General features: G+C 65.2%; 49 protein-coding genes and 1 pseudogene (1 of these 50 only partly in view). 19 read left to right on the forward strand and 31 right to left on the reverse strand.

Translation table 11 applies throughout. The annotated features are described in order from the left end of the window. Positions 1–6 precede the first annotated feature (6 nt). The 3 genes from XH80_RS21575 to trpB all read left to right on the forward strand — a co-directional run bounded on the left by XH80_RS21575 (position 7) and on the right by trpB (position 2,338). On the forward strand, positions 7–399 hold the full coding sequence (locus tag XH80_RS21575; RefSeq protein WP_271600302.1) for a lipopolysaccharide assembly protein LapA domain-containing protein: 393 nt from the start codon (positions 7–9) through the stop codon (positions 397–399). A 65-nt stretch (positions 400–464) separates the two neighbouring features. Beyond that, positions 465–1,124, forward strand: a complete 660-nt coding sequence (locus tag XH80_RS21580; RefSeq protein WP_271600303.1) for a phosphoribosylanthranilate isomerase — start codon at positions 465–467, stop codon at positions 1,122–1,124. Beyond that, positions 1,121–2,338 carry a tryptophan synthase subunit beta gene (trpB, locus tag XH80_RS21585; protein WP_271600304.1) on the forward strand — a complete coding sequence of 406 codons (1,218 nt, stop codon included), beginning with the start codon at positions 1,121–1,123 and terminating at the stop codon, positions 2,336–2,338. The genes XH80_RS21580 and trpB overlap by 4 nt, the downstream gene beginning before the upstream one ends. 79 nt (positions 2,339–2,417) lie before the next feature. Here trpB and XH80_RS21590 read toward each other — a convergent pair whose 3' ends face one another. Next, positions 2,418–2,762 carry an endonuclease domain-containing protein gene (locus tag XH80_RS21590; RefSeq protein ID WP_271600305.1) on the reverse strand — a complete coding sequence of 115 codons (345 nt, stop codon included), beginning with the start codon at positions 2,760–2,762 and terminating at the stop codon, positions 2,418–2,420. Positions 2,763–2,834: 72 nt separating this feature from the next. Here XH80_RS21590 and trpA point away from each other — a divergent pair, with 72 nt between their 5' ends. The 4 genes from trpA to XH80_RS21610 all read left to right on the forward strand — a co-directional run bounded on the left by trpA (position 2,835) and on the right by XH80_RS21610 (position 6,906). Continuing rightward, positions 2,835–3,677 carry a tryptophan synthase subunit alpha gene (trpA, locus tag XH80_RS21595; RefSeq protein WP_271600306.1) on the forward strand — a complete coding sequence of 281 codons (843 nt, stop codon included), beginning with the start codon at positions 2,835–2,837 and terminating at the stop codon, positions 3,675–3,677. A gap of 103 nt (positions 3,678–3,780) precedes the next feature. Further along, entirely contained in the window at positions 3,781–4,722 is a 942-nt protein-coding gene (accD, locus tag XH80_RS21600; RefSeq protein ID WP_271600307.1) for an acetyl-CoA carboxylase, carboxyltransferase subunit beta, read from the forward strand. After that, positions 4,719–6,062: a bifunctional folylpolyglutamate synthase/dihydrofolate synthase gene (locus XH80_RS21605; protein WP_271600308.1), complete on the forward strand. Its 1,344-nt coding sequence runs from the start codon at positions 4,719–4,721 to the stop codon at positions 6,060–6,062. The genes accD and XH80_RS21605 overlap by 4 nt, the downstream gene beginning before the upstream one ends. 103 nt (positions 6,063–6,165) lie before the next feature. After that, the gene (locus XH80_RS21610) at positions 6,166–6,906 is read left to right on the forward strand and encodes a metallophosphoesterase family protein (protein WP_271600309.1); all 741 of its coding nucleotides are present in this window, start codon (positions 6,166–6,168) and stop codon (positions 6,904–6,906) included. A 15-nt stretch (positions 6,907–6,921) separates the two neighbouring features. Here the strand turns inward: XH80_RS21610 and XH80_RS21615 are convergent. Further along, positions 6,922–7,928 (reverse strand): annotated as a pseudogene (locus XH80_RS21615) (ATP-dependent DNA ligase). 177 nt (positions 7,929–8,105) lie between these two features. Here XH80_RS21615 and XH80_RS21620 point away from each other — a divergent pair. Both XH80_RS21620 and XH80_RS21625 read left to right on the forward strand, forming a co-directional pair. Next, a complete protein-coding gene (locus XH80_RS21620; protein ID WP_271600310.1) occupies positions 8,106–8,531 on the forward strand; it encodes an SRPBCC family protein in 426 nt (141 codons plus the stop codon). Further along, positions 8,528–8,995, forward strand: coding sequence for a MarR family winged helix-turn-helix transcriptional regulator (locus XH80_RS21625; RefSeq protein WP_271600311.1), 468 nt, complete (start codon positions 8,528–8,530; stop codon positions 8,993–8,995). The genes XH80_RS21620 and XH80_RS21625 overlap by 4 nt, the downstream gene beginning before the upstream one ends. A gap of 177 nt (positions 8,996–9,172) precedes the next feature. Here XH80_RS21625 and trxA read toward each other — a convergent pair whose 3' ends face one another. The 11 genes from trxA to ubiE all read right to left on the reverse strand — a co-directional run bounded on the left by trxA (position 9,173) and on the right by ubiE (position 26,244). Further along, a complete protein-coding gene (trxA, locus tag XH80_RS21630; RefSeq protein WP_007598398.1) occupies positions 9,173–9,493 on the reverse strand; it encodes a thioredoxin in 321 nt (106 codons plus the stop codon). A 69-nt stretch (positions 9,494–9,562) separates the two neighbouring features. Further along, a complete protein-coding gene (gene addA, locus XH80_RS21635; RefSeq protein ID WP_271600312.1) occupies positions 9,563–13,072 on the reverse strand; it encodes a double-strand break repair helicase AddA in 3,510 nt (1,169 codons plus the stop codon). After that, entirely contained in the window at positions 13,066–16,209 is a 3,144-nt protein-coding gene (addB, locus tag XH80_RS21640) for a double-strand break repair protein AddB (RefSeq protein WP_271600313.1), read from the reverse strand. Before addB ends, addA begins: the two co-directional genes overlap by 7 nt. Before the next feature lie 215 nt (positions 16,210–16,424). Next, complete coding sequence (locus XH80_RS21645; protein ID WP_271600314.1) at positions 16,425–17,147, reverse strand: nucleotidyltransferase family protein; 723 nt, start codon at positions 17,145–17,147, stop codon at positions 16,425–16,427. A gap of 122 nt (positions 17,148–17,269) precedes the next feature. Continuing rightward, on the reverse strand, positions 17,270–17,587 hold the full coding sequence (locus XH80_RS21650; protein ID WP_271600315.1) for a PilZ domain-containing protein: 318 nt from the start codon (positions 17,585–17,587) through the stop codon (positions 17,270–17,272). Positions 17,588–17,676: 89 nt separating this feature from the next. After that, a complete protein-coding gene (gene tsaE / locus XH80_RS21655) occupies positions 17,677–19,209 on the reverse strand; it encodes a tRNA (adenosine(37)-N6)-threonylcarbamoyltransferase complex ATPase subunit type 1 TsaE (RefSeq protein WP_271600316.1) in 1,533 nt (510 codons plus the stop codon). Then, complete coding sequence (locus tag XH80_RS21660; protein WP_271600317.1) at positions 19,206–21,710, reverse strand: PAS domain-containing sensor histidine kinase; 2,505 nt, start codon at positions 21,708–21,710, stop codon at positions 19,206–19,208. Before XH80_RS21660 ends, tsaE begins: the two co-directional genes overlap by 4 nt. A gap of 221 nt (positions 21,711–21,931) precedes the next feature. Further along, a complete protein-coding gene (gene dut, locus XH80_RS21665; protein WP_271600318.1) occupies positions 21,932–22,390 on the reverse strand; it encodes a dUTP diphosphatase in 459 nt (152 codons plus the stop codon). Further along, positions 22,387–23,841: a bifunctional phosphopantothenoylcysteine decarboxylase/phosphopantothenate--cysteine ligase CoaBC gene (coaBC, locus tag XH80_RS21670; RefSeq protein ID WP_271600319.1), complete on the reverse strand. Its 1,455-nt coding sequence runs from the start codon at positions 23,839–23,841 to the stop codon at positions 22,387–22,389. The genes dut and coaBC overlap by 4 nt, the downstream gene beginning before the upstream one ends. Before the next feature lie 70 nt (positions 23,842–23,911). Then, positions 23,912–25,486 (reverse strand): 2-polyprenylphenol 6-hydroxylase, encoded by a 1,575-nt coding sequence (gene ubiB / locus XH80_RS21675; RefSeq protein ID WP_271600320.1) that lies wholly within the window; start codon positions 25,484–25,486, stop codon positions 23,912–23,914. Further along, positions 25,483–26,244 (reverse strand): bifunctional demethylmenaquinone methyltransferase/2-methoxy-6-polyprenyl-1,4-benzoquinol methylase UbiE, encoded by a 762-nt coding sequence (ubiE, locus tag XH80_RS21680; RefSeq protein ID WP_271600321.1) that lies wholly within the window; start codon positions 26,242–26,244, stop codon positions 25,483–25,485. The genes ubiB and ubiE overlap by 4 nt, the downstream gene beginning before the upstream one ends. An 81-nt stretch (positions 26,245–26,325) precedes the next feature. Between ubiE and mutM the strand changes: the two genes are divergently transcribed. Continuing rightward, on the forward strand, positions 26,326–27,207 hold the full coding sequence (mutM, locus tag XH80_RS21685; protein WP_271600322.1) for a bifunctional DNA-formamidopyrimidine glycosylase/DNA-(apurinic or apyrimidinic site) lyase: 882 nt from the start codon (positions 26,326–26,328) through the stop codon (positions 27,205–27,207). Positions 27,208–27,591: 384 nt separating this feature from the next. Here mutM and XH80_RS21690 read toward each other — a convergent pair whose 3' ends face one another. After that, the gene (locus tag XH80_RS21690) at positions 27,592–28,332 is read right to left on the reverse strand and encodes a ParA family protein (RefSeq protein ID WP_271600323.1); all 741 of its coding nucleotides are present in this window, start codon (positions 28,330–28,332) and stop codon (positions 27,592–27,594) included. Positions 28,333–28,574: 242 nt separating this feature from the next. Between XH80_RS21690 and ggt the strand changes: the two genes are divergently transcribed. Beyond that, positions 28,575–30,254 carry a gamma-glutamyltransferase gene (gene ggt, locus XH80_RS21695; protein WP_271600324.1) on the forward strand — a complete coding sequence of 560 codons (1,680 nt, stop codon included), beginning with the start codon at positions 28,575–28,577 and terminating at the stop codon, positions 30,252–30,254. A 3-nt stretch (positions 30,255–30,257) separates the two neighbouring features. Here ggt and XH80_RS21700 read toward each other — a convergent pair whose 3' ends face one another. Next, positions 30,258–31,619, reverse strand: a complete 1,362-nt coding sequence (locus tag XH80_RS21700; RefSeq protein ID WP_271600325.1) for a peptidoglycan-binding protein — start codon at positions 31,617–31,619, stop codon at positions 30,258–30,260. Between the two features lie 91 nt (positions 31,620–31,710). Between XH80_RS21700 and XH80_RS21705 the strand changes: the two genes are divergently transcribed. Beyond that, positions 31,711–32,514 (forward strand): HesA/MoeB/ThiF family protein, encoded by an 804-nt coding sequence (locus tag XH80_RS21705; protein ID WP_057752341.1) that lies wholly within the window; start codon positions 31,711–31,713, stop codon positions 32,512–32,514. A gap of 19 nt (positions 32,515–32,533) precedes the next feature. On the opposite strand, the gene XH80_RS21710 is transcribed toward XH80_RS21705, so the two are convergent. Further along, positions 32,534–33,535: a 2-hydroxyacid dehydrogenase gene (locus tag XH80_RS21710; protein WP_057752344.1), complete on the reverse strand. Its 1,002-nt coding sequence runs from the start codon at positions 33,533–33,535 to the stop codon at positions 32,534–32,536. A 313-nt stretch (positions 33,536–33,848) separates the two neighbouring features. Here XH80_RS21710 and XH80_RS21715 point away from each other — a divergent pair, with 313 nt between their 5' ends. After that, positions 33,849–34,379 (forward strand): SH3 domain-containing protein, encoded by a 531-nt coding sequence (locus XH80_RS21715; RefSeq protein ID WP_057752347.1) that lies wholly within the window; start codon positions 33,849–33,851, stop codon positions 34,377–34,379. Positions 34,380–34,554: 175 nt separating this feature from the next. On the opposite strand, the gene irrA is transcribed toward XH80_RS21715, so the two are convergent. Next, the gene (gene irrA, locus XH80_RS21720) at positions 34,555–35,043 is read right to left on the reverse strand and encodes an iron response transcriptional regulator IrrA (RefSeq protein ID WP_057752350.1); all 489 of its coding nucleotides are present in this window, start codon (positions 35,041–35,043) and stop codon (positions 34,555–34,557) included. 349 nt (positions 35,044–35,392) lie between these two features. Between irrA and fabA the strand changes: the two genes are divergently transcribed. The 3 genes from fabA to fabI all read left to right on the forward strand — a co-directional run bounded on the left by fabA (position 35,393) and on the right by fabI (position 38,151). Further along, entirely contained in the window at positions 35,393–35,914 is a 522-nt protein-coding gene (gene fabA / locus XH80_RS21725; RefSeq protein WP_057752353.1) for a bifunctional 3-hydroxydecanoyl-ACP dehydratase/trans-2-decenoyl-ACP isomerase, read from the forward strand. A gap of 39 nt (positions 35,915–35,953) precedes the next feature. Next, positions 35,954–37,177, forward strand: coding sequence for a beta-ketoacyl-ACP synthase I (fabB, locus tag XH80_RS21730; RefSeq protein WP_271600326.1), 1,224 nt, complete (start codon positions 35,954–35,956; stop codon positions 37,175–37,177). Positions 37,178–37,350: 173 nt separating this feature from the next. Then, positions 37,351–38,151, forward strand: coding sequence for an enoyl-ACP reductase FabI (gene fabI, locus XH80_RS21735; protein WP_271600327.1), 801 nt, complete (start codon positions 37,351–37,353; stop codon positions 38,149–38,151). 114 nt (positions 38,152–38,265) lie between these two features. On the opposite strand, the gene XH80_RS21740 is transcribed toward fabI, so the two are convergent. The 3 genes from XH80_RS21740 to XH80_RS21750 are packed head-to-tail and all read right to left on the reverse strand — an operon-like array spanning position 38,266 to position 40,257. Continuing rightward, positions 38,266–38,862, reverse strand: a complete 597-nt coding sequence (locus XH80_RS21740) for a glutathione S-transferase family protein (RefSeq protein WP_271600328.1) — start codon at positions 38,860–38,862, stop codon at positions 38,266–38,268. Next, positions 38,859–39,323 (reverse strand): GNAT family N-acetyltransferase, encoded by a 465-nt coding sequence (locus tag XH80_RS21745; RefSeq protein ID WP_271600329.1) that lies wholly within the window; start codon positions 39,321–39,323, stop codon positions 38,859–38,861. Before XH80_RS21745 ends, XH80_RS21740 begins: the two co-directional genes overlap by 4 nt. A gap of 7 nt (positions 39,324–39,330) precedes the next feature. Further along, entirely contained in the window at positions 39,331–40,257 is a 927-nt protein-coding gene (locus XH80_RS21750) for a hydrogen peroxide-inducible genes activator (RefSeq protein ID WP_271600330.1), read from the reverse strand. A gap of 113 nt (positions 40,258–40,370) precedes the next feature. Between XH80_RS21750 and katG the strand changes: the two genes are divergently transcribed. Then, positions 40,371–42,536 (forward strand): catalase/peroxidase HPI, encoded by a 2,166-nt coding sequence (gene katG, locus XH80_RS21755; protein ID WP_271600331.1) that lies wholly within the window; start codon positions 40,371–40,373, stop codon positions 42,534–42,536. A gap of 187 nt (positions 42,537–42,723) precedes the next feature. Here katG and pnp read toward each other — a convergent pair whose 3' ends face one another. The 4 genes from pnp to rbfA form a co-directional block, all read right to left on the reverse strand. Continuing rightward, a complete protein-coding gene (gene pnp / locus XH80_RS21760; RefSeq protein WP_271600332.1) occupies positions 42,724–44,880 on the reverse strand; it encodes a polyribonucleotide nucleotidyltransferase in 2,157 nt (718 codons plus the stop codon). A gap of 375 nt (positions 44,881–45,255) precedes the next feature. Further along, positions 45,256–45,525 (reverse strand): 30S ribosomal protein S15, encoded by a 270-nt coding sequence (gene rpsO, locus XH80_RS21765; protein ID WP_008540131.1) that lies wholly within the window; start codon positions 45,523–45,525, stop codon positions 45,256–45,258. 2 nt (positions 45,526–45,527) lie between these two features. After that, the gene (gene truB, locus XH80_RS21770; RefSeq protein ID WP_271600333.1) at positions 45,528–46,646 is read right to left on the reverse strand and encodes a tRNA pseudouridine(55) synthase TruB; all 1,119 of its coding nucleotides are present in this window, start codon (positions 46,644–46,646) and stop codon (positions 45,528–45,530) included. Next, positions 46,643–47,032 carry a 30S ribosome-binding factor RbfA gene (gene rbfA, locus XH80_RS21775; RefSeq protein ID WP_271600380.1) on the reverse strand — a complete coding sequence of 130 codons (390 nt, stop codon included), beginning with the start codon at positions 47,030–47,032 and terminating at the stop codon, positions 46,643–46,645. Before rbfA ends, truB begins: the two co-directional genes overlap by 4 nt. Here rbfA and XH80_RS21780 point away from each other — a divergent pair. Then, entirely contained in the window at positions 46,949–47,233 is a 285-nt protein-coding gene (locus XH80_RS21780) for a hypothetical protein (RefSeq protein WP_271600382.1), read from the forward strand. The genes rbfA and XH80_RS21780 overlap by 84 nt on opposite strands. Positions 47,234–47,242: 9 nt before the next feature. Here the strand turns inward: XH80_RS21780 and infB are convergent, their stop codons facing one another. The 4 genes from infB to rimP form a co-directional block, all read right to left on the reverse strand. Further along, positions 47,243–49,930 carry a translation initiation factor IF-2 gene (gene infB / locus XH80_RS21785; RefSeq protein WP_220004209.1) on the reverse strand — a complete coding sequence of 896 codons (2,688 nt, stop codon included), beginning with the start codon at positions 49,928–49,930 and terminating at the stop codon, positions 47,243–47,245. Between the two features lie 71 nt (positions 49,931–50,001). Next, positions 50,002–50,685 (reverse strand): RNA-binding protein, encoded by a 684-nt coding sequence (locus XH80_RS21790; RefSeq protein ID WP_271600334.1) that lies wholly within the window; start codon positions 50,683–50,685, stop codon positions 50,002–50,004. A gap of 23 nt (positions 50,686–50,708) precedes the next feature. Further along, positions 50,709–52,319, reverse strand: a complete 1,611-nt coding sequence (nusA, locus tag XH80_RS21795; RefSeq protein ID WP_271600335.1) for a transcription termination factor NusA — start codon at positions 52,317–52,319, stop codon at positions 50,709–50,711. 2 nt (positions 52,320–52,321) lie between these two features. Further along, a complete protein-coding gene (gene rimP / locus XH80_RS21800) occupies positions 52,322–53,077 on the reverse strand; it encodes a ribosome maturation factor RimP (RefSeq protein WP_271600336.1) in 756 nt (251 codons plus the stop codon). A 392-nt stretch (positions 53,078–53,469) separates the two neighbouring features. On the opposite strand from rimP, the gene XH80_RS21805 reads away from it, so the two are divergent. Then, positions 53,470–54,552, forward strand: a complete 1,083-nt coding sequence (locus tag XH80_RS21805; RefSeq protein WP_271600337.1) for a DUF2336 domain-containing protein — start codon at positions 53,470–53,472, stop codon at positions 54,550–54,552. Between the two features lie 94 nt (positions 54,553–54,646). Here XH80_RS21805 and trmB read toward each other — a convergent pair whose 3' ends face one another. The 3 genes from trmB to XH80_RS21820 form a co-directional block, all read right to left on the reverse strand. Continuing rightward, positions 54,647–55,357 carry a tRNA (guanosine(46)-N7)-methyltransferase TrmB gene (gene trmB / locus XH80_RS21810; RefSeq protein ID WP_271600338.1) on the reverse strand — a complete coding sequence of 237 codons (711 nt, stop codon included), beginning with the start codon at positions 55,355–55,357 and terminating at the stop codon, positions 54,647–54,649. Continuing rightward, positions 55,354–56,511, reverse strand: coding sequence for a M20 family metallopeptidase (locus XH80_RS21815; protein WP_271600339.1), 1,158 nt, complete (start codon positions 56,509–56,511; stop codon positions 55,354–55,356). Before XH80_RS21815 ends, trmB begins: the two co-directional genes overlap by 4 nt. An 86-nt stretch (positions 56,512–56,597) precedes the next feature. Next, a protein-coding gene (locus XH80_RS21820) for a helix-turn-helix domain-containing protein (RefSeq protein ID WP_057746952.1) crosses the window boundary here: on the reverse strand, positions 56,598–56,631 show its final stretch. 380 nt of this gene lie beyond the right edge of the window; 34 of the gene's 414 nt are visible here — the last part of the coding sequence; its start codon lies beyond the right edge, outside the window — the gene reads right to left on this strand; its stop codon occupies positions 56,598–56,600.

Here is a 56,631-nt window from a genome sequence, read left to right on the forward strand (position 1 = left end):
CACGCGATGCGAAAGTTTCTGACCTGGCTGTTCGTGACTCCGCTGGTCCTGATCCTGGTGACCTTTGCGGCCGCCAACCGGCACGAGGTCACCGTCTCCTTCGATCCCTTCATGGCGAAGGATCCGGCGCTGTCGCGCGACATTCCGTTGTTCCTGCTGCTGGTCCTGACGGCTGCCTTGGGCGTCGTGGTCGGCGGCTGCGCCGTCTGGTTCGGCCAGCGGCACTGGCGCCGCGCCGCACGCCGGCATGAGGCGGATGCCCGGGCCGCGCGGGGCGAATTGGCCGGGCTGCGGGCTCAGGCGGCCGCAGCCAAGCCCGAGGCCCAGCGCCTCCCGGTGCCCTCAGGAGTGGGCCTTTACGGGCCTATCGGGCGAGACAAGCAGCGCGCGACGTTGTAGAAGCGGCCCGAACTGAAAAGCCCGTTTCCCGGCCGCCGCTTGCGGCCTCCATCTGCTTTGAGACCATGTCCCTGCTCGTCAAGATCTGCGGCCTGTCCACGCGTGAGACGCTTCAAACGGCGCTCGACGCGGGCGCCGACATGGTGGGGTTTGTGTTCTTTCCGCCCTCGCCGCGGCACGTCTCGCTGGAGACGGGACGCGATCTCGGCCGGCAGGTGAAAAAGCGGGCGCTGAAAGTGGCGCTCACGGTCGATGCCGACGATGCCACGCTCGACAACATCATGGACGCGCTGTCGCCTGACATCTTCCAGCTCCACGGCCAGGAGAGCGTGGCGCGCTTGCGTGACATCAAGCAGAGGTTCGACCGCCCGGTGATGAAGGCGGTGCCGGTCGCGGCCGCGGCCGATCTCGCGGTGCTGCCAGGTTACGCCGCAATCGCCGACCGCATCCTGTTCGACGCGCGTGCGCCGAAGGACGCCACAAGGCCTGGCGGCCTGGGGGAGCCGTTCGACTGGCACCTGCTCGAAAATCTCGATCTCAAGCTGCCCTATATGGTCTCGGGCGGGCTTCACGCCGGCAATGTTGTCGAAGCCCTGCGCGTCACCGGCGCCGGCGGGGTCGACGTGTCCTCCGGCGTCGAGAGCGCTCCAGGCGTGAAAGATCCTGAAATGATCAAGGCCTTCATTCGCGCCGCGCGCGCCACTCAAGAGTTGAGCGTTCGATGACCATCGCCAAACCAAATTCCTATCGCAGCGGGCCCGACGAGCGCGGCCATTTCGGCATTTTCGGCGGACGCTTCGTCGCCGAAACCCTGATGCCGCTGATCCTCGATCTGGAGAAGGCCTACGCCGCAGCCAAGGCCGATCCGGCCTTCCAGGCCGAGATGAACGGCTATCTCAAGAACTATGTCGGCCGGCCCTCGCCGTTGTATTTCGCCGAGCGTCTCACCGAACATCTCGGCGGCGCCAAGATCTACCTCAAGCGCGAAGAGCTCAACCACACCGGCTCGCACAAGGTGAACAACGTGCTAGGCCAGATCATGCTGGCGCGGCGCATGGGCAAGAAACGCATCATCGCCGAGACCGGTGCCGGACAGCACGGTGTCGCCACCGCGACGCTGTGCGCGCGCTTTGGCCTCGAATGCGTGGTCTATATGGGCGCCGTCGACGTCGAACGGCAGCAGCCCAACGTGATCCGCATGGAGATGCTGGGCGCAAAGGTGTTCCCGGTGCAGTCGGGCACGCGCACGCTGAAGGACGCCATGAACGAGGCGCTGCGCGATTGGGTCACCAACGTGCACAACACGTTCTATTGCATCGGCACGGTGGCGGGCCCGCATCCCTATCCGATGCTGGTGCGCGACTTCCAGTCGATCATCGGTGTCGAGACCAGGACGCAGATGCAGGAGGTCGAGGGACGCCTGCCGGATTCGCTGGTCGCCTGCATCGGCGGCGGCTCCAATGCGATGGGCCTGTTCCATCCGTTCCTCGACGATCCCAGCGTCGAGATCTTCGGCGTCGAAGCCGCAGGCCACGGCCTCACGCAGCTGCATGCGGCCTCGATCGCGGGCGGCCGCCCTGGCGTGCTCCATGGCAACCGCACTTATCTCTTGATGGATGCCGACGGCCAGATCCAGGACGCGCATTCGATCTCGGCCGGCCTCGACTATCCTGGCATCGGCCCCGAGCATTCCTGGCTGCACGAGGTCGGCCGCGTCAATTATCTCTCCGCGACCGATGACGAAGCGCTTGCCGCGTTCCAGCTGCTCTCCAAGCTCGAAGGCATCATTCCCGCGCTCGAGCCCGCCCACGCCATCGCCAAGGTGATGGAGCTCGCGCCGAAGCGGCCGAAAGACCACCTGATGGTCGTCAATCTCTCCGGCCGTGGCGACAAGGACGTCCCGCAGGTCGGCGACATCCTGAAGGGCAAGAGCAAGTGAAGCGAGTGTCGCACTCTCCTCACCTCTCCCCGTCGGGGAGAGGTCGGCTGCGTAGCAGCCGGGTGAGGGGTCTCTCCGCTCACTCGAACCTTAGTGATGTCCGGATCAGCTCGAGCACGCCTTCGAGATTTTCGTACACATCGGTGTTCGAGACGCGCAGGACGAAGAAGCCGCAGGCTTCGAGCACCTTGGTTCTGGCATCATCACGCTCGATCTCGGCCGGGCTGGAATGCGTGACGCCATCAACTTCAACGATGAGCTTTCCGTCCAGCGTGACGAAGTCGACGACGTATCGATCAACAGGATGCTGGCGGCGAAACTTCCAGCGGGCGAGCTGCCGGTTGCGCAGCGCCTGCCAAAGCCTTGCTTCGGCGCTCGTCTGCGACTCGCGGAGCCTTCGTGCTCTCGACTTGAACCTCTCCATCCCCCTCACCCGGCTGCTTCGCAGCCGACCTCTCCCCGGAGGGGAGAGGTATAGCACAGCGGCCGCCGAATCATGACCACGCGTATCGACACCCGTTTTGCCGAGCTGAAAAGCCAAGGCCGCTCGGCCTTTGTCACCTATGTGATGGCCGGCGATCCCGACCCCACGACGTCGCTCGAGATCGTCAAGGCGCTGCCCAAGGCCGGCGCCGAAATCATCGAGCTCGGCATTCCCTTCACCGATCCGATGGCGGATGGTCCCTCGATCCAGGCGGCAGGTCTGCGCGCGCTCAAGGTCGGCATGACCTTGAAGAAGACGCTGGAGCTGGTCCGCGACTTCCGCAAGGGCGACAATGTCACGCCGCTGGTGCTGATGGGCTATTACAATCCGATCTACATTTACGGCGTCGACAGGTTCTTGGCCGATGCCAAGGCGTCAGGCGTCGACGGCCTCATCATCGTCGATCTGCCGCCGGAGGAAGACGACGAGCTCTGCATTCCCGCGCTGAAGGCGGGCCTGAACTTCATTCGCCTGGCGACCCCGACCACCGACGACAAGCGCCTGCCCGCGGTGCTCGCGAACACGTCAGGCTTTGTCTATTACGTCTCGATCGCCGGCATCACCGGTGCAGCGGCGGCGGATGCGAATGTCGTCGGAGACGCCGTCGCGCGCATCAAGCGGCATACCGGCTTGCCGATCTGCGTCGGCTTTGGCATCCGGACGCCGGAGGCCGCGCGCGCCATCGCCGAGAAGGCCGATGGTTCGGTGGTCGGCACCGCCTTGGTCGATGCGCTCAGGAACAGCCTCGATGCGGAAGGCCGGGCGACCGCCAAAACCGTTAACGCCGTGGCCGAGCTGACGGCGGCCCTGGCCCAGGGCGTCAAGGGCGCCAACAAGCGGCCGAATAGGCCATAATTCCGCTTTTGCGGTGGATGACACGGCGGCTTGCCGGGCAACGGCCCGGCCGCCATATATCCTTTCAGGCGATTCCCAGCGGAATCGCACATCGGAGCAAACCATGAACTGGCTTACCAATGTGGTCCGGCCGAAGATCCGCAACATGCTGCGGCGGGAGACGCCGGAGAATTTGTGGATCAAGTGCCCGGATTCCGGACAGCTCGTGTTCTACAAGGACGTCGAGGCCAACCAGTTCGTCATCCCCGGCTCGAACTACCACATGCGCATGGGCGCGGCGGCGCGGCTGAAGTCGATCTTCGACAACGAGACCTGGTTCGACGTCGCCCTGCCCGAGGTGACGGCCGATCCGCTCAAGTTCCGCGACGAGAAGAAGTATGTCGACCGCATCAAGGATGCGCGTGCGCGCACCAATCTGAACGATGCGATCAAGGTCGGCTACGGCAAGCTCGAAGGCGCCGGCGTCGTCGTCGCCGTGCAGGATTTCGATTTCATGGGCGGCTCGCTCGGCATGGCCGCGGGCGAAGCCATCGTCCGCGGGCTCGAGCTTGCGGTCGAGAAGAAGTCGCCCTTCATCGTCTTCGCCGCATCCGGCGGCGCGCGCATGCAGGAAGGCATCTTGTCGTTGATGCAGATGCCGCGCACCACCGTCGCGGTGCAGATGCTGCGCGAAGCCAAGCTGCCCTACATCGTGGTGCTGACCAATCCGACCACCGGCGGGGTCACTGCGTCCTACGCGATGCTCGGCGACGTCCAGATCGCCGAGCCCGGTGCGCTGATCGGCTTTGCCGGCGCGCGCGTGATCGAGCAGACCATTCGCGAAAAGCTGCCGGAAGGTTTCCAGCGCGCCGAATATCTGAAAGAGCACGGCATGGTCGACATGGTCGTGCATCGCCATGAGCTGCGTCCAACCCTGGCGCGGCTGTGCCGCCTGCTGACCAAGGCGCCCGCGCAGGAGAACGTGTCCAAGCCGACGCAGCCCGTCGCTAGCCCGGCGCAGATCGTATCGGCTGCTGAGACGGCGCCGGCTGCGCCCCACGCGTGAACGCGTCCCCTGACAGCGCAAAGGCGTCGCTCGATGCATTAATCGGGCGGCTGTCGGCCCTGCATCAGAAGCGCATCGATCTCGGGCTCGAGCGGATGCACCGTCTGCTCGAGCGGCTCGATCATCCCGAACGCAAGCTGCCGCCGGTGATCCATGTCGCCGGCACCAACGGCAAAGGCTCGACGGTGGCCTACCTGCGCGCGACGCTGGAGGCAGCCAGCCTGCGCGTCCACGCCTACACCTCGCCCTATCTCGTCCGCATCAACGAATGTTTCCGCCTTGGCCGCCTCGGCGGTGGCGTGCTCGTCACCGACGACGAATTGCTTGCTGCGCTGGAACAGGTCGAGCGCGTCAATGCCGGCGAGCCCGCGACACTCTTCGAGCTGAAGACCGCGGCGGCATTCCTGCTGTTCGCGCAAAATCCTGCCGATGCGGTGCTGCTCGAAGTCGGCCTGGGCGGCCGGCTCGATTCGACCAACGTGGTCGATACGCCCGCTGCCTGCGTGATCACGCCTGTCAGCATGGACCACATGGATTTCCTAGGGTCGACCCTGGCGTCGATCGCCGCCGAGAAGGCCGCCATCATCAAGCGCGGCGTGCCGGTGGTTTGCGCCGAGCAGACGGGCGAAGCGATGGCTGTGATCGAGGCGCAGGCCAGGCAGATGCGCGCGCCGCTGTTTGCCGCGAACGAAAGCTGGCACGTCAATGTCGAGCATGGGCGCCTGGTCTATTCCGACGACCGCGGCCTGATGGATCTCGCCGCGCCGCGCTTGTTCGGCCGTCATCAGTTTGACAATGCCGGCCTTGCCATTGCGACGCTGCGCGCGATTCCGACCTTCAAGGTCAACCAGGCGGCATTCGAGGCCGGCATCGTCGCTGCCGAGTGGCCGGCGCGAATGCAGCGGCTCACCTCGGGCGAGCTGCTCGCTCTCGGGCCGCAAGGCAGCGAGATCTGGCTCGACGGCGGCCACAATGCCGACGGCGGCCGCGTCGCCGCCGCCGCGCTCGGCGATCTCGAAGAACGCGTGTCACGGCCGCTCGTCGTCATCGCGGGCATGATGGCCAACAAGGATGCGAAGGCGTTTCTGGCCAATTTCGCCGGGCTCACCCGTCACATCATCGCGGTGCCGATCCCTGATACCGAGAATGCGATGCCGGTCGACCATCTCGCGGACGCCGTCCGCAGCCTCGGCATGCGCGTCGAGATCGCCCCCGGCGTCGAGGCCGCGCTGCGTTCCCTGGCGAAGCTCGCCTACGAGGTGCCGCCGCGCATCCTGATCACGGGCTCGCTCTATCTCGCCGGCCACGTGCTCGGCCTCAACGGCACGCCTCCTGCATGAGAGCCGCGTAGCCCGGATGGAGCGAAGCGCAATCCGGGACATTTCGCCAAGCAGTTAGAGTCCCGGATTGCGCTGCGCTTCATCCGGGCTATGGTGACCCACAATGCGTTTTGCCGCGATTGCCGACATCCACGGAAACTATCTCGCGCTGGAGGCGGTGCTCTCCGACATTCGCGCACTTGGAATTACCGACATCGTCAATCTCGGGGACATGCTGAGCGGCCCGCTCGATGCTGTCAGGACCATCGAGATCCTGATGGCGATCGATGCCGTGCATGTGGTCGGCAATCATGACCGCTATCTGCTCGACCGGCCGCCGGAGAAGATGGGCTCGTGGGATCGCCCTGTGCATGCGCAGCTCAATGCCGCCCAGCTCGACTGGCTGCGCGCGCAACCGATGACGCGCGTGTTTCGGGATCAGGTTTTCCTCTGCCACGCAACGCCCGAGAATGATGAAATCTATTGGCTCGACACCGTGCACCCCAATGGCACCGTCGCGCTGTCGCCGCTCGATCGCATCGAGCAGTTCGCGCAAGGCATCACGCAATCGCTCATCCTCTGCGCCCACACCCATCTCGCCCGCGCCGTGCGGCTTCGCGATACCAGGCTGATCGTCAATCCCGGCAGCGTCGGCAGCCCCGGCTATCGCGACGTACATCCGTTCCCGCATGTCGTCGAAGCCGGCACCCCGCACGCGCGCTATGCAATTCTCGAACTCATTGATGGTGCCTGGCAGGTGACGTTCCGCCAGATCGCTTACGACCATGAAGCGATGGCCGCGCTCGCCCGCCGCAACAATCAGCCCGAGCTGGCGAACGCGCTGGCGACGGGGTGGATCAAATAGACGCTACGATCAAACTCACTTCAGCAGCTTCATCGGATCGGCCGCCTTCTGCTTCAACTGCTCGAAGGTACACTGCCGGGGCGCCTTGTCGGGGCGCCAGCGCAGGATCGAGGTGCCGTGGCGAAAGCGCTCGCCGCTGAAATGGTCGTAGCAGATCTCGATCACCAGCTTCGGCTTGAGCGGGCACCATTTGGCCGAGCGCTCGCTCGACCATCGGCTTGGCCCGCCAGGTGCGTTGCCGGTGAAGCCGGGCTCGCCGATCAGCGCTTCCAGCCGGTCGGTCAGGGCAGGCTTCTCATCAGCCTTGATCGCTGAGGTGAAGCCGACATGGTGCAGCAGGCCCTTGTCGTCGTAGAGCCCGAGCAGCAGCGAGCCCACGACCTTGCGGCCCGCGATCTTGTTGGTCGCATAGCGGAAGCCTCCGACCACGCAATCGGCGCTACGAAACTTCTTGATCTTCTGCATGCCCTCGCGATTTCCGGCCTGGTAGGGCAGGTCGATGCGCTTGGCGATCACGCCATCCGAACCGCCGCCGGATTGCGCCAGCCATTTTTGGGCCGTCGCGTAGCTCATCGTGAAAGGAGAGAGGCGGAAGAACCGCCTTTCAGGTTGGTCTTCGCAAACGCCTCCAGCGCCGGCCGGCGCTCGGTGAGCGGCGCATCGGCAAGCTCCCTCCTGTTCGCCGTCGCCAACAGGTCGAACACGAGATACAGCGCCGGTGTTTCCTCCGACAGTTTCTTCACCCGGCTTGCGGCAGGATGAATCCGCTGCAGCAGCGCGTCGAAGGAAAAGCCTTTGCCTTGCGGCACGACGATCTCGCCGTCGAGCGTAAACTGATCCGCTTTCAGCTTCAGCGCGGCGGCGACGATCTCGGGAAAATAGCGCGCGAGGTCCTCGCCGGATTTCGAGCGCAGATCAACGTTGCTGCCGTCGCGCGACAGCAGACAGCGGAAGCCATCCCATTTCGGCTCGTACTGCCACTCCCCGCCGCGCGGGATGGCATCGACCGAACGCGCCTCCATGGCGGTCAGCCGGGCGGGCTTTCGGCGGCTTGCGCGGCGAGGAGAGGGCACGGCGAACGCTCTTTGACTGAGGACATGCGCTTCAACGCCGGGCCTGTAGATTTGCTCCTCCCGGGCGCCTTGACAGGATAATATGTGCGCTTATTATAAGCGCGCATATCAAAGGGAGGTCACGTCGTGAGCAACGAAAATACCTGGCAGACGGAATACGCCATCGAGACCACGGCATCTCCGGAGGTGATCTGGGGCATCTTTCGCGATGTCCCCGCCTGGAAGAACTGGAACGCGGGCATCGAGCAGATCGCCATCGACGGGCCGTTTGCATCAGGCACTTGGTTCACCATGAAGCCGCCCGGCGAGGAGGCGCTGCGCTCGCAACTGGTCGAAGTGCGCGAAAATGTCTGCTTCGTCGATGAAACGCGGGTCGGCGACCTCGCCATCCTTGTCGCCCATCGCATCGAATCGCTTGGACCCGGACGGACGCGCATCGTTTACGCGGTCGACGCCCGCGGGCCGCAGGCTGCCGAAATCGGCCCGGCTGTTTCCGCCGATTTCCCGGAGGTGCTGGCGAGCCTTGCCAAGCTGGCCGAAGGGACACGATGACCAAGCCGCCGCTTCCGACCCGCCTGTCCGGCCCCGCCGAAAGCCCGGGCTTCCTGCTCTGGAAGATCTCGAACGCCTGGCAACGCCGGTTGCGGGCGGCGCTTCAGCCCTACGGGCTCACGCATTCCCAATTCGTGCTGCTGGCGACGGCAACCTGGTTCGGCGCCGAGGAAACGCTGACCCAGGCGCGGCTTTCTCAGCTCTGTGGCGTCGATCCGATGACCACGTCTCAAGTGTTGCGCGCGCTGGAAGCAGCCGGGTTGATCGAGCGGATCGATCATCCTCAGGACCCGCGCGCCAAGGCGATCACCGTCACCAGAGCGGGGCGTGATCTCGCCCGGAAAGCCGTCGTGGCCGTCGAGGACGCCGACGCCGCGTTCTTCAAGCCGCTCGCGTCCGACACCAAGCGGCTGGTTGCGATGTTTCAGGCGCTCGTCGAAGGCAATGAGCGCGTTGATGAGTAGCCCGGATGGAGCGCAGCGCAATCCGGGGCCGTCGTCGCCCCTGGCACGATTCCCGGATTACGCGGAGCCTGTCATCGGACGGCGCGTCGCGCCGATCCGGTGGCTCCATCCGGGCTACGAGCAAAATAAAACGGCCGGCTGTTCGCCGGCCGTTGCAGAACTCTTAGACGACGTGGATCAGACCGCGGAGGTGATCCACTGCTGCAGCTTCGCCTTCGGCGCGGCGCCAACCTGGCGCGACGCCATCTCGCCGCCCTTGAAGATCATCAGGGTCGGGATCGACATCACGCCATATTTCGACGCGGTCTTCGGGCTCTCGTCGACATTGAGCTTCACGATCTTGACCTTGTCGCCCATCGCGCCGGCGATCTCGTCGAGGGCGGGGGCGATCATGCGGCAAGGGCCGCACCACTCGGCCCAGAAATCGACGACGACGGGGCCGTTCGCCTTGAGCACTTCGGCTTCGAAATCGGTGTCAGAAACCTTGCCAACGGCCATTGGAGTACCTCACTCGGTTGAAAGAGAATCGGCGCGACCTGGAATCGCGCCGGAGATCATGGTCCCAACCTATGAACGGCCCCTTGCCGGGTCAAGGACGCTCACGCCGAGATGAAGGGATGCCAGCGCCGCGTCCAGCGCGGGGGCTGAAATCTCCATATATTCAAGGGCCTCGGTCCAGAGCAGCACGGCGCGGACGGGCTTCTGGGGATAAAGCCTGGAAAGCACCGCCCGGTAGAGCGCGAGCTGCCTGACATAGGCGGCGGGCGCCTCGGCCGCGCTGCTGGGCGCCGTCTGGTTGGTCTTGAAATCGACGATCAAAACCTCTGATGGCGTCACCACCAGGCGGTCGATCTGCCCCGATACCAGCGCCGGCGGCCGGCCCGGCCGATCGAGCTTGCCGACGATGGCGGCCTCCGCCCGGCTGCCGGCGGCAAAGACCGGCGCAAAGCGCGGCTCGGCGATCAAGGCGAGCACCTTGCCGGCCAGCGCGACGCGATCGGCCTCGGTCCAATCAGCGGCGTTGCGCGCCATGAAAGCGAGCGCGGCCTCGCGCCGGCGCTCGGTGGCGATATCGGGCAGGGATTGCAGCAGCCGGTGCACCAGCGTGCCGCGCTGCAATGCCAGAGCGCGCGATTGCACGGATTCGCCTGATCGCACGCGGCGGCCTTCCTCGGCCTGCTGGCCGGAGGGGCGCAATGGATCGTCCTCGATCATCTCGCGCGGCGCCGGCGTCCGCAGCCAGTCCGGCAGCGTGATCGTCTGATCGACTGAGTTCGCCGGCGTGCCCAGCGGCGCCACATCCTCTGGGCGGGCGAAGCGGGTCACCTTGCCGAGCGGCGTCTCGATCGTCTGCTTGTCCAGGCCCGAGCCTGACAGACCGGTGTCGATCAGATCGTACCAGCTCAGCTTGCGGACGGTCCTCATGTTGCCGGGCATGCAGCCGCCAACAATCAGGCGGTCGGCCGCGCGCGTCATCGCGACATAGAGCAGGCGGCGATATTCGTCCTCGGTCTCCTCCAGCATCGCCTTGCGCGCCTCGGCGACAGGTCTTGGATCGTCCGCCTTGCGCCCAGCCCAGACCACGACCTCGCCGCCATTGCCGCGCGGCACGTTGATGAGCCGCACCCGCTGCGAGTCCGCAGGTGACGACGTGGTGTCGACCATGAACACGACCGAGGCCTCGAGGCCCTTGGCGCCGTGCACCGTCATCACCCGGACTTCGTCGCGGGTGATTTCCATGTCGCGCTTCACTTCGGTGTCGGCCGAGCGCAGCCAGGCCATAAAACCCTGCAGCGAGGCAGGTGCCTTGCGCTCGTAATTCAGCGCCAGCTCCAGAAACTCGTCGAGCGCGTCGTTGGCTTCGTGACCGAGCCGGCGCAGGATCCGCGCGCGGCCGCCGTCGCCGCCGAGCAGCCAGGCATAGAAGGCAAACGGCGTTTCCTCGCGGGCCCGGATCTCGCAGGCTTCCAGGCGCCGCAACACGGTCGCAAATTTCCCGTTTCCAGCCGCATGCTCGCCGAGGGCGCGGCGCAGCGATCCCTTGCGGTCATGGGCGAGCTGAAACAGATCGTCGTCATCGAGACCGAACAGCGGGCTCTTGAGCGCCACCGCCAGCGCAAGGTCGTCCTGCGGCAGCAGCAGCGCGTCCGCAAGGTTCATCAGATCGATGATGGCGATGTGCTCGGTCAGCTTGAGCCGGTCGGCGCCGGCGACGGGGACGCCGGCGTGCTTCAGCGCCTGGATCACCGCGTCGAACGCATTGCCGCGCCGGCGCACCAGGATCAGCATGTCGCCATAGCGCAGCGGACGCCGCTCGCTTTCATGGCCCGTCAGCGTGCCGCTCTCGACCAGCCGCTTGATCTCGGCCTGGATGCGCCGGGCGAGCTTGACCTCGGGACTGGTCACCGCGACGCCATCGAACGGCGCGCGCCATCCCTCGATCTCCTGCCGGTCATCGGCTTCGGCCAGATCCCAGAGCTCGATCACGCTCGGGCCGGCATCGGCGAGCGCATTGTGCAGGGGATGGCCGATCTCGACCGAATGGATGCTCTTGTAGATCTGGGGATCGCGGAAGACGTGGTCGACCGAATGCAGGATAGCGGCGCCCGAGCGGAACGAATAGGTGAAAGCCACGGGATCGAATTTCAGCCCGGCCGCGGTGAATTTGCGGTGCAGCTCGCGCCGGCGCGCGTCGAACTCGTGCGGGGCTGCGCCCTGGAACGAGAAGATCGACTGCTTCTCGTCGCCGACGGCGAAGACCGTGCGGTTCAACCCCTCGCGCGCGCCTTCGCCGGCCGTGAATTCCGAGATGATGTGCGCGACGATGTCCCATTGCCGCGGGCTGGTATCCTGCGCCTCGTCGATCAGCACATGGTCGACGCCGCGGTCGAGCTTGTAATGCACCCAGCCCGAGGAGATGCGGTCGAGCATCGCCAGCGTCTTGTCGATGAGGTCGTCATAGTCGAGCAGGCCACGTTCCTGCTTCTCGCGGCGGTAGTTCGCGGCGGCTGCGGTTGCGATATGCAGCAGAGCCGCGGTGCGGTCGCGCATGGTGATCGCGCGGCGCTTCTCGATCAATCCGTTCAGGCGGACTGCTTCATTCTCGAACAGCCGCGCGACGGATGGATTGTGCTCGCCAAACTTCTTGGTCAGGACCGCCTTGCGCGGGAGTTTTTCGTCGGTGAGGAAGGCACAGAGATAGGCGTCGACCTGCGCCGCGCCTGAAAACGCCTTGGCCTCGCGGAGCCGGCTTGCCTGGTCGTTGTCCGATTTGCTGCCGTCCTCCAGCGCAAACGCAATGTCGTCCCAACGGGAGCGCGGCAGGTATGGTCCGTCGAGAATCTCATTCTCGACATCCTCGATGCGATCGCTCGCATCCACGCCCAATACGGCCGTCATCTGCGCAGCGGCGGCTTCCGCGTTGCCGGCCCCATCGGTCCAGGCCATGAAATGGTCGCGGCTCAGGCACGCCTCGCGGACGACCTCTTTGAAGGTGACGTCGGCGGCGCTCGCCATCGCGGTCAGCAGCGCGCGGCCGGTGACGCTGTCAGGATCGCGCGCGGCCTCCAGGAGCACCTTCAGATTGGCGCGCTCCATCATGTCGTTCTGGTCGCGGTCATCCATCACGGCGAATCGCGCCGGCACGTTGGCCTCGAACGGAAATTGCTGGAGCAGGCGAGTGCAGAGCGCGTGGATGGTCTGCACCTTCAATCCGCCCGGCGTCTCCAGCGCGCAGGCAAACAGCTTTCGTGCCTCGCGCCGCAGCTTTGCGCCGGGATGCGGGATGCCGATGGCGCGGATCGCAGCGTCGAGCCCGGCATCGTCGAGCGTCACCCAATGTCCCAGCGTGGTGAACACGCGCTCGGCCATATTGGCGGCGGCGGCCTTGGTGAAGGTGATGCAGAGGATCTTTTCCGGCGGCACGCCCGACAGCAAAAGGCGGATCACGCGCTGCACCAGCACATGGGTCTTGCCCGAGCCGGCATTGGCCGACACGAAAGCCGACGCGGTCGGGTCGGACGCGCGTTGCTGCCGCGCGCGTACCTCGTCGGGAATGGGACGGGGGGCCTTCACCATTCCTCGATCCCCAGACCGCCGGCCGCGGACCATTCCTTGATCCGGGCGAGATTGTCATAGGCGCCGTAGCGGTTGGTCCACATCGGCAGGTTCAGCGAGGTGTAAGGCTGGCTCTCGTCGTCGAAGGCGCGGATCAGCGCTTCCAGCTTGGCGCGCGCTTCCGCGGCCGCGGTGTCCGGCGGCTGCGCCTCGTCGCCCGGCTTGTATTTGAGCTCGAGGATGCGCTCCTCGCCCGGCGGGTTGTTGCCGCTGAGGCGGACATAGACGAGCTGGCTCACCGATGCGCCGGCGTCGATGTCGGGGAAACCGCCCTCGCGCAGGATGGCGGCTTCCAGGGTCAGCTGTGGCGACAGGCCCATGCGGACCTGCTTGCCGGTCGGTGGCTGACCGGTCTTGTAATCGAGGATGGCGTAGCTACCGCCCCGGCGCCGCTCGATGCGGTCGGCGCGGGCGGAGAGAATGAAGCTGCGCTGATGATCGAGCCGGATCGAGATCTCGCCGCGGGTTTCCGCGGTGAGCGTCTCGATCGCATCGCGCCGCGCCGTCTCCCATTCGCCGAACCATTGCGCGATGCGCTGGAAGCGCGGCCACCACAGCGCGCGCGCCTCGGGCCGCTCCATCAGCAGGGCGAAATGCTTCTCACCGATCGCGCGCAACACGCGGGCGGGATCGTCGGGCAGATGCCTGGCGTAAGTCTCGGTGAACTCGCCGATTGCATCGTGAATGGCCGAGCCGCGATCAGCTGCCGACAGCGGCATGTCGACGGGATCGAGCGTGTCGAGCTTCAGGATGTATTTGGCGTAGATCGTGTAGGGATCGCGCAGCCAGTCCTCGATCGCGGTGACCGACATCTTCAGCGGCCGCGTCGCGCGCGGCGGCCGCGGCTCGGGCTGCTTGACCGGCCTGACCTCGGCGGGCTGGTCAAGCGCGCCCGCGAACTGCACGTATTTTTCGCCGGCGCGAACCGCCGCCTTCCAGAGCTCGTCGCCCGCGACCGCCTCCAGCCGGTGCAGGAAGCGCGAGGCGACCGCCGGCGCGCCGCCGGCTTTGGCGGAATGGGTGAGGATTACCTCGTCGCCGCCGAGCAGCTGCGCGAAGTCATGCGCGGAGAGGCCGATACGCCGCTCCGGCAGATCGAGACCGAGCTCGTGCCGCATCGGCCGGCTCAGCCAGGGATCGATCCGCGGCGCCGGCGGCCAGACGCCTTCGATCAAGCCGCCGATGATGATGCGGTCGGCCTGCATCAGGCGCGATTCCAGCGGGCCGTAGATCTGCAGGCGCGCGCCGGGCTTGTCGCGCCGTCGCACCGCGCGATCGCTGAACGCGGTCTGGAACACATCGGCATAATCAGGCAGCGTCACCATCAATCCGCTGGTGGTGCCGCCGCGCAGGAGATCGTCGAATGCACTGGCGAGCGCAAGGCCCTCGCGCTCCTCGAACGCGAGCGGAACGCCTTGTTCGTCGCGCGACAGCTCGATCAGGATCTCGCGATGGCGATGCGCCAGCTCGGCGAAGTCGAACGGCTTTGATGATGCGAGGCTCTCGATCGGCGCCAACGCTTGTCGGAGCGTGTCGATCAGCGCCTGGATGCGATCGAGATCTTCCGCCTTGAGACGCGCGCGCGGCTCGGAGGCGTGCAGCGCGGAGACGTCATGGCGCCAGAGCTTTGCCAGCTCCTCGCGAAAGCGGTTGAACTCGCGCAGCAGGCCACCCGTGCCCGCCGGCGGGCGCGTGCCGCGCAAAACTGCAAGCTCCAGCCCCTCGATCGCCGCCTTCCAAGCGCCGGTTGCGCGGCCGAGCCGGCACAGCGGGTGTTTCAGCATCGCCAGCAGCGTCGACGGCTCCAATCCCCTCGTCGCGGCCTCCGCCACAAGGCGCGCGAAGACGCCGGCTGCGGTCTCCATCAGCACGTCGCCGCCGGAATCATCGAAGGCGAGATCCCAACGCGTCAGCGCCGCCATCACCCGCCGCGCCAGCGCGCGATCCGGCGTCACCAGTGCCGCCGATTTGCCAAGATGGCGCGCCTCGCGCATCGCAATCGCAATGGCAAGCGCTTCCATCTCCGGATTGGGCGCCGCGACGACGGCGAGGTTCTTCATGCCGCCAGCGATCTTCGCGGCGACGTCAGGCTGCTTCAGCCGATCATGCCAGACCTCCGTCTTGGCAGATGGCCGCATCGATTCCGATGCGAGCAAGTCACGGCCGCTTTTCGCCGGCGGCTGCAGGATCTCGACATCGCTGCGCTTGATGCCGAAGCGCTGGAGCAGCGCATGCATCGCATATTGCGGATGGTTCGAGGTGGGAGTCTCGGTGATGCCCAGCAGGTCCCTGCTGCCGCCGATGCTGCGCCAGGCTTCCTCATCGAGATCGGTGTCGAGCCCCGGCAGCACGACGGCGCCATGGGGCAGCGAAGCGACCGCATGGAGGAATTTCGCGGTGGCCGGCATCGAGCCGGTCGAGCCTGCTGCGATCACGGGACCACGGGGATGCGCGGTCAGCCGCTTGGCTTCGGCCGCGATCAAGAGATCGCGCCGCGCGGCGGGCTCGATGCGGTTGATCTCGGCGAGATGTTGCGGCCAGGCGATGCGTGCGATGCGCAGGAAATCGAGCGAATGCTGCCAGTAGCGATCGAGCATGTCAGGCACGAGCCCGTCGAGCGTACTCCAGTCGACGCCGCGCGTCACCATGTCGTCGATCAGCCGCGCGAGGTCGCCGGCCAGCGCCAGCGTCGAGGCTGGGCCGCCGACCACCAGCGGTGCCAGCACCGGGCCCCTGGCCCAGGCGGCGACCAGCTGCGCCAGGGTCAGCCGCCGCTCGAGCTCGCCGAGCCGCGGCGGAATCCCGAGCGGCGTCGTGCCGGAAAACTGTTCGGCTTCGTCAGCGAAAGCGAGCTCGTCCTCGTCGATGTCGCCGAGCGCGACGATCCGCGGCAGCACCACGGCGTCGGCCTTCATCTCGTCGAGAAAGATCTCGCGGACCACGCGCATGGCGCGCCGCGTCGGCAGGTAGAGCGTGGCGTCCGCCAGCCGCGCCGGTTCCTGGCGCGCCTCGAATCCCTCGACCAGCCGGCCGTCGAGCAGGGCAGAGACGATGGTGCGCAGGAACGGAACTGAGAGGGGAACGCTGAAAACGCGCATGAGCTGCCTGATTCGAACGATCAGGCAATATAGAGAGGCGGACTCGAATGGTCATGGGTGGGGACGAAATCGTCCCCGCTGTTCGTGCACCAGGAACAGGTCTCGTAGGGTGGGCAAAGCGGAGCGTGCCCACGTATTCTCGCAATCGAGAGAGATGGTGGGCATGGCGCAAGGGCGCCTTTGCCCACCCTACCGCACCGTGCCTGGAGTGGCCCCTACGCCACGCTCTCCAGAAACGCCTCTTCCGCGGCGTGCACCGCATCGGGCGTGCCGACATGCATCCAGACGCCGTCGAGGCGCAGGCCGAACAGGCGCTCCTGCTCATTGGCGCGGTCGAACATCTTTGTCAGCGAGAACTCGCCCTGCGGCGCGCCTTCGAAGATCTTCGGCGACAGGATCGCCGCGCCCGCATAGACGAACGGGACGATCTCTTTTTCCTTGCGCTTGCGTAAGGCGCCGTCGGGCAGCATGCCGTAATCGCCGCGGCCGCTATAGCCGATGCTGGTTGCGGTCGGCGCCATCAGCAGCAGGATGTCCATGCTTGCCGGGTCGAAGTTTTCCGCGAGCCGCGTCAAATTGGAGCGCACGCCGTCGATCCACAGCGTGTCGGAATTGACGTGGAAGAACGGCGCATCGCCGAGCAACGGCAGCGCCTTGACCACGCCGCCGCCGGTGCCGAGCACCTGGTCGCGCTCGTCCGAGATGGTCACGCGCGGATGCTGGCGCGCTCTGGTATGCTCGATGATCTGGTCGGGCAGATAGTGCACGTTGACGACGGCGTCGGTGACGCCGGCCTGGGCAAGCTTGTCGAGCACGTGGTCGAGCAGCGGCTGGCCGGCCACCGGCACCATCGGCTTTGGCATCGTGTCCGTCAGTGGACGCATGCGCAGGCCGAACCCCGCGGCGAGCACCATGGCTTTGGTCGGTTTGACGGACATGCCTGACTTTCTCGAACCTCAAATTCGCGTTTGCAGCAAACCTAGCACGGACCTGACACGGCCGCACCGCATCTCAACGGCCTTAGCCGGCCGCCGTGACGGTTGTGCGACGTGTGTTGCCGTCACGTCCCGACGGCTGTGGAACGCGCCTTTTTCCTCTTGTCGCCGACTTTCAGGAAATTGACGCCGATCTGGTCGCCATTCACCCAGGCCAGTTCGCAGCGCCGGTACGCAAGTCCGGTCGACGACAGCAGCAGAAAGAATTCCTTCAGATGCAGGCCTTCGACCGAGCCGTCGATGGTCAGCTTGGCGCCGCTGTCGGAGACGTCCTCCACGGTGCATTCACGCCGCCAGGTGCCGTCAATGCCCATCATCTGGGCCGAAATCCCGCGTTCGAAAACAACCCTGTTGTTCCCGCGATGATCCGCCTTGACCGCCATCTGCCTCAAGCTCCAGCCCGGTAATTGTCCGGCTGCCCGGGGGCGATGATACCGGTGTGATGGCTAACAGCCGGTAAACCGGTTCCGGCTCAGGCTTCAGGCGGTCGTTGCGGCGGCGGAACGTTGGCGAGATACCAGTCGCGCAGATGCTCCAGCGCGGGATGTGCGAGCGAGCGCTGGAGATAGGTCCAGATCCGCGGCTGGTGGCGCAGATAATGCGGCTTGCCGTCGCGGCGGTTGAGGCGGGCGAAGGTGCCGAGCAGGCGCGTGTTGCGTTGCGCCGACATGATCGCGTAGAGCTCGGCAAAGCTGGCCGCATCGAAGCTCGCATCATCCTTGCGGCGCGCCTTGATGTAGCGCGACAGCAGCGTCAGCTCGAGGCTCTCGGGCACGTCGATGCGGGCGTCCTGCAGCAGCGACACCACGTCATAGGCGTGCGGCCCGAGCACGGTGTCCTGGAAGTCGATCACGCCGACGCGCGCCATGCCGGCACGGTCCGCCAGCCAGATCAGATTGGGCGAGTGGTAGTCGCGGATGATCCAGGTCTTTGGCGCGGCCAGCGGCTTCTTCAGGAGCTCGCGCCACATCGCAAAGAATTCCGCGCGCTTCTCACGGCTCAGCGGCGCGTTGCGATCGGGCAGATACCATTCCGGCATCAAGCCGATCTCGATCAGCAGCGCGTCGGTGTCCCAGGCGGGAATGGTATAAGTCTGCCCATCCAGCGGCAGCGTCTCCGGCATCCTCTTGCTGTGGAGCACGGCCAGCACATCGGTCGCGGCTTCATAGCGTTCGGCAATCGGCCGCGGCGGATTGCCTTCGATCACGCCTTCGCTGCCGAAATCCTCCGAGATCAGAAAGCCGTGCTCGAGATCGCAATGGTGGATTTTCGGCGCCGAGATACCTGCCGCGCGCAGGCCTTCGTCGATGGCGACGAACGGCTTGATGTTCTCGGCCAGATGCACCGCGGCGCTGTAGGATTTTCCATTGTAGATCGCGGCACCATCGGGGCGCTGGGGGGAGTTCATCAGGATGACGGCGCGATCGTCGCGGATCAGGCGCGCATAGGAGCGGGTCGAGGCGTCGCCCGGCATGCGCTTGCGCGTCGCGGCAAGATAGCCTGAGGCGTCGAGGAATTCGCGCAGCGTCTTCAGTCGCGCAACAATGGCTGCGCTCTTGCCATAGCCGGTGATGTCGGCGGCGCGCGCATTCGAGCCCAGCGCCGGGCGATGCGTCAGCGCGATGTCGATGCGGTCTTCAGGCATCGCCGCTGGCGCACGCTCGGGCCATTCGATCAGCACCAGCGTCGCATCGGGGAGCGGCGACAGCCCGATCTCCTCGAGCTCGCTCTCGTCCTCGACGCGGTAGAGGTCGGCATGCATCACGGCAAAGGCCGGCAGCTCGTAGCCCTGCACCAGCGTGAAGGTCGGGCTCGGCACTTCCAGCTCGTCGTCGGCGGCGAGGTAACGGATCAGGCCGCGGGCCGCGGCCGTCTTGCCGGCGCCGAGATCGCCTGTCAGCGTGATGGTGTCGCCGGGTCCGACCAGCAGCGCGAGGTCGGCCATCAATTGCGCGGTCGCCGTCTCGTTGTGGAGCGCGACGGAGAGTTTGGCGGGTTCGCTCATTCGGCGGCGTCGCGATGCGCCGCCTGGTCGGTCGGGAAGTCGCAAGTGACGACCGTGCCTTTGCCGACGGCCGAATCCACCTGCACCTTGCCGCCATGCAGCTCGACGAAGGAGCGCACCAGCGACAGGCCGAGCCCGGCGCCGCGATGACGCGAGCCCTGCGAGCGGCTTTCGAACCAGTTGAACACCCTGTCCTTCATGTCGGCGGGTATTCCAGGTCCGGAATCTGTCACAATGAAGACGACGCTGCGCTCGGTGCGTCGCGCGCTGATCCCGACGGTGGAATCCTGCGGCGAGAAGCCGACGGCGTTGGCGAGGAGGTTATAGAGCACCTGCACCACGCGCTTCTCGTCGCCGATGAAGCTGCCGACATCGGGCGCGATCTCGACCTTGAGGCGGATGCGGTCGGTGGCGAGCCGGTCCTGGATACCCTCGGCGGCCAGCTCGATGGTCTTGCTGACGTCGACCGGGCCAAGCTCCAGCTTCATGGCGCCGGCGTCGATGGTGGCGAGATCGAGAATGTTGTTGGTTAGCGCCAGCAGCGCATTGGTCGATTTGGTGACGTAGTCGAGATATTCGGCCTGCTTCGGCGTCAGCGGCCCGGTCGAGGGATCGCTGAGGAAATGCGCGAAGCCGATGATGGTGGTGAGCGGTGAGCGCAGCTCGTAGGAGACGTGGTGGACGAAATCCACCTTCATCTGGTCGGCGGCCTCCAGCGCCTCGTTGCGCTCGCGCAGTGCGCGCTCGACATTCTCGGTGTCGGTGATGTCGAGGAAGGTCAGCATGGTGGCGCCGTCATGCAGCGGACGGATCATGCCGTCGAGCACGCTGCCGTCCTTGCGCTCCAGCTTGATCGGCACATCGCCACGGTTCTCGATCGAGGTGATGGCCTCGCGGATCTGCCGCCACACCACGGGATCGTCGAACAGCTGATGGCACCAGCCCTCGACGGTCTGGATATGCGGCTCCTCGCGCATGGCATCGTTGGAGAGCTTCCACATCCGCAGGAAAGCCGGATTGAACAGCTGCGCCTTGCCGTTGCTGCCGAACACGGCGACGCCCTCGGCAAGGCTGTCCAGCGTCTCGCGCTGCACCCGGATCATGCCGTCGAAGCGGCGGGCGAGCTCGAGGCTTTCGGTGACGTCGTCGAAGAGGTAAGTGACGCCGCCTTCGGGGTTCGGCGTGGTGACGACCGAGAGCGCGCGGCCGTCGGGCAGGTACCAGGTGTCCTTCGCGGTCTCGACCGCGCGATAGGCCTCGTGCAGCTTGGCCTTCCAGGCGCGGAAATCAGGCTGCTCCTGCAATTTGCGCGCGGCGCGGAGCTGGTCGAGCACGCTGGAATCGTCTGGGTGGGCGTCGAGGAAATTGCGGTCGAGGTCCCACAGCCGCCGGTAGGAATCGTTGTAGAAGGCAAGGCGCCGCTGGCCGTCGAACACGGCGACGCCTGACGAGAGCTGGTCGAGCGTGCGGCGATGCGCCTCCGCCATCCGCACCAGCGCGGCGCTCAAGGCATCGGCTTCGCTCGCATCGATCGCGACACCGACACTGCCCTGGCCGACATTGACGGAGCGCACGTCGTACATGCGCCGCTCGCCGCCGATCACGATCGGCAGCCGCGAGGTGAACTGGGCGCTGTCCTTCAGGCTGCGCTCCATGGCGGTGCGGTCGGCGCTGTCGAGCAGCTCGAGCTTGCGGTCCTGGGCGTCCGCGATGCTGGTCGCTTCCGTCGCGCGCACATAGGCCGGGTTGGCGAAGGTCAACGCGCCGTTCTCGCCCTTGGCCCAGATCGGCCATGGCGCGGCGGCGGCGAAGCCGCGCAGCATCTCGGTCTCGTCCGAGAGCGCCTGGTAGCGCAGATGGGTCTCGGCGAGATCGCGCCGCAGGCCGGAGAGCTCGCGAATCCGGACGATGGCCTGGCCGCCGATGGCGCGGCCGATCGCTTCCAGCGTACGGCCGTTGGCGGTGGTCAGCGTCAGCTGGAAGCCGTCGCCGCGTTCGCGCAAGCCGTCGACGGCGTGATCCATTTGCAGCGCCGGGTCCGGCGGCAGCCAGGTTCCAAAGGCGAGCACGCGCTGCGGCGACGAATCGCGCGGCAGCACCATGGAGATGTCGCCCGAGATCTGCGCGCGATCATCGCCGGCCGGCCACGAGATCAGGATCTGCGGCTCGGCGAACAGCAGCGCGCCGAAGCGGTCGGTCTGCAACTGAAGTTCCCGGATCCGTTCAAGCAGCGCCGCCTCGTTCTTGGCGGTGCGCACGCGGGTCCGCATCAAGAGGATCGCGGCCACGACCGAGAAGCCGAGCAGAGCCAGCGCGGTGGCCAGCACCGCAAGCTCCTGCCGGTTGAAATCCAGCAATATCGAGAGTGTGTCGACAAGGTCGGCGGCATCAGCCGGCTCAGCCGGCAGCAGCGCTGCGAGAGCGCCTCCGAATAGGCTGTTGCGCACCAAGGAGGAGCACGACAGCAGCGTCCGACGCATCGACACGATCACGCCTGACATAGTTGCCCCAAGACCGCACGAATTGACCTCGCGGCGACCCCCGTCGCGCGCGAATCAAACGACAATACCCCCACCGCGACTCCACCGGTAAGAGTCCAGACCGTGAACGCAAACGCGGCCCCAAAAAAATGCCGGCTGCGGAGTTCCAGCCTCACGTAATTCTGCGGGTGATTCGGCTGGAGTTGTCGTGTGTTAGCGACCAGATGAGATTGTTGCCCCGACTACCGCCCCGTCGAGCCAAACCCGCCGGCGCCGCGATCGGTCGGCGACAGCGTCGCAACCGGAACCAGCGCGGCCTGCACCACCGGCGCGATCACCATCTGTGCGATGCGCTCGCCGCGCTTGATCACGAATGGTGCCTGGCCGTGGTTGATCAGGATCACCTTGATCTCGCCGCGATAGTCGGCATCGACGGTGCCGGGCGAGTTCAGCACGGTGACGCCGTGCTTGGCCGCAAGGCCGGAGCGCGGCCGCACCTGCGCCTCGTGCCCAGGCGGCAGGGCAATCGCAAGCCCTGTCGGCACCAGCGCATATTGGCCCGGCGCGAGCGTCATCGGCTCGCCCTCCGGCACCGCCGCCATCAGATCGAGGCCCGCGGCCTCCGCGCTCTGGTAGGCCGGCAGCGGCAGACCGTCCGCGTGGGGCAGGCGCTGCAGTTCGACCGTGACTTTGCTGCTCAAGATGCCGGCTCCAGTGATTTGTCGGCGGATTTTTCGGTCAGGCTTTTGACGATATGCGCGACCAGTTTGATGGCGACCTGTTCCTTGGTCATGACAGGCCAGGAATCAACTGTGATCTCGCCGTTATCAGCAGCATTCTTGCTGATCAGGTGCACGGTGTTGCGGGCGCCGCCCATCACGCCGGTGGCCGGGGAAACATCGTTGGCGACGATCCAGTCGCAGCCCTTGCGCGCGAGCTTTGACGTCGCGTTGTCGATGAGATGCTCGGTCTCGGCGGCGAAGCCGATCACCAGCGGCGGGCGCTTGTCGGTCAGTTTCGAGATGGTGGCGAGGATGTCGGGGTTCTCGACCAGCTGCAGCGGCGGCATGCCGGCCGAACTCTTCTTCAGCTTCTGCTCGCCTTCGACGGCAACGCGCCAGTCGGCGACGGCGGCGGCGAAGATCGCGATGTCGGCGGGAAGCGCCGCCTGCACCTGCTCCAGCATCTGCCGTGCCGATTCCACGTGCTTGACGGTGACGCCGGCGGGATCGTCGAGATCGACCGGACCGCTCACCAGGATCACCTCGGCGCCGGCGGCCTGCGCTGCGGCGGCGATGGCAAAGCCCTGCTTGCCCGAAGAACGATTGGCAATATAGCGCACCGGATCGATCGGCTCATGCGTGGGGCCCGCCGTGATCAGCACGCGCTTGCCGGCGAGCGGCCGCGGCACCGGCGGCCGCAGCAGCTTCTCGGCGGCATTGGCGATCTCGATCGCCTCGGACATGCGCCCCATTCCGGCTTCACCAGCTTCCGCCATCTCGCCGGAATTGGGGCCGATCAGCAGCACGCCGTCACGCTGCAGCTGCGCGACGTTGCGGCGGGTCGCGGCGTTGCTCCACATCAGTGGATTCATCGCCGGCGCCAGCAGGATCTTTCTGGAGGTCGCGAGCAGGATGGCGCTGGCAAGATCGTCGGCATGGCCGTTCGCCATCTTTGCCATCAGGTCGGCGGTAGCAGGCGCCACCACGATCAGATCGCAGTCGCGGGCGAGGCGGATATGGCCGGCGTCGAACTCGCTCTGGGGATCGAACAGATCGGTATAGACGCGCTCATGGGAGAGGGCGCTCACTGAGAGCGGGGTGACGAATTGCTCGGCGGCCTTGGTCAGCACGCAGCGGACCTCGATGCGCCGCTCCTTCAGCCGGCGGATCAGGTCGAGCGACTTGTAGGCCGCGATGCCGCCGCCGATGATCAGGGTAACGCTGGCCTCAGGGACGGCACTGGAGCGCTGGGGCGCCGGGGATGCCTCGGGCGGCGCCGAGAACGGCGTCAGCGCCTCCTCGCGGCCCTCGATCAGCTCCCGCAGGATGACCCGGACCTCCTCCTCGACCGAGCGGTGGTTCCTGGCCGAGCGCAGCCGCAAATAGGCTTTGACGGTGTCGTCGAGCTTACGGATGGTCAGGCTTGCCATGACGCCCTCCAGCACGGAATGATAGCGATGCTATCACTTACGTGATTGCAGTGCAATCAAGCTTTCGGCGTCACAGATTCCGGACGGCGATCAGGATGCCGATGAAGGTCACGGCGATGATCCAGACCGCCACGGTGCGCCAGCGGTTCTTGCGGCCCTCGCTGCGGCCCATGGCCGCGATGCTCTCCGGTGACAGATGCAGGCCTTCCCGGGTCATGGTCTCGAGCTGCTCCAGCACCGCGACCGAGCGCTGGGCGATATCGGGCAGGCGCATCAGCACCTTGGCGAGGTCGCCGCCGCCGGCGAGCGCGCCCTGCACCCGTCCGATCGGTCCGAGATTGCGCTCGATCCATTCGCGCACCACGGGATCGGCGACCTTCCAGATGTCGAGCCTGGGATCGAAGCCGCGCGCCACGCCCTCGACCACGACCATGGTCTTCTGCAGCAGGATCAATTCGGGCCGCGTCGTCATGTCGAACAGGCCGGTAACCTCCAGCAGCAGCGTGAGCAGCCTCGCCATCGAGATTTCCTCGGCGGTGCGGTTGTGGATCGGCTCGCCGATGGCGCGGATGGCCTGCGCAAAATTCTCGACCGAATGGTGCGAGGGCACGTACCCGGCCTCGAAATGCACTTCGGCGACGCGGCGATAATCGCGGGTGATGAAGCCGAGCAGGATCTCGGCGAGGAAGCGCCGCTCCTTCATGCCGAGCCGGCCCATGATGCCGAAATCGACCGCGACGAGACGGCCGGCATCATCGAGGAACAGATTGCCCGGATGCATGTCGGCGTGGAAGAAGCCGTCGCGCAACGCGTGGCGCAGAAAACTCTGGATCACCTTGCGGCCGAGATCGGGCAGGTCGACCTGCGCCTCTGCGAGGCGCTTGCGATCGTTCAACGCGATGCCGTCGATCCACTCCATCGTCAGCACGTTGTGCGTGGTGCGATCCCAGTCGACGGCGGGCACGCGGAAATCAGGATCTCCTTCCGTATTCTCCGCCATCTCCGACAGCGCAGCCGCTTCCAGCCGCAGGTCCATCTCCATCGCGACCGAGCGCGACATGGTGTTGATGACTTCGACCAGGCGCAGGCGCCGTGCCTCCGCCGAATAGGCTTCGGCCTTGTGCGCGACGTAGAAGAAATCGGAGAGGTCGCGGCGGAAGCGCGCCGCCACGTTCGGCCTGAGCACCTTGACTGCGACAGGCTTGCGGATGCCGTCGCGCATCACCTCGCCGCGATGCACCTGCGCGATCGAGGCGGCCGCCACCGGCGGGCCGAAGGTGACAAAAATATCCTTCAGCGGCCGTTCCAGCGAGGTCGCGATCGCGGCTTCCGCTTCGGCTTGCGAAAACGGCGGCAGGCGGTCCTGCAGGCTTTCGAGGTCGCGCGCCATGTTGAAGCCGACGACGTCGGGGCGCGTCGCCAGGAATTGGCCGAGCTTGAGATAGGCCGGGCCCATTCGTGTCAGCGCGCGCGAGATCCGCGGCCCCTGCTTGGCGCCGCCGCGTTCGACAAGGCGCGCCAGCTTCAGCGCCAGCTGTCCGGGCGGAGGCACCAGGCTCGGGTCGACGGCGCCGAACACGCCCTCGCGCGCAAACACGAACGCGGCGCGGATCAGGCGCGTGATGTGGGTGATGGCAGAGATCACAAACGCCAGCCCGAATGCAGTGCGACGATGCCGCCGGTCAGGGTCTGCCAGCTCACGCGGGAAAAGCCGGCCTCGCGGATCATGTCGGCGAAGGCGGCAGGCTTCGGAAACTTGCGGATCGATTCGACCAGATACTGGTAGGACTCGGCATCGCCAGTGACCATGCGTCCGAGCGGCGGGATCACCTTGAACGAGAACAGGTCATAGAGTTTGTCGAGCCCGGGCACCTCGACGGTGGAGAATTCCAGGCAGAGGAAGCGGCTGCCGGGCCTCAGCACGCGATAGGCCTCGCGCAGCGCCTTGTCGATTTGCGGCACGTTGCGGATCCCGAACGCGATCGTATATGCGTCAAAGCTGCGGTCGGCGAAGGAGAGCGCTTCGGCATTGCCCTCGACGAAATCGACCTGGCCCTCGAGATGGCGCTTGGCCGCACGCTCGCGGCCCACGGCGAGCATGTCGGAATTGATGTCGCAGACCGTGGCGTGGAAGCCGGGGCCCGCCGCCTTGGCTGCCCGGAACGAGATGTCGCCGGTGCCGCCGGCAACGTCGAGCAACGCGAACGGCCGGTCGCCGCGGGGCGGGTCGAGCGTGTTGATCATGATGTCCTTCCAGACCCGGTGCAGGCCACCGGACATCAAGTCGTTCATCAAGTCATAGCGCGACGCCACGCTGTGAAACACATCGTTCACCAGCGTCTGCTTGTCCCCCAGGGGAACGTCTTTGAAGCCAAAATGCGTGGTTTCGCCCGGCCGATCCATTACTCTACTCCGTGGAGCGGACCATAGCCCGCCCGCCGCAATGGCGCTATCACACCGCCTCCATAAGGTGAATGCCTGACCATGCCTGAATTGCCCGAAGTCGAGACCGTCCGCCGCGGCCTTCAGCCCGTCATGGAGGGTGCGAAAATCGTCGTCGCGGAGGCCCGCCGGCCGGATTTGCGCTTTCCGTTCCAGCCTGATTTCGTGGCCCGGCTGCAGGGACAGACCGTCACGGGGCTCGGGCGCCGTGCAAAATATCTCATGGCCGATCTCGGCTCCGGCGACGTGCTGTTGATGCATCTGGGCATGTCGGGCTCATTCCGCGTCATCAAGCCCGACAACGAGGCTGTATCAGGCGAGTTTCACTATCCCAAGGGCAAGGACTCCGCGCATGATCACGTGCTGTTTCGGATGTCCTCGGGCGCCGACATCATCTTCAACGATCCCAGGCGCTTCGGTTACATGAAAGTGATCGCGCGCCATGCGCTCGAGGACGAGCCGCTGCTGCGCGGCCTCGGCCCCGAGCCGCTCGGCAACGAGTTCGACGCCGCGATGCTGGCGCGCGCCTGCCAGGACAAGACCACCAGCCTGAAGGCCGCGTTGCTCGACCAGCGCGTGGTGGCAGGGCTCGGCAACATCTATGTCTGCGAAGCGCTGCACCGCGCGCATCTGTCGCCGCGCCGGATCGCCGCGACGCTGTCGACCAAAAAGGGTGAGCCGACGGATCACGCCAAGCGCCTGGTCGGCGCCATCCACACCGTGCTGAACGACGCCATCAAGGCCGGCGGCTCGTCACTGCGCGATCATCGCCAGACCTCGGGCGAACTCGGCTATTTCCAGCACTCCTTCAAGGTTTATGACCGCGAAGGCGAGACATGCACCACGCCGCGCTGCGGCGGCACGATCAGGCGCTTCACCCAGAACGGCCGCTCGACCTTCTGGTGTCCGAAATGTCAGAAGTGAGGGGGCGCAGCGGGGGAAGACTGTTAGCCCTTTGCAGGACGGCAAACCAACCACGTCATTGCGAGCGCAGCGAAGCAATCCAGAATCCCTGCGCGGAAAGACCCTGGATTGCTTCGCTGCGCTCGCAATGACGGGGATAGAGCGCCGTATCTTGCGTACAGCCGTTTTGCCTGACAAGTCAAACGTCTGCACGCCGTCGCCGCGGCAACGCGGCTGAACGCGGTTCTACTGTGCATGGGGTTGTTTTCGAGATTTGTTCGAGGATACATCCGCCCTCGCCAAAAACGACCGAAGCATCCCGGCCGGGCTGGTGGCCGGATTGCTTCGTCGCTTGGGCTCATTCACCGGATGGCGACCCGCTAGCGCCCTGAGCGATGGCCCCGCTCAGGACGCCAGAACTGTGGTCTCGCCCGCAGACAGCTCGCTGGCTGCATGCAGCACTTCGTGGACCGCCGACAGGACCTGATCAATCAGGAGATTGCCGGCGGAGAGCTCGAGGCGGGTCTCGATCCAGCGCCAGAGGCCGCGGACCTCTTCGGTCGACTTGCCGCTCGGCGCGAACTCGCTGACGGCGAGGCCCGAGGCGAGCGAGTCCTGGTGGTCGTTGCGCATCACGATCAGCGGACGGGCGAGCACGTCAGCGAGATCGAGCGCGGCTTCCTCGGCGAGCGTGTTGGCCGCGTTGTCGATGCGCTGGCCGCGGATCGGCGTCTGGTTCAAGACGAAGCTGTAGGGCCGCTTCCAGGCGCGGGCGACGCTAACGGTGGAGACGGTCGCCTCGATGTCGGCGACGCTCGGGCGGGCCGGGATCAGGCAGAGGTCGGAGTAGCGAATCGCGGCGGTGGTCGCGGCGGACAGGCCGGCTGCGGTGTCGACGATCGCGAGCTGGAGACCGCTGTCGGCCAGCATCTTCAGTCGCGGCGCGAAATCGGCGGCGTGATAGATCGGCTCGACCACGACATCGTCGTTGTTGCGGCGGCGCGACCAGTTGGAGAGGGTGCCCTGCGGGTCGGTCTCGATCAGGCGGACGGTGAAGCCGGCCTGCTTGGCAGCCAGCGCGAGGCCGATGGCGAGGGTGCTCTTGCCACTGCCACCCTTTTGGGTGGCGAGTACGATCGTGTGCATGGAGAGTTGAATCCTTTGGAATGCCTGGGTCTTGGGATAGCGCCACGCGAACGTGCATCGTTTGCGATGCTGAGCTCTTCTCGCTCAGGACGTGCCCTGCCCGATCCAAAGGGGACCGCGGATGTCCGAATCAACGGTAGCGATGATGGCAGAATCAGGAATGCCAGCTAATCCGTACCATTACTGGACCCGTAGTCCTGCGTGTGATGTGCTCGGTATCGCGAACAAGAAGGACATCAGGCATGGGCGGAAATTGGCGTGACCGGACGGCAACGAGCTTTGAATGCCAGAAGATGCCGGCGGTCTCGAGCCGCGGCATGGTTGTGAGCAACCACCCGCTGGCGTCCAGCGCCGGAGCCGAGATGCTGGCCGCCGGCGGCAACGCTGTCGATGCTGCCATCGCCACGCTGTTCACGCTGACCGTGGTCGAGCCGATGATGGTCGGCATCATCGGCGGCGGCATGGCGCATATCCGTCTCGCCGACGGCAGCCACCGCGTCATCGATGGACAGAGCACCGTGCCCGCTTCGGTGCACGACACCACCTACACGTCGAAGCCGGGCTCGGCCCACGACGTGTTCGACACCGTCGGCAATGAGAACCTCAACGGTCCAAAGGCGGTCGCGACGCCAGGCTCGCTGAAAGCCTGGTGCGAGACGCTGCAACGGTTCGGCACCATGTCGCTTGCCGACGTCCTTCAGCCCGCGATCAAGCATGCCGCGCGCGGCTATGCAGTCACGCCATATTTGCATGAATGCATCAGCGAGAGCGCGGCCACGATGCGCAAGGACAAGCCGATCGCGGCGATCTATTTGCCCGGTGGTGAGCCGCTCAAGGTCGGCGAGCGCGTGGTGCAATCAGAATATGCCGAGACGCTCCGCACCATCGCCGATCACGGCGAGAAGGCTCTTTACGAGGGACCGCTCGGCGACATCCTCGTCGACTACATGGAGAAATCAGGCGGCTTCATCCGCCGCAACGATCTCACCAATTACAAAACCGTCGAGCGGCAGCCGATCCGCGCCGACTATCGCGGCTGGACCATTTTGGGCCCGCCGCCACCCGCGGCCTCCGGCGTGCACATCGCGCAGATGCTGAATATTCTTGAAGGTTACGACATCGGCCGCCTCGGCTTCGGCACGTCGGAGACGATTCACTACCTCGCCGAGGTTCTCAAGATCGCCTTCGCCGATCGCGCCGCGGCCAGCGGCGATCCTGATTATGTCGGCGTGCCCGTGGAGAAGCTGACCTCGAAGGCCTATGCCGAGGAGCGCCGTCGCACCATCGATCCGGCGCGCGCGCAGGCCTTTGGCGCCGGCGTGACCCAGCTCGAAAGCGCGCACACCACCCACATGACGACGGCGGACAGCTTTGGCAATGTCGTCGCGACCACGCAGACCATCAACAATCTGTTCGGCGCCAAGATCATGATCCCGGGTCTGGGGGCCATCGCCAACAACTACATGAACCTGTTCGATCCGCGGCCGGGCCATGCCCTGTCGCTTGCGCCGGGCAAGCGCGTGACGACCTCGATGTCGCCGATGATGGCGCTGCGTGACGGCAAGCTGCGCTATGCGCTCGGCCTGCCCGGCGGCAAACGCATCTTTCCGAGCGCGATGCAGGCGCTGGTCAACCTGATCGACCACGGCATGAGCTTGCAGGAAGCGGTCGAAGCGCCGCGGGTCTGGACCGAAGGTAACGCGCTCGAGGTTGAGCACGCCGTGCCGGAGACCGTGCGCGCGAAACTCACCTCGCTTGGTCACAAGGTCCAGCCGGTCGCAACCGTCGCCGGCGGCATGAACGGCATCGCCTTCCACGACGACGGCACCATGACCGGCGCCGCTTGCTGGCGCGCCGACGGCACCCCGATCGGGATCTCCGGCGGGCTCGCGAAGGCGGGGATCAGGTTCAGGCTGAGTTGAGCGCTATTTCCGTACGCAGATCACGCGCACGACGGCGGCTTTCGCATCGGTCGACGTGCCGTTCGCCGCGACGGCGTTCGCCTTCAGGAAATCGCGCACCGTCTCCGCAGAGACCATCACCGCTTGAGACGTCGGCATTGAGGTCGCGGGACCCGCAACCATCGCTGGCTTCAACAAGGCAACACCGAGGAACTTGCCCTCGCCGTCGATGGCCGCGCCGCCGGAGAAGCCGACCGCGGGCGGAGGCGACAGCGCGGAGTCGCTGCTGGTCACCGGCGTCAGCGCGCCCTTGACGCTCGACACGCCGGCCGCGCCGCCCTGGCTCTGCGGATCGGTGATGCCGACGACGTCGACACTCGTCTTCGCCACGCCGCCGGTCAGGCTGAGCGGCTTCAATCCGCGCGCGCCATAGATGTGCAGCAGCGCGAGATCGTGATCCTTGTCCTCGGCGAGGCGGTCGGCACTGCCGTAGCCGCCGATCGTAATGGCAAGGCAGGCATCGGTGACGAGACGGTCCGCCAGAATCGCGCCGCCGTCGCTGACGACGATACCCGTGCCGTACTCGACGGTCTTGCGCGGCGGCGGCCCGGCTTGTGGCCCCAACGGAAACGCATTGAACGCGCTCGACATCGCGATCACGACCGGCTCGACCGTGTTCTCCATCGCTTGGTCATACAGGATCGTCATGATGCGGACCTCGTCGCCCTTGAACGCGCCGCGCACATAAAACTTCTTCAGGCCCTGCAACCCTGAAAGCACGAAGAAGTCGGGCTTCACCACGGTGTAGTCGACCTTGCGCCCTGCAGGTTCCTTTTTCTCGGCGTCTGCGAGCTTGGCGGTGGTCGGATTGGCCTCCTTGCGGCGGTTCAGCAGCACCTGCACCGTGCCGGTTGGCGAGCTCCATTTCGAGCCGTTGGCGTCGGTCGCCTGATTGGGCACCAGCTTTGAGGGAATGCCGAGCCGCGCGCCGCTGGTCATCTCCGTCACGATCTTCCAGCCGACGCTGTCCTGCTTGCGCCGGGCGGTCTCGGCCAGCGCGGCGCGCTCCTGCGGATTGAGCACGCCGGTCGGCTTGCCGCCCTTGGCCTTCTGGTACTCCTTGATGGCGTCAACCATGCGCGAGCTGACGTCGCCGCTGATGGCGCCGTTATATTGGCCGACCCAGGCGAGGTCGGACTGCAGCGCCAACCGCTCGGCCTGCGCCATTGCGTCGGCTGTTTCCGAGGGTGTTTGCAGGGCGGGCGGCTTGATCGGAACGGTCTGGACCACCTTCGGCTTGGTGCCGGGGATCGGGGGCGTTGTCATCTGGGCACCGGCGCCTGTGGCGGACGCCAACATCAGTGTTGCCGCAAGCATCGATCTCATGACAAATCCAGCCAGCCCATTGAACGCGCAGCCATTGAAGCACATCTCGTTGGTCGCGAACAATGTTGGGCTGGTTCAGGAGTAAGAGACGGTGCTGAGCCCGGACGAACTCGAACGCTATGCCCGCCATATCGTGCTGCGCGATGTCGGCGGTCCCGGCCAGGCCGCGCTGAAGCGGGCCTCCGTGCTGGTGATCGGCGCCGGCGGGCTCGGCGCGCCTGCGCTGATGTATCTGGCCGCCGCCGGCGTCGGCACGCTCGGCGTGGTCGATGACGACGTGGTGTCGCTGTCAAATCTCCAGCGCCAGGTCATCCACACCACGCCCGACATCGGCCGGCACAAGGTCGAGAGCGCGGCTGAGCGGATCGCCGAACTCAATCCGCATGTTCGCTTCGTCGGCCACGCCACCTGGCTCAATGCCGACAATGCGCTCTCGCTGATCGGCGATTACGATCTCGTGCTCGACGGGTCCGACAATTTCTCGACGCGCTATCTGGCCTCAGACGCCTGCTTCTTCGCCAAGCGGCCGCTGATCACGGCGGCGCTCGGTACCTTCGATGGCTCGCTCACCACCATCCGCGCGCATGAGACCAACGAGCAGGGCGAATTCAATCCGACCTATCGCTGCCTGTTTCCGGAACCGCCGCCGCCCGGCACCGTGCCGGCCTGCGCCGAGGCCGGCGTCATGGGCGCGCTTGCGGGCGTGATGGGCTCGATGATGGCGCTGGAGGCGATCCGCGAGATCGTCGGTTTCGGCGAGGGCCTCGTCGGCCGCCTTCTGATGATCGATGCGCGCGCGATGCGCTTCGAGACGCTGCGCTACGCCCGCGATCCCGCCAATCCGCTCAACGGCGATGGGCCCGTGTTCGAGGATCTCAGCGTGCACCGCGAGTGAGGGCGATCAGTTTCAAGCCTTACAGCATGCTCGGCAGCACGCGATCCGGCGGCTTGTGGGCGTCGAGGAAGGTGCGGATGTTGATGATCACCTTCTCGCCCATCTCGACCCGGCCTTCGATCGTGGCCGAGCCCATATGTGGCATCAGTATCACCTTGCCGGCCTTCGCAAGCCGCACCAGCTTCGGATTGACTGCGGGCTCGTGCTCATAGACGTCGAGAGCGGCGCCGCCGATCTCGCCGCCTTCGATCAGCTTGATCAGCGTGTCTTCGTCGGTGACTTCGCCGCGCGCGGTGTTGACGATGTAGGCGTCCTTGCGGATCAGCTTCAGCCGTCGCGCCGACAACAGATGATAGGTCGCCGGCGTATGCGGACAGTTCACCGAGATGATGTCCATCCGCGCCAGCATCTGGTCGAGGCTCTCCCAATAGGTCGCGCCAAGCTCTTCGGCGATCTTCGGCGCGACGGGACGGCGGTTGTGATAGTGGATCTGGAGGCCGAAGGCGCGGGCCCGGCGCGCGACCGCTTGGCCGATGCGGCCCATGCCGATGATGCCGAGGCGCTTGCCGCCGATGCGGTGGCCCAGCATCCAGGTCGGCGACCAGCCGGCCCAGGGCTTTCCTTCCGTCAGCACCGAGGCGCCTTCGATCATCCGGCGCGGCACGGCCAGGATCAGCGCCATGGTCATGTCGGCGGTGTCTTCGGTCAGCACCTTCGGCGTGTTCGTCACGGTGATGCCGCGGGCATGCGCGGCCTCGACATCGATATTGTCGACGCCGTTGCCGAAATTGGCGATCAGCTTCAGCTTGCAGTCGGGCTGGTTGACGATGTCGGCGCTGATGTGATCGGTGACTGTTGGAACCAAGATGTCGGCGGTGCGCGCGGCTTCGGCGAGCCGCTCGGCCGACATCGGCGTGTCGTCGAGATTGATGCGTGCGTCGAACAGTTCGCGCATCCGGGTCTCGATCGAGTCCGGCAGCTTGCGCGTCACGACGACGAGGGGCTTTTTCTTCACCGACATGTCCTGCCCTCATGAGGCGTTGCAGGCCGCCTTTGTCGCCAAAGGCCGGCTGTTGAGGCCTCATTAACCCGGTTGTTCGACACTGGCTTTGCCGTGTCGTCCCCGGCGTTTCCTTCAAGCTTTCCCGAGATTTCCGGCCGGAAAATCGGGGCAAACTGGTTGTTCAAGCGTCCGTCCTCTCTAGCAGAAGGCCGGGCCAAGACAAGTTGGCTTCGGGAACACCCGCGAGGGGCGGGAGAGGGGCGTTGCGCGGCGGGTTTTGGAATTTGGGGTGAGGACCCGGTTCAGCCGGGTCTTCGACAGGAGACGGTTGATGGCGTTGGGGCGTTTTTGTTCGGTGATGGCGCTCGTTTGCACCTGGTGGAGCGCCTCGGTCGGCCCCTCGCACTCGGCCAAAGACACCACGCCCCAGACCGCCAGCGGCCTGCCGGTGCCGCGCTACGTCAGTCTCAAATCGGATCACGTCAACGTCCGCGCCGGCCCGACCAAGGACAATGATGTGGCCTGGGTCTACACCCGTGCCGGCCTGCCGGTCGAAATCACCGCCGAGTTCGAGAACTGGCGCCGGGTGCGCGATTCCGAAGGCGCCGAGGGCTGGGTCTATCACTCCCTGCTGTCGGGACGCCGCACTGCGGTGGTCACCATGAAGAACAAGGACGAGCTCGCGCCGATCTATGACCGCGCCGATCCCGACAGCGCGGTGGCCGCAAAGCTCCAGGCCGGCGTCGTGGCGACAGTGAAAAAATGCACCACCAGCTGGTGCCACGTCACCGGCAACGGCTTTGACGGCTGGATCCAGCAGGAGCGCCTCTGGGGCGTCTATGCCGACGAGCAGGTGAATTGACCCGAAGGCGTCATCCCGGGATGGCGCGAAGCGCCAGACCCGGGATCTCGAGATTCTCAGGTGCGCAAGTGCGCACCATAGTTCGGTGCTGCGCACCGCCCCGGAATGACGAGCTGAAAGGAAATGGCCGGGACAAGCCCGGCCATGACGATCTAACTGGCAGTTGAAGACCGCTTCAGCGCTTCTTGCGCAGGCGCACGACCATGTCGATGCGCGCGATCTCGTAGCCCTCCGGCACCTCCGGCATCTTGGACAGCGCCAGATGCGGATCCTCGATATCGACCAGCTCGTGGCTGTTCTCGAGGTAGTAATGGTGGTGGGTGGTGACGTTGGTGTCGAAATAGGTCTTGGTGCCGTCGACACTGACCTGACGCAGCAGGCCGGCATCGGTCAGCTGGTTCAGCGTGTTGTAGACGGTCGCGAGCGAGACCGGCACTTTGGCCAGCGTCGCTTCCTCATAGAGCATTTCAGCCGTGAGATGGCGCGCGCCCTTGCCGAACAGCAGCCAGCCGAGCGCCATACGCTGACGCGTCGGGCGCAGACCGGCAGATTGCAGCATTTCGTTGACGTCGTGCCAGGGGCAGCCGGTCAGGGCCGGCTGGCGGCCGGACAGAAGGGCCGCATGGGCATCTTCGTCGTGACGGATCGCGTTATTTTCGCTCATTTCCAGAATTCGGGCACGCGTGAACACTATCTGTCTGCAATATATGGACAGATAGATGCAGATGCAAGTTTCTCGCAACTAGACTGGTTCTAATCAGCGAGGAACCGGCCCGAAGCTCCGTCATTTTACCTTCATGGGACGGCTTTGCTACCCGAAAAGGCCTGTGTTAGAGAGCGCGCGGTTCCGCCCAACCGATTTTGGCGCGGCCAGGCATTGGGGCCCGGCCCGCGGCCGATCCGGCTCTCGGTATTGGCGCCTGAGGACGGCAATCGGTGTTGCCGTCCGAGCAGGACGGGGCCCATTTTTGCCAGAAACGCCGCTCAATCGGGGTTCAAACAGAGGCTTCCGCATGCTGAACAGGCGCAACGGTTACGAATACGAAGATTTGCTGGCATGTGCCCGCGGTGAGATGTTCGGCCCGGGCAATGCGCAATTGCCGCTGCCGCCGATGCTGATGTTCGACCGCATCACGGAAATTAACGACAATGGCGGCGAATTCGGCAAGGGCCTGGTGCGCGCCGAGCTCGACGTGAAGGCCGACCTCTGGTTCTTCGGTTGCCACTTCAAGAACGATCCGGTGATGCCGGGATGCCTCGGACTTGATGCGCTGTGGCAAATGGTCGGCTTTTATCTTGGCTGGATCGGTGGCGAAGGTCGCGGCCGTGCGCTTGGCCTCAGCGAATTGAAGTTCGGCGGCCAGGTGCTGCCCGAGGCCCGCAAGGTTGTGTACAATGTCGATATCAAGCGCGTGATGCGTTCAAAGCTGGTGCTCGGCATTGCCGACGGATGGCTTTCGGTCGACGACCAGATTATTTATCGCGCCAAGGACCTGAAGGTCGGCCTGTTCAAGCAGGGCACGAGCCTGGGCTAAGCACATCACCAAGAAGACAACGATTTAGGCGAGGCTGTCATGAGGCGGGTTGTGGTCACCGGGATGGGTATCGTCTCGTCGATCGGAAACAACACCCAGGAAGTGCTTGCAAGCCTTCACGAGGCGAAGTCGGGCATTTCGCGGGCCGAGAAATATGCCGAGCTCGGTTTCCGCTCGCAGGTGCAAGGTGCGCCCACGCTCGATCCTTCGACGGTCGTCGATCGCCGTGCGATGCGTTTCCTCGGCCAGGGTGCCGCGTGGAATCACATCGCCATGGAGCAGGCGATCCAGGACTCCGGTCTGTCGCCGGACGAAGTCTCCAACATTCGCACCGGTATCATCATGGGCTCCGGCGGTCCGTCCGCCCGCACCATCGTCGAAGCCGCCGACATCACCCGCAGCAAGGGACCGAAGCGCGTCGGTCCGTTTGCGGTGCCGAAGGCGATGTCGTCCACGGCGTCGGCAACGCTTGCGACCTGGTTCAAGATCAAGGGCGTGAACTATTCGATCTCCTCGGCCTGCGCGACGTCGAACCATTGCGTCGGCAATGCCTATGAGACGATCCAGATCGGCAAGCAGGACGTCATCTTCGCCGGCGGCTGCGAGGAGCTCGACTGGTCGTTGTCGGTGCTGTTCGACGCCATGGGTGCGATGTCCTCGAAGTACAACGACACGCCCGCCACCGCCTCGCGTCCCTATGACGTCAACCGCGACGGCTTCGTCATCGCCGGCGGCGCCGGTGTGCTGGTGCTGGAAGAGCTCGAGCACGCCAAGGCGCGCGGCGCGCGGATCTACGGCGAGATCGTCGGCTATGGCGCGACCTCGGACGGCTACGACATGGTCGCGCCGTCGGGTGAAGGTGCCGAGCGCTGCATGCGCATGGCGATGTCGACGGTGAAGACCAAGGTCGACTACATCAACCCGCACGCGACCTCCACGCCGGCCGGCGACCCGCCGGAAATCGAAGCGCTCCGTCGCGTGTTCGGCGCCGGCGAGAAGTGCCCGCCGATCTCGGCGACCAAGGCGCTGACCGGCCACTCGCTGGGCGCGACCGGCGTGCAGGAGGCGATCTATTCGCTGCTGATGATGAACAACGGCTTCATCTGCGAGAGCGCGCACATCCAGGAGCTCGATCCCGTGTTTGCCGACATGCCGATCGTGCGCAAGCGCATCGACAACGTCAAAATCGGCACCGTGCTGTCGAACTCGTTCGGCTTCGGCGGCACCAACGCCACGCTGGTGTTCAGCCGGATGGACGTGTGACGGTGCACGCTGTCATGCCCCGCCTAGTGCGCAATTGCGCACGGGAGCGGGGCATCCAGTACGCCGCGGCTTCTCGATTTCTCACGACGGTCTCTGGAATACTGGATCGCCCGCCCCACTGCGCAAGCGCGCACGAGGCGGGCGATGACACCGAATGGTGGAGTTAAGAAGCAATGGAAGGCTTAATGAAAGGCAAGCGCGGTCTGATCATGGGCATCGCCAATGATCATTCGATCGCCTGGGGCATGGCGAAGACGCTGCATGCCCACGGCGCCGAGCTTGCCTTCACCTTCCAGGGCGAAGCCTTGGGCAAGCGCGTCAAGCCGCTCGCGGAGTCCCTCGGCGTGGAGCTGGTGCTGCCTTGCGACGTCGAGGACATCGCCAGCGTCGATGCGACCTTCGCCGCGCTTCGCGAAAAATGGGGCAAGCTCGATTTCGTCATCCACGCCATCGGCTTTGCCGACAAGAACGAGCTGAAGGGCCGTTATGCCGACACCAGCCGCGAGAATTTTTCGCGCACCATGGTGATTTCCTGCTTCTCCTTCACGGAGGTTGCAAAGCGCGCTGCCGAGCTGATGACGGACGGCGGCAGCATGCTCACGCTGACCTTCGGCGCTTCCGAGCGATCGATGCCGAACTACAACGTGATGGGCGTCGCCAAGGCGGCGCTGGAAGCCTCGGTGCGCTATCTCGCCTCCGACTTCGGACCGCGCGGTATCCGCGTCAACGCGATCTCCGCCGGCCCCATCCGCACGCTCGCCGGCTCCGGCATCGGCGAGGCGCGCGCGATGTTTGCATTCATGCAAAAGCATTCGCCACTTCGTCGCGGCGTCACGCTCGACGAGCTCGGCGGCTCGGCGCTATATCTGCTGTCTGATCTCTCCGGCGGCGTGACCGGCGAGATCCACTATGTCGATAGTGGCTATAACATCGTGCTGATGCCAAGGCCGGATGATCTGAAGGCGCCGGAGTAGGTGCCGTAGTGCCGTAGGGTGGGCAAAGTAGCGTCAGCGACGTGCCCACGATCTTTCAATCATCGCAACCAAGTGGTGGGCACGCTGCGCTTTGCCCACCCTACGAGAGCTCGCTTAGCCCGCCGCAATTTTCTCCGCGCGCTGAAACGCCGGCCGCGCAATGCAGCGTGCGATATAGGCATCGAAGGCCGGGCGCGACGGCACCATCTTGAACAGGCGCACCGCGAAATTCAGGCCCGCGCCGATGGTGATGTCGGCTGCGGAAAATTCCTCGCCGAGAATCCACGGCCCCTTGTCGAGCGCAGCTTCCAGCACGTCGAACACCTGCGTCGCGCTGCCCCAGGCCGCGGTCGAGGTCGGCACCTCGATCTTGGTGAAGATCTGGATGATCGCGGGCTCGATACAGCTCGGCGAGAAGAACAGCCATTGCAGATAGCGCGCGCGGCGCGGGTCGGTCGCCGCTGGCGCCAGCTTCGTCTCGGGATAGCGGTCGGCAATGTAAGCGCAGATCGCCGCGGCTTCGCCGAGCGCGGCATCGCCGTCGCTGAGCGCCGGCACCTTGCCCATCGGATTGATCTTCAAATAGTCCGGTGCCTTCTGCGCGCCGGTCGAAATGTCGGTCAGCACCCGTTCATAGGGCAGCCCGCTCTCTTCCATCAGCCAGAGCGTCGAGAACGATCGCGAGCGGGGTGACCAGTAGAGCTTGATCATGGCGAGCTCCCTTTGCGCTCCCAACGGTAGTATTTCATCACGAACCCGTTCGACGGTTCGACCTCTTCCTTCTCGAACACAAAGCCTTCGCGCTCATACCAGCGCCACGCCTTCTCGTTCTCGCGAACGCAGCGCAGGTCGATCTCGTCGGGCATTTGCGTGCGCGTGAAGGCGAGCAGCTTCCGGCCGAGCGATTGTCCCTGATGGGCGGGCCCGACGAACAGCATGTCGAGATAGTGCTTTGGCAGATGCAGCGCCAGCATCGCGGCGATGGTGCCCTGATCATCGGCGACGAACAGGCTCCAGCCGTCCTCGATCTCGCGCCGGACGCGGGCGCGCAGGTTCGCCAGCAGGAAATCGCTGGCTTCGGCGAGTCCGGTCGAGACCCAGCTCTCCATCCAGACGCGAGCGATTTCGTCATATTCGTCGACCCGGGCGGGGCGGATGATCAGATCGGGCATGACCAACTCAGGGCTTCTGCCCACGCATGGTCTGCCGCGCGCGCACCTTGCCGGCCGACAGACACACCACCTCGGAAATCTGCAGCAGCTGGCGCGCCAGCGGGCTGGTCTTGCGCCAGACCATGCCGATGGTGCGCGACGGCTCGGGGTCGCGGAAGCGCGACAGCGACACCGACGCCGATCGCGTCTCCACCGACACCGCCATCTCCGGAATCAAGGTGACGCCGATGCCGGCGCTGACCATCTGCACCAGCGTCGACAGCGAATTCGCATCCAGCATCTCGCGCGGCGGCGCCGACTGCATGTTGCAGAACGACAGCGCCTGGTCGCGGAAACAATGGCCTTCCTCGAGCAGCAGCAGCCGCATCTCGCGCATCATCTCGCGCGACGGCACCGGGGTGCCCGCATCCGTGCCCGGCCGCACCAGCAGGAATTTCTCCTCGAACAGGGCGACCTCGGTGAGCGAGGGCTCGGAGACCGGCAGGGCGACGATCGCGGTGTCGAGTCGCCCTTCGACCAGCTCCTGGATCAGCCGCGGTGTCATCGTCTCGCGCACGCGGATATCGAGCTCCGGATGCATGCGCGTCAGATTCTTGGTGATCTTGGGCAAAAGATAGGGCGCGATCGTCGGGATCATGCCGATGCGCAGGCGCCCGGCAAAACGGTTCTGCGAGGCACGGGCGAAATCGCCGAGCTCATCGACCGAGCGCAGGATGTCGCGGACGCGCTGGGCGAGCTCCTCGCCGAACCGGGTCAGCGCAACCTGGCGCGCGCTGCGCTCCAGCAGCAGCCCGCCGAGCGCCTCCTCCAGTTCCTTGATTTGCATCGACAGGGCCGGCTGCGAGATGGAACAGGCTTCCGCGGCGCGGCCGAAATGACCATGGCGGGCGAGCGCGTCGAAATAGCGCAGCTGGCGCAGCGTCAGATTGATCATCAGAAAAACCTATCGCAGCGATCATTAAAGTCAACTTCCCCTGATCGAAGGCGACGCTTAGAGTGCTTCGACCTGGTCAATGGCGCAGTCGGACGCCACCAGAGGAGGTATTCATGGACGACACTTCGAAGTGCCCGTTTTCGGGCGGCAAACGCGTGCCAGCGAACCGCGACTGGTGGCCCACCAATCTCAGCATTGACATGCTGCACAGGAATTCCAGCCTGTCCGATCCGATGGGCGAGGCGTTCGACTATGCCAAGGAATTCAAGACGCTCGACCTGAATGCGGTCATCAAGGACCTGACCGCCCTGATGACGGATTCGCAGGAATGGTGGCCCGCCGATTTCGGTCACTATGGCGGCCTCATGATCCGCATGGCCTGGCACAGCGCCGGCACCTACCGCATCACCGACGGCCGCGGCGGCGCGGGTGCCGGTCAGCAGCGTTTTGCTCCGCTCAATTCCTGGCCTGACAACGCCAACCTCGACAAGGCGCGCCGGCTGCTCTGGCCGATCAAGCAGAAATACGGCCGCAAGATTTCCTGGGCCGATCTGATGGTGCTCGCCGGCAACGTCGCGCTGGAGTCGATGGGCTTCAAGACGTTCGGCTTCGCCGGTGGTCGCGCCGATGTCTGGGAGCCGGAAGAGCTCTATTGGGGTCCGGAAGGCACCTGGCTGGGCGATGAGCGCTACAGCGGCGAACGCCAGCTCGCCGAGCCGCTCGGCGCGGTGCAGATGGGCCTGATCTACGTCAATCCGGAAGGCCCGAACGGCAAGCCGGATCCGGTCGCCGCGGCCAAGGACATCCGCGAGACCTTCTTCCGCATGGCGATGAACGACGAAGAAACCGTCGCGCTGATCGCCGGCGGCCACACCTTCGGCAAGACCCATGGCGCCGGCGATCCGTCGCTGGTCGGTGCCGAGCCGGAAGCGGGCGCGCTGGAAGATCAGGGCCTTGGCTGGAAGAGCAAGCATGCCACCGGCCTCGCCGGTGATACCATCACCAGCGGCCTCGAAGTGACCTGGACCACGACGCCGACGAAGTGGAGCAACAACTTCTTCGAGAACCTGTTCAAGTACGAATGGGAGCTGACGAAGAGCCCGGGCGGTGCGAACCAGTGGACGGCCAAGGGTGCCGACGCCATCATTCCCGATCCGTTCGACAAGTCGAAGAAGCATCGCCCGACGATGCTGACGACCGATCTCTCGCTGCGCTTCGATCCGGCCTATGAGAAGATCTCGCGTCGCTTCCTGGAAAACCCCGATCAGTTCGCGGACGCCTTTGCCCGCGCCTGGTTCAAGCTGACCCATCGCGACATGGGTCCGATCCAGCGCTATCTCGGCCCGTTGGTGCCGAAGGAGACGCTGATCTGGCAGGATCCGATTCCGGCCGTGAATCACGAGCTGGTCTCTGATCAGGACATCGCCGCGCTGAAGGCCAAGATCCTGGCTTCGGGCCTCTCGGTGTCCGAGCTGGTCTCGACCGCCTGGGCGTCGGCCTCGACGTTCCGCGGTTCGGACAAGCGCGGCGGCGCCAACGGTGCGCGCATCCGCCTTGCCCCGCAGAAGGACTGGGAGGTCAACCAGCCGGCCCAGCTCTCCAAGGTGCTCGGCAAGCTCGAAGCGATCCAGAAGGACTTCAACGCGTCCTCAGGCGCCAAGAAGGTCTCGCTCGCCGATCTCATCGTCCTCGGCGGCACCGCCGCGGTCGAGAAGGCGGCGAAGGATGCCGGCGTCGACGTCAAGGTTGGCTTCACGCCGGGTCGCATGGATGCTTCGCAAGAGCAGACCGACGCGGCCTCCTTCGCGCCGCTGGAGCCGCGCGCTGATGGCTTCCGCAACTATGTCGGCAAGAAGCATCAGTTCCTGCGGGAGGAAGAAGCGCTCGTCGATCGCGCGCAGCTTCTCAAGCTCACGGGGCCTGAGCTGACCGTGCTGGTCGGCGGCCTGCGCGTGCTCGGCGCCAACGCGAACGGGTCGAAGCACGGCGTCTTCACCGCCAAGGTGGGCACGCTGTCCAACGACTATTTCGTCAACCTGCTCGACATGAGCACGGCTTGGACGCCGGCGGCCGACGGCTCCTATGAGGGTCGCGACCGCAAGACCAATGCGGTGAAGTGGACCGGCACGCGCGCCGATCTGATCTTCGGCTCGCACTCGCAGCTCCGCGCCTTCGCCGAGGTCTATGCGACCTCGGATTCGAAGCAGAAGTTCGTGGCCGACTTCGCCAAGGCCTGGACCAAGGTGATGAACCTCGACCGGTTCGACATCGCGGCGTGAGGCGGTTGCGCCTCTCCCGCTTGCTTGCGGGAGAGGTGGCTCCCGTAGCCCGGATGGAGTGCAGCGCAATCCGGGACCGGTCCCGCATTCCGCTTCGGTTCATGCGGGCTACGGCCTGATCAAAACGGACGAAACAAAAAGGGCGGCCTCTCGGCCGCCCTTCGTGTTTCTGACGTGGCTTGAGCGATCACTCGCCGGCTGCTTCGCGCGGAGCCTTCTCGCCCTCGCCGCCCTTGCCTTCGAGGTCTTCGCCGGTGGTCTGGTCGACCACCTTCATCGACAGGCGGGTCTTGCCGCGATCGTCGAAGCCGAGCAGCTTGACCTTGACCTTGTCGCCTTCCTTGACGACGTCGGAGGTCTTCTGCACGCGGTTGGCGGCGAGCTGGCTGATGTGAACGAGGCCGTCCTTCGAACCGAAGAAGTTCACGAAGGCGCCGAACTCCATCACCTTGACGACGGTGCCGTCATAGATCTGGCCGACTTCCGGATCGGACGCGATCGACTTGATCCACTTGATCGCGGCCTTCATCGCCTCGCCGTCGCTGGAGGCGACCTTCACGGTGCCGTCGTCCTCGATGTTGACCTTGGCGCCGGTCTTCTCGACGATTTCGCGGATCACCTTGCCGCCGGTGCCGATCACTTCGCGGATCTTGTCGGTGGCGATCTTGAAGGTCTCGATGCGCGGCGCGTATTCGCCGAGCTCGGCGCGGGCGTTGGTGAGCGCCTTGGCCATCTCGCCGAGGATGTGGATGCGACCTTCCTTGGCCTGGCCGAGAGCGACCTTCATGATCTCCTCGGTGATGCCCTCGATCTTGATATCCATCTGGAGCGAGGTGATGCCGGCTTCGGTACCGGCGACCTTGAAGTCCATGTCGCCGAGATGGTCCTCGTCGCCGAGGATGTCGGAGAGAACCGCGAAGCGCTTGTCTTCGAGGATCAGGCCCATCGCGATGCCCGCGGTCGGCCGCTTCAACGGCACGCCGGCGTCCATCAGCGCGAGCGAGGCGCCGCAGACCGATGCCATCGACGAGGAGCCGTTGGATTCGGTGATCTCCGAGACGACGCGCACGGTGTAGGGGAACTCGTGATGCGGCGGCAGCACCGGGTGGATCGCGCGCCAGGCGAGCTTGCCGTGGCCGATCTCGCGGCGCTTGGTGCCGCCGAGGCGGCCGGTCTCACCGACCGAGAAGGGCGGGAAGTTATAGTGCAGCAGGAACGTCTCCTTGTACGTTCCCGACAGCGCGTCGATATACTGCTCGTCCTCGCCGGTGCCGAGCGTGGTCACGACCATCGCCTGGGTCTCGCCGCGGGTGAACAGCGCCGAGCCGTGGGCGCGGGGCAGCACGCCGACTTCGGCGACGATGTTGCGCACGGTCTTGACGTCACGGCCGTCGATGCGCTTGCCGGTATCGAGGATGTTCCAGCGAACGATCTTCGCCTCGAGCTCCTTGAACACGGCGGCGACGCGCAGCTTGTCGTATTTCGGCTCCTGCCCTTCGGGGAAGTAGTGGGCGATCACCTTCTCCTTGACCTTGCCGACCGCGGCGTAGCGATCCTGCTTCACCGGAATGGCGTAGGCGGCGCGCAGCTCCGCCTCGACGAGGCCGAGCATTTCCTTCTCGAGCGCGGCGTTGTCGATCACGGTGACTTCGCGCGGCTCCTTGGCGGCCTTCTCGGCGAGCTCGATGATCGCGTTGATCACAGGCTGGAAGTGGCGATGACCGAACATCACGGCGCCGAGCATGATGTCTTCGTTCAGCTCCTTGGCCTCCGATTCCACCATCAGCACGGCATCCGCGGTGCCGGCGACGACCAGGTCGAGCTGGGTGTCGACCATCTCGTCGAGCGTCGGGTTGAGGATGAACTCGTCATTGGCGAAGCCGACGCGGGCGGCGCCGATCGGGCCCTTGAACGGCGCGCCTGATAGCGTCAGCGCGGCCGAGGAGGCCACGAGAGCGACGATGTCGGGATCGTTCTCCATGTCGTGCGACAGCACGGTGGCGATCACCTGGGTCTCGTTGCGCCAGCCGTCGACGAACAGCGGACGGATCGGACGGTCGATCAGGCGGGAGACCAGCGTCTCCTTCTCGGTCGGACGGCCCTCGCGCTTGAAATAGCCGCCGGGAATGCGGCCAGCTGCGTAGGTCTTTTCCTGGTAGTCGACGGTCAGCGGCAGGAAATCGACGCCTTCACGCGGCGCTTTCGCCGCGACGACGGTGGCGAGCACCACGGTCTCGCCATAGGTGGCGACGACGGCGCCGTCGGCCTGGCGTGCGATCTTGCCGGTTTCGAGCTTGAGAGGGCGTCCGCCCCAGTCGATCTCGACTGAATGCTTATTGAACATAGAGGTCTTCTTTCATGGGTTCTCGAAAGAAGGGACGGCTCGAAAAACAAAAACCATGTCAAGATTGCAGGACGCTGATCGGAGCGGGCGATCAGCGTCCTGCGATCCTGCCATGGTTTTTGGATGTCGGATGGCGTCCATCCTTTCGGGTCATACGGGCACCTTGCCCGTTGCGCCCAGCCGCCGGATTGCTGCTGGACTGTCAGTCGGCACGTTCGCGAACACCGAACCTTTGGTCTTCGCTGCTCATGCCCCCGGATGCGAAACATCGCTCACACCGGACTTACGCGTGAGCCTCGATCAAAAACCCTGCAATAAGCGCTTTCGCTCGAAATCACGCGCAAAAACGCGCGCCAGTGGCGCGCGCAAGAACTCTTAGCGACGAATGTTGTGCTTCTCGAGCAGCGCCTTGTACCGCGCCTCGTCCTTCTTCTTCAGATAGTCGAGGAGAGAGCGGCGGGTCGAGACCAGCTTCAAGAGACCACGACGCGAATGGTTGTCCTTCACGTGGGTCTTGAAATGGTTGGTCAGGTTGTTGATGCGTTCCGACAGGATCGCGACCTGAACCTCGGGCGAACCGGTATCACCGGCCTTGGTGGCATTCGTCTTGATGACTTCCGCTTTGCGTTCTGCGGCAATCGACATCGTCAATTTCTCTCGTTGCGACCGGTTGAGGCAGTCAAGCCGGTCAGGTTGAACACACGCTTGGGGATGATTTCGCCATTGCCAACTTCAGCAAGCGCCAAAAGACGGCCTGCCACCGTGACATAGACTGTGCCGCTACTTGTGGGCGCATCCCGTCCGCGCAACAAAACGGCCTGGCCCCGATGGAGCCTTGCCGCATCAGCCCGAGTGACGGCCAGTGCCGGGATGTCGTCCAGCGCGGTCTCAACGGGCATCAGCGCGTCGGCGAGGCTTCCCTCGCCGGACGCGGCTCTATCGCACAAAGCCTCCAGCTGATCCAGCGGAATCATGTCATTTTCGCTGAATGGGCCGACCAGGGTCCGCCGCAGCGCGCAAATATGACCGAAAGTACCGAGAATCCGGCCCATATCGCGGGCGAGTGCCCGGACATAGGTTCCCTTGCCGCACTCGGCCTCGAACACGGCCCGGTCATTATCTGGTTGATCTACAAGGATTAAATGGTGAATCTCGACCGGGCGGGGAGCCAGCTCCACGACCTCGCCGTCGCGGGCGAGGTCATAGGCCCGCTCGCCCTGGACCTTGATCGCGGAATAGCGAGGTGGAACCTGCTCGATGACTCCCGTGAAACGGGGCAGCAGGGCTTCAATCGCCTCCCGGGTCGGGCGCTGGTCGGACGTGGCGGTGACCTGGCCTTCGATATCGTCGGTGTCGCGCTCCTCGCCCCAGCACACGGTGAAGCGGTAGCGCTTGCGGCCATCCATGACGAAGGGAACCGTCTTGGTGGCTTCACCCAGCGCGATCGGCAGTCCGCCGGAGGCGAGCGGATCGAGCGTGCCGGCATGACCGGCGCGCTTTGCGTTGAACAGGCGCTTGAGCACGGCAACGGCCTGCGTCGAGGTCATGCCGATCGGCTTGTCGAGCACGACCCAGCCGTGCACATCGCGACGATCGCGGCGCACCTGATTGCCCTTCTGCTTGTTCGCACGCGGATCGTTGTTGACGCGACGCGCCTCCCGATGCGGCTCTCCATTGCCGCCGATATCCGCAAAACTATTTTGCTGCGCCTCGCGCGCATCGACCTCATCGCTGCCGATCGCGCCGTGTGCGGGGTTCATCATCATTGTTCTTCTTCCCGATCCGAATCCGGGTTCTGATCCGGATTCTTGTCCAAGTCCTTCTGCACCGCAGGTGTTCGCAAAAGCTTCTCGATCCGTTCCGCTTCGTCGAATCGTTCGTCGACGCGGAAGCGAATGTCAGGTGCAAATTTCAGGTTAACGCGCCGCGCGACTTCGCCGCGCAGGAATTTCTTGTTGCGATCGAGCGCAGTGATGACGAGCTCGGTGTCGCGGCCACCGAGCGGCATCACGTAGATTGTCGCGAGCTTCAAATCGGGCGACATCCGCACCTCCGGCACGGTGATGATGTGGCCTTCGAGGTCCGCATCATGCACGCTGCCTTGCGCCAGAATATCGGCTATCGCGTGGCGAACCTGCTCGCCGACGCGCAGCTGACGCTGCGAGCCGCCGGGCGCGGAACTCTTTTTCTGATGATGCCGTGGCATGGTCGAAAATCACCTCAACGTGCCCGCGTTTGGGACACGAGCATTGTCATTTGTCCTGTTGAAACGAATGGAGCGTGGATGGCCGGAAAAAATCCGGCCATCGCACTCCCGCAATTTCAGCTCAAAAAGATCCGGGCGCTTCGGTAAGATTTGGACTTACAGGGAGCGCTGGATCGTCTCCACGCGATAACACTCGATCACGTCACCGGCACGCATGTCGTGATAGTTCTCGAAGGCCATGCCGCATTCCTGGCCGGCCTGGACTTCCTTCACCTCGTCCTTGAAGCGCTTCAGCGTCGACAGCTTGCCTTCGTGCACGACGACGTTGTCGCGGATCAGGCGCACATTGGCGCCGCGTTCCACGGTGCCGTCGGTGACGCGGCAGCCGGCAACCTTGCCGACCTTGGAGATGTTGAAGATCTCCAGGATCTCGGCATTGCCCAGCATAGTTTCGCGCAAGGTCGGCGCGAGCAGGCCGCTCATCGCCTTCTTCACGTCGTCCACGAGGTCGTAGATGATGTTGTAGTAGCGGATCTCGATGCCGTTGCGCTTGGCGGCGGCAGCGGCTTCCTTGTTCGCACGAACCGAGAAGCCGATGATCGCGGCGTTGAAGCCCTCCGCGAGCGTCACGTCGGATTCCGAGATGCCGCCGACGCCGGCATGCAGGATGCGGGCTGCGACTTCGTCGGTACCCAGCTTCTCCAGCGAGCCGAGGATCGCTTCCAGCGAGCCCTGCACGTCGGCCTTGACGATCAGCGGGAATTCCTTGCGGCCCGCCGTCTTCAACTGCGACATCATCTGCTCGAGCGAGCCGCGCATGCCCGAGATCGAGGCCGCCGCGTTCTCGCGCTTCTGGTGCGCGCGGTAGCTGGTGATCTGGCGGGCGCGGGCTTCGTTCTCGACGACCGCGAGACGGTCGCCGGCTTCCGGCGGACCGTTGAAGCCGAGCACCTCGACCGGCACCGACGGGCCGGCCTCGTCCACGGTCTCGCCCTGATCCGAGATCAGCGCACGGACGCGGCCCATCTCGGCGCCGGCGACGATGATGTCACCGACACGCAGCGTGCCGCGCTGGACCAGCACGGTTGCAACCGGACCACGGCCGCGATCGAGCTTGGCCTCGATCACGGTGCCTTCGGCCGGACGCTCCGAATTGGTCTTCAGATCGAGGATTTCGGCCTGGAGCGCGATCATCTCGAGCAGCTTGTCGAGATTGGTCTTGTTCTTGGCGGAGACTTCGACGTCGACGACTTCGCCGCCGAAGGATTCCACCTGCACCTCGTGCTGGAGCAGCTCGGTGCGGACGCGCTCGGGCTTGGCATCGGGCTTGTCGATCTTGTTGATGGCAACAATGATCGGCACGCGGGCGGCCTTGGCGTGATTGATGGCTTCGATCGTCTGCGGCATGACGCCGTCATCGGCCGCGACCACCAGCACGACGATGTCGGTGACCTTGGCGCCGCGGGCGCGCATCGCGGTGAACGCGGCGTGGCCGGGCGTGTCGATGAAGGTGATCTTCTTGCCGCTTTCGGGCGACAGCACCTGATAGGCGCCGATATGCTGGGTGATGCCGCCGGCTTCGCCCGACACCACGTTGGCATGGCGGAGCGCGTCGAGCAGCGAGGTCTTGCCGTGGTCGACGTGGCCCATCACGGTCACGACGGGCGAACGCGTCTCGGTATCGGTGGAATCATCGACCTGGTCGAACAGACCCTCTTCAACGTCCGACGCGGCGACGCGCTTGACGGTGTGGCCGAGCTCTTCGGCGATCAGCTGCGCGGTGTCGGCGTCGATCACGTCGGTGATCTTGTGCATCGCGCCCTGCTTCATCAGCATGCGGATGACGTCGACCGCGCGTTCGGACATGCGGTTGGCGAGTTCCTGGATGGTGATCGCTTCCGGAATCGTCACTTCGCGAATGAGCTTTTCCTTCGGCTCGTTCGAGGCATGGCCCTTCAGGCGCTGGGTGCGGCGGCGGAACGAGGCGATCGAGCGCTCGCGCACGTCGTCCGCGTTGAGAGCGGTCACGACGGTCAGACGGCCGCGCTCCTTCTGCGGGCCGGGCTTGTGCGTGGTCTTCGGGGCCGCGGCAGGACGCGCGGCGCCGCCGGGACCGCGGCGGATCTGGCGCGGACCATCGTCCTCGTCCGGACCGGCCGCAACGGCGGGCGTGCGACCGACAGGGCCGCCCGGCCGTGACGTGGTGGTTGCCGGGCGAGCGGTGGTCGTCGCTCCCGGACGCGTCGTGGTCGGCGCGGGGCGCGGGGCGGTGGCCGCCGGGGCCGAAGCTGCGGCGGCGGGACGCGCGCCGGCTGCCGGCTGCTCGCCTTCGCCAAAACGCTTCTTGGCTTCGGTCTCGGCCTTGCGCTTGGCTTCGTCCTCGTGACGGTGACGCTCTTCCTCGGCCTTGCGGCGGGATTCGGCGGCTTCGCGCTCGGCGCGTTCGGCGGCCTCGCGGACGGCGCGGCGCTGGGCCTCTTCCTCGGCCTGGCGGCGCTCTTCGATTTCGCGAACCTTGGCGTCAGCGAGCGCGCTGGCGCGAGCCGAACGTTCGTCCTCGGTCAAGGTACGCAGCACGACGCCGGAGCCGGCGTTGCGCGGCGGCACCGGGCGTGACGGGGCGGGCGTGGGCGCAGCCGGCGCCGGCTTTGCAACAACCGTGGGGGCCTGCGGCTCAGGGGTGCCGTCGATGCGGCGCTTGCCGCGCTTCTCGACCACGACCTGCTTGCTGCGGCCATGGCTGAAGCTCTGGCGCACAGTGCCCGTTTCGACGCGCGGCTTGAGCGATAGCGTCTTGCTCGGAACGCTCAGCTTCTTGTCGTCAGGGGTCTTGGTATCAACCATTCAGCAGTCCTAATCCTGATTTATTCAGTGTTGTGCGTTTCCGCACCGTCCTATCGGGTCGTCGTTGTCTCTCAGAAATCCTGGCCGGGCTTTTCGGCAGTCTTGTCAGCGTCCGCCATCCGGTATCGGACCAGCATCTGGCTACGTGAAAGGAATGACTTGCTCGCCGGGCCCGCGAGCAGGGCAGCATGTATCACATTTGACCGGGTCAGTGCCAAATCCAATTCTACCGATTTCAGGGCGGTGATGACGGGAATCTGCGGCTTGGTACCGCGATTTCCGGCATTTTGCCGTGCCAGCATGTCCAATTTGCGGATTCCGTCCGCGGCCCCGTCGCTGGCGTGGATCAGGACCTCGACCGTGCCTTCCCTGAGGGCGCTCTCGACCTTGCCGAATCCGGTGACGATCTGGCCCGCCTTGGCGGCAATCCCAAGGGCTTCGGTCACGCTCCGGACCAGGAGCGCCTCGATGTCGGCGGGAAGCGTCTGGGGAGTGCGCAGCTCGCGCTTGAAGGCTTTGCTAAATTGGTGACGCCGCACGGCTTCCGCAACCACCTGGCGCGAGGCGGTCACCCACATGCCGCGTCCAGGCAGCTTGCGCTTGAGATCGGGAACTATATCGCCGGCAGGCGATACGACAAAGCGGATCAGCTCATCGATCGGCCGGACCTCGCGGCTGACCGCGCACATGCGCATGGTCGCGGACCTTTCGGCCCGCGGTCCATGGTCAAGTTCGCTGTCAACGCTGGCAAGCATCCGGGCGACATTCTCCTTGGCCCTTAAGCCGGCTGATCTTCGGCCGCGTCAGCCTCTTCGGCCGGCTTGGCGAGGTCAGCCTCGGTGATCCAGCCAGCCTTGACGCGGGCCTGCATGATCATGGCTTCCGCCTCGTCACGCGAGATGCCGAGGCCGTCGAGCGCGCCGGCGAACTTGGTCTGTTCGCCGCCTTCCTTGCGCTCGGTCCAGCCGACCAGATCGTCGGTGGCGCAGCCGGCGAGGTCCTCGACTGTCTTGATGTCGTTCTCGCCGAACTTCACCAGCATCTTCGAGGTCACGCCGGGCACGTCCTTCACGGCGTCCTCGACGCCGAGCTCCTTGCGCCTGGCCTCGATCTCGGCTTCCTGCTGATCGAGATATTCACGGGCACGGCTCTGTAGCTCCTGCGCGGTTTCCTCGTCGAAACCCTCGATGCTGGCGAGTTCCTTGAGGTCCACCATCGCGAGTTCCTCGACCGAGGTGAAGCCTTCGGACGCCAGCAGCTGGCCGACCACCTCGTCGACATTGAGCGATTCCATGAAGACACGGGTGGAGTTCTCGAAGTCGGCCTGGCGGCGCTCCGATTCCTCCTGCTCGGTCAGGATGTCGATGTCCCAGCCGGTGAGCTGCGAGGCCAGGCGCACGTTCTGGCCGCGGCGGCCGATCGCCAGCGAGAGCTGGTTGTTGGTATCGGGCACCACGACCTCGATGCGCTCGCGGTCTTCGTCGATCACGACCTTGGACACTTCGGCCGGCGCCAGCGCGTTGACCACGAAGGTCGCGATGTCGGGCGACCACGGAATGATGTCGATCTTCTCGCCCTGCAATTCGTTCACCACGGCCTGCACGCGCGAGCCGCGCATGCCGACGCAGGCGCCGACCGGATCGACCGAGGAATCGCGGGAAATCACGCCGATTTTCGCGCGCGAGCCGGGGTCGCGGGCGACCGCCTTGATCTCGACGATGCCGTCATAGATTTCAGGCACTTCCTGCGCGAACAGCTTCGCCATGAACTGCGGATGGGTGCGGGACAGGAAGATCTGCGGTCCGCGGGTCTCGCGACGGACGTCGAAGATATAGGCGCGGACGCGGTCGCCGTTGCGGAACACTTCGCGCGGCAGCATCTCGTCGCGGCGGATGATGGCTTCACCGCGGCCGAGATCGACGATCACGCTGCCATATTCGACGCGCTTGACGACGCCGTTGACGATGTCGCCGATGCGGTCCTTGAATTCCTGATATTGCCGGTCGCGCTCGGCCTCGCGCACCTTCTGCACGATCACCTGCTTGGCCGATTGCGCGGCGATGCGGCCATATTCCAGCGGCGGCAGCGTGTCTGCGATGGTGTCGCCGACCTGGGCGCCCGGATTGGCGCGCTGCGCGTCGATCAGCGAGATCTGGTTGGAGTGGTTTTCGACCTTGTCGACCACCAGCATGTGGCGCGACAGCCGCAGCTCGCCCTTCTTCGGGTCGATCTCGGCGTGAACGTCAGTCTCGCTGCCGTAACGGGCGCGCGCCGCCTTGGCGATGGCATCTTCCATTGCCGCGATGACGATGCCGCGATCGATCGATTTCTCGCGGGCGACGGCGTCGGCGATCTGGAGCAATTCAAGTCGATTGGCGCTGACTGCCATGGCTAGTCTCCTTCGTCAGGCTCGATCTCGCCGCGCCGCGCGCGTTCGGCGGCAAGGCGATGTTTCTTGGTATTGGTCGGTGCCGGCTTCTTTTTCGGCTTGGTGTTCTTGGTGATTTTTGCACTGATCTCGGCGTGGGGTGCTTGCGGCGGCTCCAGACCGAGATCGCGGCGCATCTTGCGCTCCTCGGCCTTGCCGCGGCGCATCGATTCGGCGATCAGCTCATCGGTCAGCACCAGCCGTGCCTCACCGATATCTTCCATGGTCAGCAGCACGTCGGCGTCGTCGCCCGCCTTGGCGTCGTCGCGACGCAGGTGCACGCGGTCGCCTTCGACGGCACCGAGAATGCCGCGGAACCGCTTGCGGCCCTCATGGGCGACGGCCATCTCGACCTTCACCAGATGGCCGGAATAGCGTTCGAAATCGGAGCGGCGCACCAGCGGCCGATCGATCCCCGGCGAGGAGATCTCCAGCCGATAGGCGCGGTCGATGGGGTCGGCGACATCGAGCACCGGCGACAGCGCCCGCGAAATCGCCTCGCAATCCTCGAGCTGCATCGAACCATCAGGCCGTTCGGCCATGATCTGCACGGTGCAGCCGGCCTCGCCCGAAATACGGATCCGCACCAGGCGGTAGCCCATGCCTTCGAGCACCGGCGCCGCGACCGCAGACACCCGTGCCGCCACGCCCGGCTCGACCACGAGCCTCGGCTCGGCCAGCAACTCGGCATCGGTGGAACCAGTGGTCGGTCCGGTCATATCAGGGGTCAAGGCGCTCGATGGTTAACGCTTGGCTAAGAGGACAAAGCCCGCTTCGGAACTTTCCCGACAGCGTCGGGCCGCAATCTTCTACCGAGCCGCGTTCAGGTAATAAAAAAGAGCGGGTCCTTTCGGGCCCACTCTCACTACGCGGATCGTATGAGAAGATGAATTGGCGCTGATATAGCCCTTTCCGCTCCCCCGGACAAGGCCCATCGCAGGCGGATGTAGCTTTTTGCGCCTCTGGCCGTCGCCCCTTGGCGCCCCTGGGGAGTGCCGACCGGCGCCCCTGGGAGCAACGCTTCTTTCACGAAGGGGGCCTAGATTCCGCAATCGTGGAGCGGCTTGAGCTATGGCGCGCCCACGGCGTGCCAGATTCGAGTTTGCGTTCCATGACCGTTGCCACGTCGCTCATTCCCGGACTGGACGATATCGTCAAACGCGGTGATCCCCGGCGTCGTGGCGAGATCGCGAGCGCTATCTCCGCGCTGTTCTTCCGGGACGCTTCAAATCTCCGTCCCGAGCTGGTCGATCTCTTTGACAATCTCCTGATCGACCTCGTCCCGCATGCCGAGCTTGCCGCGCGGGTCGATCTCGCCGAGCGCTTCTCACGGCTGGACAATGCGCCGCCTCATCTGGTCGGCCAGCTTGCGCGTGAAAACGAGATCATGGTGGCGGGTCCTGTGCTGCGCCGCTCGCCCGTGCTCGATGAAGCCGCGCTTGTCGAGATCGCCCGGCTGAAAGGCCAGGGCCATCTGCTGGCGATAACGGAGCGGCCGACCTTGTCGACCGAGATCACCGACGTGCTGGTCCAGCGCGGCGATCGCGACGTGGTGCGCCGCGCCGCCGGCAACGCCGGGGCGCATTTCTCGCCGGGCGGCTATTCGGAGCTGATCAAGCGTGCGAGCCAGGACGGCGTGCTGACGCTCAAGATCGGCCAACGCGAGGATCTTTCGGGCGAGCACCTCAAGGAGCTTCTGGACGGCACGCTCGACGTCATCAGGCGTCGCCTTTCCACGGTGGTCAATCCGACGCGTCAGGTCGAGATCAACCGCGCGATGGCGGCGATCGAGGAGGCTTCGCTGCCGCCCGGGCCGCGACGAGATTTCTCGGACGCGCAACGCACGGTGCTCGGTCTGCATCGCGGCGGCCATCTCGGCGAGAGCGCGCTGCTCGGCTTCGCCAAGGCGCACAAATACGAGGAATCGGTTGCCACGCTCTCGGCGATGTCAGGCGTCAGGCTGGCGATGCTCGATCGCCTGCTCGCGGGCGACCGCTACGATCCGATTCTGGTCATCGGCCGTGTGCTGAATCTGGGCTGGCCGACGGTGCGCGCGCTGATCCTGATGTGGTACGGGCCGCATCGCACCCCTGGTGATGCCGATCTCGAGCAGGCGCGCCTGAACTTCGCCCGCCTGATGCCATCGACCGCCGAGCGCGTCGTGAATTTCTGGCGCAACCGGCAGACGATCTGAGATTCTCTCGTCTGTCATTCCGGGGCGCGCGAAAGCGCGAACCCGGAATCTCGAGGTTCCGGGTTCGATGCTTCGCATCGCCCCGGAACGACAATCAGCTTCTTCTGAACCGCAAATACGCCGCCTTGCGTCCCTCGCGCGCGGCTTTTCGTCCATAGCGCGTCATGGTGTAGCCGACCCAGGGCTGACGGAAATCATCGGCGCGCTCGGCGAGCCATGTGAAATCCGACGCGCGCGACAGATGCGACAGCGTCCAGGCGCAGTAATCGTCGATGTCGCAGACGAAGCGGAATTCACCGCCCGCCTTCAGCACGCGCGCCATCGCAGCGATGGTCCTGTCCTGCACGAAGCGTCGCTTCCAGTGCCGTCGTTTCGGCCAGGGATCGGGATGGATCAGGTCGATCCGCGACAGCGAGGAATCGGGCAGCCAGGCCAGCAGCTCGGCGGCATCGCCGGCGAACAGGCGGATGTTGCGGATGTTGGCCGCTTCGATCTGCGCCAGGATCTTGGCCATGCCGTTGACGTAAGGCTCGCAGCCGATGAAGCCGGTGGTCGGAAAGTTTTGCGCTTCCGCGGCGAGATGTTCGCCGCCGCCGAAGCCGATCTCGAGCCGCACATCCTCGGCCGCGGGATCGAAGATCTCGTTCGCGTTCGCCGGTCTTCCCGCCGTGATGTCGAGCGACAGATGCGGCAGCAGATGATCGACCAGATCGGCCTGGTGCTGCCTGAGCTTGTGACCCTTGCGCCGTCCGAAGAAGGCGCGCTCGCCGTCGGCACGATCGGGGTCTGACTTGCGTTCGCTCATCGCAGCGTCTGGTACAGGCGATAGAGCAGGCGGGCGCGCGGTTCGAGCGATGAGACGTAGAGCTGCTCATAATGGGTGTGCGCGCCCTTGCCGTCGACGCCGAGACCGTCGAGCGTGCCGGTGTAAGGCGCGGTGAAATTGCCGTCCGAGCCGCCGCCGGTGTGGGTATCGACGAGCTCGAAACCAAGTTCGGCGGCCACCGTCTTGGCATGCTCATACAGCGAGGCGCCGGCATTGCCCTTCTCGTAAGGCGGACGGTTGAGCTCGCCGGTGACGGTCACGGTCACGCCTGGTGTCTGCGAGGTCAGTCCGAGGATCTTGCCGACGAACTCGTCCGCGTCGTTGGTACCAGGCACGCGCAGATCGACTTCGGCATAGGCTTCTTCCGGCGTGACGTTGGGGCGGGTGCCGCCGCGCACCACGCCGACATTGACGGTGACGCCGCGCGTCAGATCGTTCATCCCTTCCAGCGTCTGGATGACGTTGGCGAGCTCACGCACCGCGCTGCGACCGTCTTCGGGCCGCGAGCCGGCATGCGCGGGCACGCCCTTGATGAACACCTGGAAGCGCCCGACGCCCTTGCGTCCGGTGACGATCTTGCCGCCGTCGCGCGCCGGCTCCGTCACCAGCACGTATTTGGCCTTGCGCCCCTCGTTCTCAATCAGCGCGCGTGAGGTCGGGCTTCCGATCTCCTCGTCGGAGGTGAACAGATGGGTGATGCCGAGCGGTGGACGGGTGGGTGCAGCGCACAGCTCGCGAAAGGCGTGATAGGCGATGTAGGCGCCGCCCTTCATGTCGTAGATGCCGGGACCGAACGCGCTGTCGCCTTCGACCTTGAACGGCAGCCGCGCGATGAAGCCCATGGGATGAACGGTATCAAGATGACTAAGCACCAGGATACCGGGTCGGTCCTGGCCCCAGGTCGAACGCACCGCAAGATGATCGCCGCAGCCATCGACACCGGCGATGCGTTCGAGCGTGACGGGCAGATCGCGATAATGATCGGCAACCATCGAGGTCAGCTTGTTGACCTGCTCGGGCACTTCCGTCGGCGTCTCGATCTCCACCCAGCGGCGGATACCGGCGAGGATAGTTTGGGAATCGAATGAATTGGAGCTCGCCATGGACGTATCTGTGCCTTTGAATCGCATCATTTAAGCGGAGGCAGCGCGAGGCGCGGTCCGCAAATGACGACATAGGCCAGATTTGGCGCAGTCTCAAATCGGAATGAAAAAGCGCCTCAGCGCTTGTCCGGGCCTTCGCGGGCGGCGATC

This window comes from Bradyrhizobium sp. CCBAU 45384 (genome assembly GCF_028128665.1).
In the GTDB taxonomy this organism is placed as follows: domain Bacteria; phylum Pseudomonadota; class Alphaproteobacteria; order Rhizobiales; family Xanthobacteraceae; genus Bradyrhizobium; species Bradyrhizobium manausense.

What these genes read in the sequence shown, in the direction of transcription:
- XH80_RS21575 (WP_271600302.1), top strand. Translation starts at nt 7, where the DNA reads ATGCGAAAGTTTCTGACCTGGCTGTTCGTGACTCCGCTGGTCCTGATC.
- XH80_RS21580 (WP_271600303.1), top strand. Translation starts at nt 465, where the DNA reads ATGTCCCTGCTCGTCAAGATCTGCGGCCTGTCCACGCGTGAGACGCTT.
- trpB (WP_271600304.1), top strand. Translation starts at nt 1,121, where the DNA reads ATGACCATCGCCAAACCAAATTCCTATCGCAGCGGGCCCGACGAGCGC.
- XH80_RS21590 (WP_271600305.1), bottom strand. Translation starts at nt 2,762, where the DNA reads ATGGAGAGGTTCAAGTCGAGAGCACGAAGGCTCCGCGAGTCGCAGACG.
- trpA (WP_271600306.1), top strand. Translation starts at nt 2,835, where the DNA reads ATGACCACGCGTATCGACACCCGTTTTGCCGAGCTGAAAAGCCAAGGC.
- accD (WP_271600307.1), top strand. Translation starts at nt 3,781, where the DNA reads ATGAACTGGCTTACCAATGTGGTCCGGCCGAAGATCCGCAACATGCTG.
- XH80_RS21610 (WP_271600309.1), top strand. Translation starts at nt 6,166, where the DNA reads ATGCGTTTTGCCGCGATTGCCGACATCCACGGAAACTATCTCGCGCTG.
- XH80_RS21625 (WP_271600311.1), top strand. Translation starts at nt 8,528, where the DNA reads ATGACCAAGCCGCCGCTTCCGACCCGCCTGTCCGGCCCCGCCGAAAGC.
- trxA (WP_007598398.1), bottom strand. Translation starts at nt 9,493, where the DNA reads ATGGCCGTTGGCAAGGTTTCTGACACCGATTTCGAAGCCGAAGTGCTC.
- addA (WP_271600312.1), bottom strand. Translation starts at nt 13,072, where the DNA reads ATGGTGAAGGCCCCCCGTCCCATTCCCGACGAGGTACGCGCGCGGCAG.
- addB (WP_271600313.1), bottom strand. Translation starts at nt 16,209, where the DNA reads ATGCGCGTTTTCAGCGTTCCCCTCTCAGTTCCGTTCCTGCGCACCATC.
- XH80_RS21645 (WP_271600314.1), bottom strand. Translation starts at nt 17,147, where the DNA reads ATGTCCGTCAAACCGACCAAAGCCATGGTGCTCGCCGCGGGGTTCGGC.
- XH80_RS21650 (WP_271600315.1), bottom strand. Translation starts at nt 17,587, where the DNA reads ATGGCGGTCAAGGCGGATCATCGCGGGAACAACAGGGTTGTTTTCGAA.
- tsaE (WP_271600316.1), bottom strand. Translation starts at nt 19,209, where the DNA reads ATGAGCGAACCCGCCAAACTCTCCGTCGCGCTCCACAACGAGACGGCG.
- XH80_RS21660 (WP_271600317.1), bottom strand. Translation starts at nt 21,710, where the DNA reads ATGTCAGGCGTGATCGTGTCGATGCGTCGGACGCTGCTGTCGTGCTCC.
- coaBC (WP_271600319.1), bottom strand. Translation starts at nt 23,841, where the DNA reads ATGGCAAGCCTGACCATCCGTAAGCTCGACGACACCGTCAAAGCCTAT.
- ubiE (WP_271600321.1), bottom strand. Translation starts at nt 26,244, where the DNA reads ATGGATCGGCCGGGCGAAACCACGCATTTTGGCTTCAAAGACGTTCCC.
- mutM (WP_271600322.1), top strand. Translation starts at nt 26,326, where the DNA reads ATGCCTGAATTGCCCGAAGTCGAGACCGTCCGCCGCGGCCTTCAGCCC.
- XH80_RS21690 (WP_271600323.1), bottom strand. Translation starts at nt 28,332, where the DNA reads ATGCACACGATCGTACTCGCCACCCAAAAGGGTGGCAGTGGCAAGAGC.
- ggt (WP_271600324.1), top strand. Translation starts at nt 28,575, where the DNA reads ATGGGCGGAAATTGGCGTGACCGGACGGCAACGAGCTTTGAATGCCAG.
- XH80_RS21700 (WP_271600325.1), bottom strand. Translation starts at nt 31,619, where the DNA reads ATGAGATCGATGCTTGCGGCAACACTGATGTTGGCGTCCGCCACAGGC.
- XH80_RS21710 (WP_057752344.1), bottom strand. Translation starts at nt 33,535, where the DNA reads ATGTCGGTGAAGAAAAAGCCCCTCGTCGTCGTGACGCGCAAGCTGCCG.
- XH80_RS21715 (WP_057752347.1), top strand. Translation starts at nt 33,849, where the DNA reads ATGGCGTTGGGGCGTTTTTGTTCGGTGATGGCGCTCGTTTGCACCTGG.
- irrA (WP_057752350.1), bottom strand. Translation starts at nt 35,043, where the DNA reads ATGAGCGAAAATAACGCGATCCGTCACGACGAAGATGCCCATGCGGCC.
- fabA (WP_057752353.1), top strand. Translation starts at nt 35,393, where the DNA reads ATGCTGAACAGGCGCAACGGTTACGAATACGAAGATTTGCTGGCATGT.
- fabB (WP_271600326.1), top strand. Translation starts at nt 35,954, where the DNA reads ATGAGGCGGGTTGTGGTCACCGGGATGGGTATCGTCTCGTCGATCGGA.
- fabI (WP_271600327.1), top strand. Translation starts at nt 37,351, where the DNA reads ATGGAAGGCTTAATGAAAGGCAAGCGCGGTCTGATCATGGGCATCGCC.
- XH80_RS21740 (WP_271600328.1), bottom strand. Translation starts at nt 38,862, where the DNA reads ATGATCAAGCTCTACTGGTCACCCCGCTCGCGATCGTTCTCGACGCTC.
- XH80_RS21745 (WP_271600329.1), bottom strand. Translation starts at nt 39,323, where the DNA reads ATGCCCGATCTGATCATCCGCCCCGCCCGGGTCGACGAATATGACGAA.
- XH80_RS21750 (WP_271600330.1), bottom strand. Translation starts at nt 40,257, where the DNA reads ATGATCAATCTGACGCTGCGCCAGCTGCGCTATTTCGACGCGCTCGCC.
- katG (WP_271600331.1), top strand. Translation starts at nt 40,371, where the DNA reads ATGGACGACACTTCGAAGTGCCCGTTTTCGGGCGGCAAACGCGTGCCA.
- pnp (WP_271600332.1), bottom strand. Translation starts at nt 44,880, where the DNA reads ATGTTCAATAAGCATTCAGTCGAGATCGACTGGGGCGGACGCCCTCTC.
- rpsO (WP_008540131.1), bottom strand. Translation starts at nt 45,525, where the DNA reads ATGTCGATTGCCGCAGAACGCAAAGCGGAAGTCATCAAGACGAATGCC.
- truB (WP_271600333.1), bottom strand. Translation starts at nt 46,646, where the DNA reads ATGATGATGAACCCCGCACACGGCGCGATCGGCAGCGATGAGGTCGAT.
- infB (WP_220004209.1), bottom strand. Translation starts at nt 49,930, where the DNA reads ATGGTTGATACCAAGACCCCTGACGACAAGAAGCTGAGCGTTCCGAGC.
- XH80_RS21790 (WP_271600334.1), bottom strand. Translation starts at nt 50,685, where the DNA reads ATGCTTGCCAGCGTTGACAGCGAACTTGACCATGGACCGCGGGCCGAA.
- nusA (WP_271600335.1), bottom strand. Translation starts at nt 52,319, where the DNA reads ATGGCAGTCAGCGCCAATCGACTTGAATTGCTCCAGATCGCCGACGCC.
- rimP (WP_271600336.1), bottom strand. Translation starts at nt 53,077, where the DNA reads ATGACCGGACCGACCACTGGTTCCACCGATGCCGAGTTGCTGGCCGAG.
- XH80_RS21805 (WP_271600337.1), top strand. Translation starts at nt 53,470, where the DNA reads ATGACCGTTGCCACGTCGCTCATTCCCGGACTGGACGATATCGTCAAA.
- trmB (WP_271600338.1), bottom strand. Translation starts at nt 55,357, where the DNA reads ATGAGCGAACGCAAGTCAGACCCCGATCGTGCCGACGGCGAGCGCGCC.
- XH80_RS21815 (WP_271600339.1), bottom strand. Translation starts at nt 56,511, where the DNA reads ATGATGCGATTCAAAGGCACAGATACGTCCATGGCGAGCTCCAATTCA.